The sequence below is a fragment of the Paenarthrobacter sp. DKR-5 genome, assembly GCF_018531425.1.
Lineage (GTDB): Bacteria > Actinomycetota > Actinomycetes > Actinomycetales > Micrococcaceae > DKR-5.
This window is the reverse complement of sequence record NZ_JAHBOI010000002.1, coordinates 224552-280470: the sequence shown is the minus strand read 5'-3', so window position 1 is coordinate 280470 and position 55919 is coordinate 224552. Positions and strand designations below refer to the sequence as shown.

General features: G+C 67.9%; 57 protein-coding genes (2 of these 57 running past the window's edge). 33 read left to right on the top strand and 24 right to left on the bottom strand.

The window, feature by feature from the left end:
* On the bottom strand, positions 1-238 hold the 5' portion of the coding sequence (locus KIH31_RS04690) for a DMT family transporter (protein ID WP_214425919.1). Its footprint begins 674 nt before the window's first position; the window shows 238 of its 912 coding nt (coding positions 1-238); its start codon is at positions 236-238; its stop codon lies off the left edge, out of view.
* 230 nt (positions 239-468) lie between these two features.
* On the opposite strand from KIH31_RS04690, the gene KIH31_RS04685 reads away from it, so the two are divergent.
* Both KIH31_RS04685 and KIH31_RS04680 read left to right on the top strand, forming a co-directional pair.
* Entirely contained in the window at positions 469-1446 is a 978-nt protein-coding gene (locus KIH31_RS04685) for a hypothetical protein (protein WP_214425918.1), read from the top strand.
* Between the two features lie 82 nt (positions 1447-1528).
* Complete coding sequence (locus KIH31_RS04680) at positions 1529-1717, top strand: hypothetical protein (protein ID WP_214425917.1); 189 nt, start codon at positions 1529-1531, stop codon at positions 1715-1717.
* 31 nt (positions 1718-1748) lie between these two features.
* On the opposite strand, the gene KIH31_RS04675 is transcribed toward KIH31_RS04680, so the two are convergent.
* The 3 genes from KIH31_RS04675 to KIH31_RS18295 all read right to left on the bottom strand — a co-directional run bounded on the left by KIH31_RS04675 (position 1749) and on the right by KIH31_RS18295 (position 3247).
* Positions 1749-2225: a MarR family winged helix-turn-helix transcriptional regulator gene (locus tag KIH31_RS04675; RefSeq protein WP_214425916.1), complete on the bottom strand. Its 477-nt coding sequence runs from the start codon at positions 2223-2225 to the stop codon at positions 1749-1751.
* A 153-nt stretch (positions 2226-2378) separates the two neighbouring features.
* On the bottom strand, positions 2379-3011 hold the full coding sequence (locus KIH31_RS04670; protein ID WP_307857544.1) for an ANTAR domain-containing protein: 633 nt from the start codon (positions 3009-3011) through the stop codon (positions 2379-2381).
* 104 nt (positions 3012-3115) lie between these two features.
* Positions 3116-3247, bottom strand: a complete 132-nt coding sequence (locus KIH31_RS18295) for a hypothetical protein (RefSeq protein WP_284675943.1) — start codon at positions 3245-3247, stop codon at positions 3116-3118.
* Positions 3248-3314: 67 nt separating this feature from the next.
* Here KIH31_RS18295 and KIH31_RS04665 point away from each other — a divergent pair, with 67 nt between their 5' ends.
* The gene (locus tag KIH31_RS04665) at positions 3315-3698 is read left to right on the top strand and encodes a VOC family protein (protein ID WP_214425915.1); all 384 of its coding nucleotides are present in this window, start codon (positions 3315-3317) and stop codon (positions 3696-3698) included.
* Here the strand turns inward: KIH31_RS04665 and KIH31_RS18460 are convergent.
* On the bottom strand, positions 3695-4030 hold the full coding sequence (locus tag KIH31_RS18460; protein ID WP_374224844.1) for a substrate-binding domain-containing protein: 336 nt from the start codon (positions 4028-4030) through the stop codon (positions 3695-3697). The genes KIH31_RS04665 and KIH31_RS18460 overlap by 4 nt on opposite strands.
* On the opposite strand from KIH31_RS18460, the gene KIH31_RS04655 reads away from it, so the two are divergent.
* From KIH31_RS04655 to KIH31_RS04645, 3 genes are all read left to right on the top strand, one after another.
* A complete protein-coding gene (locus tag KIH31_RS04655; RefSeq protein WP_214425913.1) occupies positions 3920-4981 on the top strand; it encodes a hypothetical protein in 1062 nt (353 codons plus the stop codon). The genes KIH31_RS18460 and KIH31_RS04655 overlap by 111 nt on opposite strands.
* Before the next feature lie 81 nt (positions 4982-5062).
* Positions 5063-5932 carry an SDR family oxidoreductase gene (locus KIH31_RS04650; RefSeq protein WP_214425912.1) on the top strand — a complete coding sequence of 290 codons (870 nt, stop codon included), beginning with the start codon at positions 5063-5065 and terminating at the stop codon, positions 5930-5932.
* A 72-nt stretch (positions 5933-6004) separates the two neighbouring features.
* Positions 6005-6742, top strand: coding sequence for a DUF998 domain-containing protein (locus KIH31_RS04645; protein ID WP_214425911.1), 738 nt, complete (start codon positions 6005-6007; stop codon positions 6740-6742).
* On the opposite strand, the gene KIH31_RS04640 is transcribed toward KIH31_RS04645, so the two are convergent.
* The 6 genes from KIH31_RS04640 to KIH31_RS04615 form a co-directional block, all read right to left on the bottom strand.
* On the bottom strand, positions 6720-7328 hold the full coding sequence (locus tag KIH31_RS04640; protein WP_214425910.1) for a TetR/AcrR family transcriptional regulator: 609 nt from the start codon (positions 7326-7328) through the stop codon (positions 6720-6722). The two genes, KIH31_RS04645 and KIH31_RS04640, sit on opposite strands and share 23 nt — an antisense overlap.
* A complete protein-coding gene (locus KIH31_RS04635; protein ID WP_250545484.1) occupies positions 7312-9447 on the bottom strand; it encodes an MDR family MFS transporter in 2136 nt (711 codons plus the stop codon). The genes KIH31_RS04640 and KIH31_RS04635 overlap by 17 nt, the downstream gene beginning before the upstream one ends.
* A gap of 152 nt (positions 9448-9599) precedes the next feature.
* Positions 9600-10409, bottom strand: coding sequence for a nitroreductase family protein (locus tag KIH31_RS04630; RefSeq protein ID WP_214425909.1), 810 nt, complete (start codon positions 10407-10409; stop codon positions 9600-9602).
* A gap of 3 nt (positions 10410-10412) precedes the next feature.
* Positions 10413-10742 carry a hypothetical protein gene (locus KIH31_RS04625; protein ID WP_214425908.1) on the bottom strand — a complete coding sequence of 110 codons (330 nt, stop codon included), beginning with the start codon at positions 10740-10742 and terminating at the stop codon, positions 10413-10415.
* A gap of 52 nt (positions 10743-10794) precedes the next feature.
* A complete protein-coding gene (locus KIH31_RS04620) occupies positions 10795-12042 on the bottom strand; it encodes an FAD-dependent oxidoreductase (RefSeq protein ID WP_214425907.1) in 1248 nt (415 codons plus the stop codon).
* Positions 12043-12046: 4 nt separating this feature from the next.
* Positions 12047-12442, bottom strand: a complete 396-nt coding sequence (locus KIH31_RS04615) for a DUF1801 domain-containing protein (RefSeq protein WP_214425906.1) — start codon at positions 12440-12442, stop codon at positions 12047-12049.
* A gap of 117 nt (positions 12443-12559) precedes the next feature.
* Between KIH31_RS04615 and KIH31_RS04610 the strand changes: the two genes are divergently transcribed.
* The 18 genes from KIH31_RS04610 to KIH31_RS04525 all read left to right on the top strand — a co-directional run bounded on the left by KIH31_RS04610 (position 12560) and on the right by KIH31_RS04525 (position 32798).
* Positions 12560-13000, top strand: coding sequence for a MarR family winged helix-turn-helix transcriptional regulator (locus tag KIH31_RS04610; RefSeq protein WP_214425905.1), 441 nt, complete (start codon positions 12560-12562; stop codon positions 12998-13000).
* 123 nt (positions 13001-13123) lie between these two features.
* Positions 13124-14860 (top strand): ABC transporter ATP-binding protein, encoded by a 1737-nt coding sequence (locus KIH31_RS04605; RefSeq protein ID WP_214425904.1) that lies wholly within the window; start codon positions 13124-13126, stop codon positions 14858-14860.
* Positions 14857-16794, top strand: coding sequence for an ABC transporter ATP-binding protein (locus tag KIH31_RS04600; protein ID WP_374224843.1), 1938 nt, complete (start codon positions 14857-14859; stop codon positions 16792-16794). The genes KIH31_RS04605 and KIH31_RS04600 overlap by 4 nt, the downstream gene beginning before the upstream one ends.
* Before the next feature lie 142 nt (positions 16795-16936).
* The gene (locus KIH31_RS04595; RefSeq protein ID WP_214425903.1) at positions 16937-17326 is read left to right on the top strand and encodes a GntR family transcriptional regulator; all 390 of its coding nucleotides are present in this window, start codon (positions 16937-16939) and stop codon (positions 17324-17326) included.
* A gap of 65 nt (positions 17327-17391) precedes the next feature.
* Positions 17392-20280, top strand: coding sequence for an excinuclease ABC subunit UvrA (gene uvrA, locus KIH31_RS04590; RefSeq protein ID WP_307857543.1), 2889 nt, complete (start codon positions 17392-17394; stop codon positions 20278-20280).
* A 78-nt stretch (positions 20281-20358) separates the two neighbouring features.
* The gene (locus KIH31_RS04585) at positions 20359-21093 is read left to right on the top strand and encodes an HAD hydrolase-like protein (RefSeq protein WP_214425902.1); all 735 of its coding nucleotides are present in this window, start codon (positions 20359-20361) and stop codon (positions 21091-21093) included.
* Positions 21080-21748 carry a 1-acyl-sn-glycerol-3-phosphate acyltransferase gene (locus tag KIH31_RS04580; protein ID WP_214425901.1) on the top strand — a complete coding sequence of 223 codons (669 nt, stop codon included), beginning with the start codon at positions 21080-21082 and terminating at the stop codon, positions 21746-21748. The genes KIH31_RS04585 and KIH31_RS04580 overlap by 14 nt, the downstream gene beginning before the upstream one ends.
* A gap of 100 nt (positions 21749-21848) precedes the next feature.
* The gene (gene sigK / locus KIH31_RS04575) at positions 21849-22433 is read left to right on the top strand and encodes an ECF RNA polymerase sigma factor SigK (protein WP_214425900.1); all 585 of its coding nucleotides are present in this window, start codon (positions 21849-21851) and stop codon (positions 22431-22433) included.
* A 451-nt stretch (positions 22434-22884) separates the two neighbouring features.
* On the top strand, positions 22885-24861 hold the full coding sequence (gene uvrC / locus KIH31_RS04570) for an excinuclease ABC subunit UvrC (protein ID WP_214425899.1): 1977 nt from the start codon (positions 22885-22887) through the stop codon (positions 24859-24861).
* A 70-nt stretch (positions 24862-24931) separates the two neighbouring features.
* Positions 24932-25843 carry an RNase adapter RapZ gene (gene rapZ / locus KIH31_RS04565; protein ID WP_307857542.1) on the top strand — a complete coding sequence of 304 codons (912 nt, stop codon included), beginning with the start codon at positions 24932-24934 and terminating at the stop codon, positions 25841-25843.
* Positions 25843-26862, top strand: a complete 1020-nt coding sequence (gene yvcK, locus KIH31_RS04560) for a uridine diphosphate-N-acetylglucosamine-binding protein YvcK (protein WP_214425898.1) — start codon at positions 25843-25845, stop codon at positions 26860-26862. The genes rapZ and yvcK overlap by 1 nt, the downstream gene beginning before the upstream one ends.
* Before the next feature lie 11 nt (positions 26863-26873).
* Positions 26874-27854, top strand: coding sequence for a DNA-binding protein WhiA (whiA, locus tag KIH31_RS04555; RefSeq protein ID WP_214425897.1), 981 nt, complete (start codon positions 26874-26876; stop codon positions 27852-27854).
* Positions 27855-27977: 123 nt separating this feature from the next.
* The gene (locus tag KIH31_RS04550) at positions 27978-28601 is read left to right on the top strand and encodes a superoxide dismutase (RefSeq protein ID WP_214425896.1); all 624 of its coding nucleotides are present in this window, start codon (positions 27978-27980) and stop codon (positions 28599-28601) included.
* Between the two features lie 229 nt (positions 28602-28830).
* On the top strand, positions 28831-29838 hold the full coding sequence (gene gap / locus KIH31_RS04545; protein ID WP_214425895.1) for a type I glyceraldehyde-3-phosphate dehydrogenase: 1008 nt from the start codon (positions 28831-28833) through the stop codon (positions 29836-29838).
* A 12-nt stretch (positions 29839-29850) separates the two neighbouring features.
* The gene (pgk, locus tag KIH31_RS04540) at positions 29851-31086 is read left to right on the top strand and encodes a phosphoglycerate kinase (RefSeq protein ID WP_214425894.1); all 1236 of its coding nucleotides are present in this window, start codon (positions 29851-29853) and stop codon (positions 31084-31086) included.
* Between the two features lie 70 nt (positions 31087-31156).
* A complete protein-coding gene (tpiA, locus tag KIH31_RS04535; RefSeq protein ID WP_214425893.1) occupies positions 31157-31972 on the top strand; it encodes a triose-phosphate isomerase in 816 nt (271 codons plus the stop codon).
* Positions 31973-32020: 48 nt separating this feature from the next.
* Positions 32021-32269: a preprotein translocase subunit SecG gene (gene secG / locus KIH31_RS04530; RefSeq protein ID WP_214425892.1), complete on the top strand. Its 249-nt coding sequence runs from the start codon at positions 32021-32023 to the stop codon at positions 32267-32269.
* Between the two features lie 118 nt (positions 32270-32387).
* Entirely contained in the window at positions 32388-32798 is a 411-nt protein-coding gene (locus tag KIH31_RS04525) for an RNA polymerase-binding protein RbpA (RefSeq protein ID WP_214425891.1), read from the top strand.
* A 117-nt stretch (positions 32799-32915) separates the two neighbouring features.
* Here KIH31_RS04525 and pgl read toward each other — a convergent pair whose 3' ends face one another.
* The 6 genes from pgl to tkt are packed head-to-tail and all read right to left on the bottom strand — an operon-like array spanning position 32916 to position 41210.
* Positions 32916-33734 carry a 6-phosphogluconolactonase gene (pgl, locus tag KIH31_RS04520; RefSeq protein WP_214425890.1) on the bottom strand — a complete coding sequence of 273 codons (819 nt, stop codon included), beginning with the start codon at positions 33732-33734 and terminating at the stop codon, positions 32916-32918.
* A complete protein-coding gene (locus KIH31_RS04515; protein ID WP_214425889.1) occupies positions 33731-34669 on the bottom strand; it encodes a glucose-6-phosphate dehydrogenase assembly protein OpcA in 939 nt (312 codons plus the stop codon). Before KIH31_RS04515 ends, pgl begins: the two co-directional genes overlap by 4 nt.
* On the bottom strand, positions 34666-36207 hold the full coding sequence (gene zwf, locus KIH31_RS04510; RefSeq protein WP_214425888.1) for a glucose-6-phosphate dehydrogenase: 1542 nt from the start codon (positions 36205-36207) through the stop codon (positions 34666-34668). The genes KIH31_RS04515 and zwf overlap by 4 nt, the downstream gene beginning before the upstream one ends.
* A gap of 22 nt (positions 36208-36229) precedes the next feature.
* Complete coding sequence (locus KIH31_RS04505; protein ID WP_214425886.1) at positions 36230-37846, bottom strand: glucose-6-phosphate isomerase; 1617 nt, start codon at positions 37844-37846, stop codon at positions 36230-36232.
* Positions 37847-37851: 5 nt separating this feature from the next.
* Positions 37852-38982 (bottom strand): transaldolase, encoded by a 1131-nt coding sequence (tal, locus tag KIH31_RS04500; RefSeq protein WP_214425885.1) that lies wholly within the window; start codon positions 38980-38982, stop codon positions 37852-37854.
* A gap of 35 nt (positions 38983-39017) precedes the next feature.
* Entirely contained in the window at positions 39018-41210 is a 2193-nt protein-coding gene (gene tkt, locus KIH31_RS04495) for a transketolase (RefSeq protein WP_214425884.1), read from the bottom strand.
* A 469-nt stretch (positions 41211-41679) separates the two neighbouring features.
* Between tkt and KIH31_RS04490 the strand changes: the two genes are divergently transcribed.
* A complete protein-coding gene (locus KIH31_RS04490; RefSeq protein ID WP_214426236.1) occupies positions 41680-42633 on the top strand; it encodes a heme o synthase in 954 nt (317 codons plus the stop codon).
* A 405-nt stretch (positions 42634-43038) separates the two neighbouring features.
* Here the strand turns inward: KIH31_RS04490 and KIH31_RS04485 are convergent, their stop codons facing one another.
* The 3 genes from KIH31_RS04485 to KIH31_RS04475 are packed head-to-tail and all read right to left on the bottom strand — an operon-like array spanning position 43039 to position 45681.
* On the bottom strand, positions 43039-43989 hold the full coding sequence (locus KIH31_RS04485) for a COX15/CtaA family protein (protein ID WP_307857541.1): 951 nt from the start codon (positions 43987-43989) through the stop codon (positions 43039-43041).
* A gap of 1 nt (position 43990) precedes the next feature.
* Positions 43991-44734: an ABC transporter permease gene (locus KIH31_RS04480; RefSeq protein WP_214425883.1), complete on the bottom strand. Its 744-nt coding sequence runs from the start codon at positions 44732-44734 to the stop codon at positions 43991-43993.
* Positions 44731-45681, bottom strand: a complete 951-nt coding sequence (locus tag KIH31_RS04475; RefSeq protein ID WP_307857540.1) for an ABC transporter ATP-binding protein — start codon at positions 45679-45681, stop codon at positions 44731-44733. Before KIH31_RS04475 ends, KIH31_RS04480 begins: the two co-directional genes overlap by 4 nt.
* 100 nt (positions 45682-45781) lie before the next feature.
* Between KIH31_RS04475 and KIH31_RS04470 the strand changes: the two genes are divergently transcribed.
* The 6 genes from KIH31_RS04470 to KIH31_RS04445 are packed head-to-tail and all read left to right on the top strand — an operon-like array spanning position 45782 to position 50874.
* Positions 45782-46540: a metalloregulator ArsR/SmtB family transcription factor gene (locus tag KIH31_RS04470; RefSeq protein ID WP_214425882.1), complete on the top strand. Its 759-nt coding sequence runs from the start codon at positions 45782-45784 to the stop codon at positions 46538-46540.
* Positions 46537-48000 carry a Fe-S cluster assembly protein SufB gene (sufB, locus tag KIH31_RS04465; protein ID WP_214425881.1) on the top strand — a complete coding sequence of 488 codons (1464 nt, stop codon included), beginning with the start codon at positions 46537-46539 and terminating at the stop codon, positions 47998-48000. Before KIH31_RS04470 ends, sufB begins: the two co-directional genes overlap by 4 nt.
* Before the next feature lie 50 nt (positions 48001-48050).
* The gene (gene sufD / locus KIH31_RS04460; RefSeq protein ID WP_374224842.1) at positions 48051-49337 is read left to right on the top strand and encodes a Fe-S cluster assembly protein SufD; all 1287 of its coding nucleotides are present in this window, start codon (positions 48051-48053) and stop codon (positions 49335-49337) included.
* On the top strand, positions 49337-49684 hold the full coding sequence (locus KIH31_RS04455) for a non-heme iron oxygenase ferredoxin subunit (RefSeq protein ID WP_214425880.1): 348 nt from the start codon (positions 49337-49339) through the stop codon (positions 49682-49684). The genes sufD and KIH31_RS04455 overlap by 1 nt, the downstream gene beginning before the upstream one ends.
* 32 nt (positions 49685-49716) lie before the next feature.
* On the top strand, positions 49717-50502 hold the full coding sequence (sufC, locus tag KIH31_RS04450; RefSeq protein WP_214425879.1) for a Fe-S cluster assembly ATPase SufC: 786 nt from the start codon (positions 49717-49719) through the stop codon (positions 50500-50502).
* Between the two features lie 9 nt (positions 50503-50511).
* Positions 50512-50874 (top strand): metal-sulfur cluster assembly factor, encoded by a 363-nt coding sequence (locus KIH31_RS04445; protein WP_250545482.1) that lies wholly within the window; start codon positions 50512-50514, stop codon positions 50872-50874.
* An 81-nt stretch (positions 50875-50955) separates the two neighbouring features.
* Here the strand turns inward: KIH31_RS04445 and KIH31_RS04440 are convergent, their stop codons facing one another.
* Positions 50956-51849 carry a neutral zinc metallopeptidase gene (locus tag KIH31_RS04440; protein ID WP_214425878.1) on the bottom strand — a complete coding sequence of 298 codons (894 nt, stop codon included), beginning with the start codon at positions 51847-51849 and terminating at the stop codon, positions 50956-50958.
* A 58-nt stretch (positions 51850-51907) separates the two neighbouring features.
* Here KIH31_RS04440 and KIH31_RS04435 point away from each other — a divergent pair, with 58 nt between their 5' ends.
* Together KIH31_RS04435 and KIH31_RS04430 are read left to right on the top strand one after the other, a co-directional pair.
* Complete coding sequence (locus KIH31_RS04435) at positions 51908-53338, top strand: class I adenylate-forming enzyme family protein (RefSeq protein ID WP_214425877.1); 1431 nt, start codon at positions 51908-51910, stop codon at positions 53336-53338.
* Positions 53331-54506, top strand: a complete 1176-nt coding sequence (locus tag KIH31_RS04430) for a thiolase family protein (protein ID WP_214425876.1) — start codon at positions 53331-53333, stop codon at positions 54504-54506. The genes KIH31_RS04435 and KIH31_RS04430 overlap by 8 nt, the downstream gene beginning before the upstream one ends.
* On the opposite strand, the gene KIH31_RS04425 is transcribed toward KIH31_RS04430, so the two are convergent.
* The 3 genes in view from KIH31_RS04425 to KIH31_RS04415 are tightly spaced (each overlapping or abutting the next) and all read right to left on the bottom strand, a layout consistent with a single transcriptional unit that may run on beyond the window.
* Positions 54503-55165, bottom strand: coding sequence for a CbiQ family ECF transporter T component (locus KIH31_RS04425; protein WP_214425875.1), 663 nt, complete (start codon positions 55163-55165; stop codon positions 54503-54505). The genes KIH31_RS04430 and KIH31_RS04425 overlap by 4 nt on opposite strands.
* A complete protein-coding gene (locus KIH31_RS04420; RefSeq protein ID WP_214425874.1) occupies positions 55162-55878 on the bottom strand; it encodes an energy-coupling factor ABC transporter ATP-binding protein in 717 nt (238 codons plus the stop codon). The genes KIH31_RS04425 and KIH31_RS04420 overlap by 4 nt, the downstream gene beginning before the upstream one ends.
* Positions 55875-55919, bottom strand: partial view of a biotin transporter BioY gene (locus KIH31_RS04415; protein WP_214425873.1) — the 3' end only. 618 nt of this gene lie beyond the right edge of the window; only the last 45 of its 663 coding nucleotides appear in the window; its start codon lies off the right edge, out of view; it ends in the stop codon at positions 55875-55877. The genes KIH31_RS04420 and KIH31_RS04415 overlap by 4 nt, the downstream gene beginning before the upstream one ends.

Below are 55919 nucleotides of genomic sequence, written 5' to 3'. Positions count from 1 at the left end.
CCGCGACCGCGACCACACCGACCAAGACCAGGCGCGGGTGGCGCCGCAGCCCGGGATACGCCGAACGCAGGGCGGGCACAGCCACCGCGGCCTGCAGCAGGCCGCCAATTCCCAGTGCTGCGGCTGCAATTGCCAAGGGGCCGGCGCCCGGAGCGAAGGTCGCCGCTGTCCCGGTGGTGCCCCACAGCAGCGACGTCAGGGTGATGGCGCCGATGCCGGCCAGGCGGCCGCGGCTCACAGTGCGTCAATCAGCTCAGCCAGCAGTTCGGCGGCGGCGTTGAGCAGGCCGCAGCCGCGCAACCCGTGTTCGCAGGGGGCTTCCCTGGACGGGTTCAGGGGTTTCATCGGCATCTGGCCTCCGCTCGCTCGGTGGGCCAGTCTACCTAGTCGTGGGAGGCGGCTTCCCAGTGCGCCGTCAGGCTTCGCGCCAGGCGTCTGGGATGATGAGGAAAAAGTGGGAAGGCGGCCATGACAAGCGCTCCGGTGGTGCTCAGCGGGTACGGCCCGGTGGGGAAGCAGTTTGCAGAACTGCTCGGCGAGCAGGGGCTTGGCGCGCATGTAGCAGCCATCAGGGGCGCCTCGACCGAGATCCTTCTCGAGCCTCGCGACAAGATCGCTTCCCGTGAGCAGTGGCGCCCGCTGGCCGGCATCGAGGAAACGCTCGACAGGACCGGCGCGCGCGTGCTCGTCCAGGCCGTCCCGTCCTCTGCGGAAGCGCTCGACAGGGCAGCCCATGAGGCGACCACCGCCCTATGCCGGGGAATCGACGTGGTGAGTGCCACGAAGAGCCACCTGCTCGAGCGCTGGCGTCCGCTCCAGCGGGCCGCCCTGGCGGGAGGAGGCCGGATCCGGATCTCAGCTGCTACGGGTGCGGCCCTTCCCGCAGCAGACCTTGCTCGCCAGGGGGTGCGAGGCCTCGGCTGCGTTTCCGTCCGTGCCTGCCCGAACGGCACGTCGACTTTCGTTCTCGACCGGCTGGGGGAGGGGTGGACCATTTCCGGAGCAGTGCGCGAAGCGCAGGCACGCGGAATTGCGGAGGCGGATCCTCGTGCCGACCTGGACGGCAGTGACGCAGCGACGAAGCTTCGGCTCCTCGCGGGGCTGCTCTGGGACTGGGATGTCACGGACATCACGGTTGACCAGGCGCGGATCGATGCGTCGGCTGCCGACGCTGCGGTCAGGGCCGCCCGGTCGGGGATGCGGCTCAGGGCCGTGGCATCGGTCTCGCTGCTGAGCCCCATGAACGTCAGGGTGGCACTTGAAACCCTGGCACCGGGGGATCCGCTCTTCCATATCACGGGGCCTGAGAAGGCGATGGTGTTTCACTGTCCGGACGCGGGTGACATCGCGGTCCAGGGCGGTCGCTCAAGTCCCACCGGAGCCGCGCTCGCGCTGCTCAAGGACCTGCTGAACCTGCTCGGAGGGCACGAGCCGGGATTCCGCTGATCCGACCTGAACCGCCTTGCGCCGTCCGTCGTCAGCCGGCTCGTCGGTTTGTAGGGAGTCGACCGCGGCCTAGGATACGTAGATGAACGATGCGGGACGGGAATTCACGACCGAGGAAATGCGCAGCTACACCGCTGCTTGCCCGCTGTGCGGGCAGCCGGCCTACCCGACGTGGGAACGCGTTGACGAGGACGACAAGGCGCCAGCCGCGGTCTGGACGTTTACGACGATTGAGTGCCTGACTCCGGGATGCCCGAACTCGCGGTACTAGGGGCGCCGGCCGAGATCCCCGCCGACGCGGACTATTCTACGTCGGGCGCAGCGGCCAATGACGTCGCCTTGCCGTAGAACTCTTTCTCCGGCGGCAGACCGGCAAGCAGATCGAAAAGTCCTTGCCGAAGTGCCTGTTCCTCGTCCGGGCCAAGGAGAGCAGGTTCGGGCGGGATGGTGGCCACGACTTCCGAACCGAGACTCGTGATCTCGATGCGGTAGCGGCGAGCGGCCACCCAGGTCCTGCTGATGTAGCCGCGTGCTTCGAGACGCGGGAGGATGCGGTCGAGGCTCTGCCGGCGCAGGCCCAGCCTGTTGGCAACGGTAATGGAGCCGGCGGGACCGGTCGCCGCGGCGTCGAGGATGGCTCGTGACGCCCGGGTCAACCCGAAGCGGGCGAGGCTGGCGTTGTTCCGGTCCTCCGCGAGACGGGCGGCAAGCCTGAGCAACTGCAGGGTGCTGGGCACGCCCGCTGAGGGGTGGTTCTGCTGGACAACGGTGCTTTCCATGGCGTGCACGCTCCTTGACGATTCGCGTCCAGCCGTACGCGATCTTCTCTCATGGCTGCACCCCCGGATGAAAGCTTGCTCGCCACTCTACGGCAAAGCGCCGTCGCTGGCCCCCTGGCCCTCAAGCCCATGGCGAAGCGTCGCTTTGGCCGCTCAATTCCGCAGGAAAGCGAGGACTTTCGGGTTCTGCGCTACGGAGGCAACTATGGTTTCCGCGACAGTGTGAAGCTTGATGTTCCGGGTACTGGAGGCCATTTTGAGGACCCGCAAAGCCGTGTCCTGGCCGCAGCGGTTCTCCGCCATGATGACCCCGGCCGCCAGACTGACCGGGGTGTTCGATCCCATGGCGCCTGTCATGTTCCTGCGGTCCTCCGCCAGCGCTGCGACCCGGATTGCCAGGCGGAGGGTTTTGGACGCCTCGGACCAGGCTGCCGTGCAGTACAGCGGCCACCTGTCCTCTTCCCGCAGTACGTGAATGTGCTTGGTGGTGTTTGTCCGCAGCGCTGCGAGGCAGGGGCCCTCGTTGTAGCGGTACTGCAGTTGATCCATCGCCAGGGCCCGTGGATGGCTGCTGGCGACGGTGGCCGGCACTGAGCCCCGTTCAACTGGCACACTGCTCAGTACATCCGCGGGCCCGGACAGCGCGGTGGCAGAGAACAAGGCAAGATTTTGCAGGAATTCCTGCGCTTCCGCGCTCTCGAGGACGAGGTTCTGGAGGTTCCCGAGGGCGGCCATCTCGGTGCCGGGATCCGGGTGACGGGCCATAACGGCCTCATTCCTGCTCACGCGCTCTAACCATGAGGAGGAACGAGTCTGCTTGCTGTGCGGTTCGGCGGTAATTTCGCCTGCTATGAGCGTACGCCCCGCCAGGGGTTCTGTCACCGGATACGTCAGCGACGGTGGTGCTCCCCGGGCATGGAGAGCCTTGGGCCGGTGACGTCGCGGAAGCCGTTGCCCTCGCCCGGAGCAACGGAGCCGCCTGAGCCGTAGCTCGTGCCGGACTTCCGGAGGGCAGGCCTCATGGACTTCGAGGGTCTTCCCTGCGCAGAATAGGGCGTCAAAGTTTCGCAGTCTGCAGCAGGGGGAAAAGTGGAAACCTGGACGAAGGGCATCGACGCCATCACGCTGTTCACGGAGGATCTCGCCGCCACCAAAGCGTTCTACGGTGAGGTATTCGGGCTTCCGGTCATGTTCGAAGATGAGAACTCTGTCGTGTTCAATTTTGGCAACACTCTCATCAACCTCCTGGAGAGTTCCGCAGCGACGGAACTCATCTCACCGGCCAACGTGGGCGGCGCCAACGAGGGGTCGCGGCTGCAGCTCACCCTCGGCGTTCCGGATGTCGACGCCGCCTGCGCTGAGCTGGTCTCCCGCGGCGTCGAACTGCTCAATGGCCCGATGGACCGACCCTGGGGGATCCGGACTGCCAGCTTCAAGGACCCGGGCGGACACATCTGGGAGATCGCACACTAACCTGCGGGGGATCCGCTGCCAGCGGCCCGCTCCACCTCCCGGCCGACGTCGCCTCGTCGCTGGCTGCTTGCCCGTACGACCAGGCGCGCGGGGTGGATCAGGGGTTCCCGGCCGACGCCTGGACTGTCGATTCCGGCAAGGAGGAGACGGCCTGCCTGGGCGGCCATCTCCAACGTCGGCTGCCGAACGGTGGTCAACGGCAGCTCGCCCGGTGACGCCGGGTGGTCGTCGAAACCCGGGAAAAGCCCTATCTCACCGTCGACGCCGGCGGCCGGTACAGCGTCTTCGTTCCGACCGCCCGCAAGGAATCCGCGGGTACCACCTGGGGACACGCCCCGACGGCGGGCCGCAGCATCCAGCTTTCCGACTTCTTGGTGGCTGCGCCCTCCGATTCGGTCAAGACCATCAACTCGCAACTGGCGCGCGGCAAGAACCTGCTGCTCACCGCGGGCGTCTACAACATCGACGACAGCATCGCCGTCAAGCGCGCCAATACCGTCGTGCTCGGGCTCGGCATGACCACCCTGACCGCCGTTGACGGCGCAGTCCCGCTGACCGTCGCGGACGTGCCCGGTGTGGATGTTGCCGGCATCACCGTCGATGCGGGTGCCGTGAATTCGCCGGCGTTGGTTCGGATCGGCAAGGCCGGCAAATCCGGCAGCTCCGGCAGGCACAGCGATCCAGCCGACCCCACCACGCTGCACGATGTGTTCTTCCGCATCGGCGGGCCCCATGCGGGCAAAGCCACGGTGAGGCTGGAGGTCAACAGCGACAATGTGCTGCTCGATCACATCTGGGCCTGGCGTGCGGACCACGGCAACGGTGTCGGCTGGACCACCAACACCGCGGACTACGGCGTCGTCATCAATGGCGACAATGTCACTGCCACCGGCCTGTTCGTAGAGCATTACCGCAAGTACAACGTCGTCTGGAACGGCGAAAACGGCAGGACGGTCTTTTTCCAGAACGAGTTGCCCTACGACGCTCCCAACCAGGCTGCCTGGCAGCACGACGGCGTCCTGGGCTGGGCGGCCTACAAAGTCTCCGACTCCGTGAAGACCCACGAACTCTGGGGCGGCGGCAGCTACATCTACACCAATGTTGACCCCGCAATTCATGCTGCGCGCGGTTTCGAAGTGCCGGTCACGCCCGGCGTGAAACTTCACGGCCTGCTGACCGTGAACCTGGGTGCCGGAACCCTGGACCACGTCATCAATGACACCGGCGCGCCCGTCTCGACCGCCGCCGTGGGAGTGCCCAGCTACGTCGCGAACTTCGGCTGAGAACCTGTCGGAGCTGAACTGCTGTTTCGGTTCACCTCCGCAGGTCTTGCCCTCCTCAGCCGCGGCGCGTAAGAGAGAGACATGGATACGCAACATGACCAGCTGCGTGGACGCGTGGCCGTCGTAACCGGGTCTACACGCGGCCTGGGGCTCGCCATGGCGAGGGTGCTTGGCCAGCAGGGAGCGACGGTTGTGCTGGCCTCCAGGTCGGATGCCGGCACAGCCGCCGCAGTCGACCAGCTGAGAACCGAGGGAATCACTGCCTGGGGGCGCCGTTGCGACACCGGCGAGATGGCTGACGTCGAGGCTCTGCGCGACGAGGCCCTCGGCCACGGAACGCTGGATATCTGGGTCAACAACGCCGGGACGTCAGGGGTCTACGGGCCCACGGCATCCACCCCTGTCGACGACTTCACCCGCGTGGTGCGCACGAACATTCTCGGCACGTTCCACGGAGCACGCGCCGCTCTTCCGGTATTCCTTGCGCAAGGCCACGGGGACCTCGTCAACCTTTACGGGCAGGGCGACCAAGGGCCGGTGGCGCTGCAGAACGCCTACTCATCGAGCAAGCGCTGGGTGCGTCAGTTCACCGAGACGCTGCGGCTGGAGACCAAGGGCACCGGCGTCCGGGTGCACGGCATGAACCCGGGCCTGGTGATGACGGACATGCTGCAGCACGTCACGTCCCAGCGTGGCTACGAGAAGCGGCTGGGTGCGCTGCAGGTGGTTGTCGGGCTGTGGGGCCAGACACCCGAGGACGCAGCGCGGCCCCTGCTGGACCTCGTCACCTCCGACGCCGCCCAATTTCGCGGCCTTACCAAGGCCACCCTCGTAACCCGCGGCGTGCGCAACGCGCTGGCGGGGCGGCTTCGCCGCGCCAACCGCATGCCGCTGCACGTCACCGTCCTGGACGCGCCCCCCGCGCCCGCTGGAGGGGACCAATTGCCCTGACAGGACTGCCTCCGCGGCGGCAGGCTGAAGCAACAGAAATGGTTCGCCGGCATGAAGCCTTGAGGAGATTGGATGTCTACGATTCACCGCGCCGGCGGTTTGTCGGGGGGAACCACCGGGCAACTGCGCAAGGCCCTGCTCTCCTGCGGGATCCTGTCGTCGCTGTTGTGGCCCGTCACTGCGGAAGTGCTGGCCGCGTCGTTCTATCCGGGCTACGACTCGTTCTCACAAACGATCAGTGAGCTCACCTCCGTTGGTGCTCCCACGAGGACAGCACTCACCGTTGAGGGCTTCCTCTATGAGGCGCTGGTCGTTGCCTTCGGGATCGGAGTCTGGAGGTCCGCAGGCCAAAAGAAATCAGCCGCGGTGAACAAGCCGCTTCGCGTGACGGGAGCCCTTCTCGTCGGCTACGGCGCCGTCGGTCCGCTGTGGCTCCCGTTCCCGATGACGGCGCGCCAGAACATCACCGGCGGCCCTTCCTTCACCGACACCATGCATCTCGTGCTCGGCGGAGTGGACGCGCTGCTCTATGTCGCGATCCTCGCCTTTGGTGCTGCTGCTCTGGGGAAGGGTTTCCGTGTCTACTCGATCCTCACACTTGCCGTCGTACTCGTTTTCGGCGCCTGGACAAACTCCTTCGTTCCGGCAGTTGGCGCTGGAGAACCCACCCCGTGGCTGGGCGTGATCGAGCGCATCATGATTGGCTCGTTCCTCCTGTGGGTGGTGGTCCTGGCCGTCAAGCTGCTGCGCGCCGGCGAAGACCACTCCAAGGACTCCCGAGCCGGTGTCAGTCCGTTGCGACCGAGCTGAGGAGTGAAATCGTCCTGCGAAGCTCGGCGGCGCTGGCACGGCCGGCGCGCCCCGTGTACCCGCTGTCGGCATGGAGGATCAGGGCGGCGAAGACGAGTGCCACGGCGAGCCGCGCCGTCTGGCCGGAGGACCGTTGTTCGGCCAGCTCGATCACCCGCTGCCGGAAACCTGAGGTCCACTGGTGGAGGGCCGCAAGCAGGTGCGGCTCGATCTTGACAAGCTCCCTGATGCGCTGGACGCCGTCCTCGTCATCGCTCGGAAGGCTCGAGATGAGCTCGCACAGATCATCAATGAGCTCACCGGTGCCCGAGAGGAAGCGCTGCGCGCTTTCTTCGGTAACCGCGGTGCCCGGCAGGCCGAGAGCGGCCGCGGCCTTGGAGGGGAAGTAGTTGAAGAAGGTCCGGTCGGACACCGCCGCGGTGGTGCAGACGTCTGCAACGGTGACGTGGGCTAGTCCGCGTTCCGCCACGAGGTGGTAGGCGGCGTCGTGGATGGCCCGCCGTGTCTGCTTCTTCTTGCGTTCGCGCAGCGAGCCGGGCTCGTCGGCCGCAAAGGTGCCGGTCATGGCGTCACGGGCGGTGGACACGGACGGGCCCGCTTGCAGGAGCGGTCGGCGATCCCGCCTCCGCTGCCCCCTCCGCGGCATACACTTCGAGGTCTTGGGCAGTGTCGCGTTTGTCGGCCTGCTCCTGCAGCGCCGAGCGCTGGCGGAGCGGCGGAGTCTTGAAGAACCAGGTCAGGACGAACGCGAGGAGGATCACTCCAAGGCCCACCCAGTAGATGCTCACGGCGGAGGAGTTGAAGCCCGTCATGAACGGCCGGGTCAGTCGCGCGTCGGCGCCCTTGAGGTACGAGGTGTCCGACGTCGCCGAGGAGGATGTCGACTGGTTCGCCCTAGCCTCATTGAGCTTGTCGATCATGGTCGGAACGAGCCTGCCGACGACGGCGGAGCGCTGGGCCTGATCCGAGTAGTCGACGGCCAGATGACCGTCGACGACGGAGGCTCCTGCTTTTTGGGCGGCGGCGGCGAGGGCCTGCTGCTCAGCGGCCGGCTTCGCTGCGGAGACCTGCTGGGCGATGACCGACGGCGCGGCTGCCGCAGGAATGCGGCCAGCGGCGACCTGCTGCTGCACGGCAGCGGTCACTTGCCGGGTGACGGCCTGGTCAGCGGCCCGCTTTGCCGCCGTCGTGCCTTCATCGAGGCCGGCCTGCAGCTGGGACCTGACCGGGCCAACGACAGGGTTCCAGAGTTGCTTCATGACGCCGGAGTTGGCGGGGCTGTTCGCGACGGATGGCGTCAGGGCGGCATCCAGGGCCGACGTCAGATCCGCCCTGTTTGTCATCGCGGTGGTGATGTTGCCGGGCATGACGGCGAACAGGACCGAGAGCAGAACGGCGGTGCCCAAGGTGCCGCCCATCTGGCGGAAGAACGTGGCGGAGCTTGTCGCGACGCCCATGTCCTGCGGGCGCACCGAATTCTGCGATGCGAGGGTCAGGGACTGCATAAGCTGCCCCAGGCCCAAACCAATGAGGAACATCGCAATCATGAGGAACCACAGCGGCTTGTCGATGGACATGAAGGTCAGGACGAAGTACCCGCCCGCCGTGACGAAGGTGCCGGTGATCGGGAAGATCCGGTACTTGCCGGTGCGGGCGACGATCTGGCCCGAGACGATCGAGGCGATCATCAGCCCGCCGACCATCGGGAGCGTCGCGAAGCCGGACTCAGTCGGGGTCAGGCCGGTGACGAGCTGCAGGTAGAGCGGGAGTGTGAGCATCGCGCCGAACATGGCGAAGCCGACCAGGAAGCCCAGCACCGTGGCCATCGAGAACGTGCTCGAGTGGAACAGCCTCAGCGGAATGATCGCATTTTCCTTCATGGCCCGCTCGATCACGATGAAGGAAATGAGCCCGAGCGCGCCGATGACGTAGCAGGCGATCGAACCGGCGGAGGCCCAGCCCCACTCGCGACCCTGCTCCGCTACGAGGAGGAGCGGGACGAGCGCGACGATGACGGCGGTGGCGCCCCACCAGTCGATCCGTGCCGTGGACCGGTCATGGAACTTGGGAAGGTGCAGGAACGCGAGCACCATGCCGAGCGCAATGAAGCCGATCGGCACATTCACGAGGAAGACCCAGCGCCAGCCGGAGATGAACAGGAGCTCGCTGGTGCCGGAAAAGACGCCGCCGACCAGGGGACCGACCACGGAAGACACCGCGAAGACAGCGAGGAAATAGCCTTGGTACTTCGCCCGCTCGCGCGGGGCGAGGATGTCGCCCATGATCGCCAGCGGAAGCGACATCAACGCACCCGCACCGATGCCTTGGAACGCACGGAACGCCGCGAGCATGAGCATCGACGTCGAGAACGAGGAGAGCAGTGAGCCGACGATGAAGACCCCGAGGCCAAAGATGTAAAGGGGGCGCCGGCCGAAGAGGTCGGAAAGCTTCCCGTAGATCGGCGTCGCGATCGTCGAGGTGATCAGGTACGCAGTGGTCACCCAGGCCTGCTGGTCCAGGCCGTGCAGGTCATCTCCAATGGTTCGGATCGCGGTGCCCACGACCGTCTGGTCCAGCGACGAGAGGAACATTCCTGCCATGAGGCCGTAGATGACCAGCAGGATCTGGCGGTGGTTCATCACCGGGCTCGAAGAAGCGTCGTCCCGCGGGGCGTGCGCGGCCGGGACGGCAGAGGGCTTGGACATGGGGATCCGAATCTCTCAAAGGGAACGACAGGTGGGCCGCTGCCCGCGGCCGGAATTTTGCAGACCGCGTAAGTTTACACACTCTGCAAGAAAAATCCGGATCCGTGGGGGGAGCGAAGCACGAAAGGCGCTCCCGGCCGGGAGGGAAGGCGTTACGGGGCCGTCCCGTCGGCCTCGTCCCAGCCGGACTGCGGAGTGTCGCAGGCTCCGCGGAAGACATACTGGGAAGGCTTCTTGCGCTCGCGGCTGGACCAGTCGATTGCGGGCCGGCGCTGCTTCGCGGGAACATAGCCCAGCCGATATACGGCCATCAGCTGCAAGTCATCCGGAACCTTTAGCAGTTCTTCGATGCGCCGCCAGTTCCCGGGCACCTCCATCGGGAAGGAAACGAACTGGATGCCCATGCCGAGTTCCACCGTGGTGAGCCACAGGTTCTCCATGGCGGCGCCCATGCTGAACACGGAGTAGAAGCCCGAGAGCTGGTCCGGCCGGTACTCGCTGCGATCGAGCAGCACGCCCACGAGCAGCGGAGACCCGGCGACCAGTTTTCGGTTCTCCTCACCGAGTGTCCGGGGAACGCGCAGCGTATTCATCAGTGACTGACCTGACGGGGTAAACACCCGCTTGGTGAACGGCCGTAGAAGGGCCGGGAGCTGATCGAAGAGCATTCCGCTGCGGTGTTCCTCCATCTCCGCCGGGCTGAAACGGAAGTACTTCTTGTAGCGTTCAAAGAATGTCCCCTCGGACATCACTTTCGTCATGCTGGCGCCGCTGATCCGGGCGATTTCCTGGATCGTTTCGTCGTCCTCGATCAGCACGAACCGCCAGGGCTGGCTGTTGAATTGGGACGGCGCAGCTGCGGCCACCCTCATGAGCAGTTGCTGGTGCTCTTCGCTGACCTTGTCAGGCAGGAAAGGACCATTCGTGGTCTTCCGGTTGAACACGACATCAAGGAATTCCATGCGTTACCTCCAGGCCACGAGGATGCTGACGAAAAAGAAGGGGGCGGCAGCCAGCGCCAGGGCTGCGTGCCGGCCGAGGCGGGGGGAACCGGCTGCCGGCAGCGCGGCCAGAGGTACGGCCGCCGGCAGCAGGAACCAGCCGGCAGGGCTGGCTGACCACAGCAGGGAACTGGCCGCGACCGCTCCCAGGAGGCAGGTGAGAACAAAGAGCGCGTGGTGGACCCAGCGGAAGCGCGCTGTGCTGAAGCGCTTCGACGCAACGCCGAGTCCCAGGGCGCAGCTGGCCGCGAAACTGCCTCCCGCCAAACCAAAGCAGACCTGCGGCAAAGTCACGCGCACCTCGTTGTCTCGATTGCTCCCATCCTTGCACGGTCAGGGTTCGCGGCTATGCGGCCGGAACCTCGGGTCCGCGCCGGGCGAAAGCCGGAGCATGCTCGGGCCGCGGACCGAACCCAATCAGCCGTGGCGGCAGGGCCCTGAGGAAGGGGAGGTGCCGGACGGCGAAGACCGCCGCGATCGGCGCGGCGGCCCGTTGGCCGGTGAACAGTGGCACGAACACCAGCCGGTGCAGTATGCGCTGCGCGGTTTGGACGACGGCGGTGGGCAGCCTCCGGCGCCGCTGCACGCGCGCAAGATCCTTGGCGGTAACCTGGTTCCGGCGCAGAGGGCCTGCCAGCAGGGCAGCGGCGGCAACGGCGTCCTGGATCGCCAGGTTGATTCCCACGCCTCCGGCCGGGGACATGGCATGGGCGGCATCGCCAATGCAGAGCATGCCGTCCACGTACCACCGCCGGAGCCGGTCCATCCTGACGTCGAGCAGGTGCACGTCGTCGAAGGAGCGAAGGGTGTCCAGCCCGTCGGCCAGATCCGGCCGGAGAGCGGTGATACGCCGTCGGAAGGCCCCGACGCCCTCGGCCCGGATCCGGGCATCGAAGCCTTTGGGCGCCAGGTACCCCATCTGGTAAAAGTCGCTCCTGTTCAGCGAGATGAGGGCCTGCCTGTCCCCGAACGCGGGCACGATGCCTGCGACCTCGCCCTCCTCGCCGGGGCGGTGCGGCAACCGGAACCACCACGTGTCGAAAGGCACCGGAAACCCGCGCGGCTGCAGACCGGCAGCCCTGCGCAGGGCCGAATGCCGGCCATCACAGGCGACCACCAGATCGGCCTTCAGGATCCGCTCTGTTTGATCCGGGCCGCGGAAGCGGATTCCGGTGACGCGGCCGCCTTGGCGCACCAGGCCGGTCGCCGCACTCTCCATCGCGAGGGTGAAGGAGGGCTCCCTGGCGGCAGCCGCTGCGAGGAGGTTCAGGAAGTCCCATTGCGGCATCATCGCCACGTAGTTGTAGGGCGGAGGAAGGGTGCTGAAGTCGCCGAGAACCACCCTCCCGGCCCCGGCCACGGGGAAGGCCACATTTTGCAGCCGGCTCTGCGGGAGCCTGCGGAACTCCCCGCCCAGGCCGAGTTCGTCGATCACGCGGATGGTGGAAGGGTGCACGGTGTCGCCGCGGAAGTCGCGCAGGAAGTCGGCATGTTTTTCAAGCACCGTCACTTCCACGCCCGCCCGGGCCAGCAGCAGGCCGAGCATCATGCCTGCAGGTCCGCCCCCGACGACGGCGCAGCCGGTCCGCTCCATGGCCTTACGTTCCTCTTTTGAGCCGACGCCAGCCCCCGGCCCGGTTATTGGCGATGATGTGCCCGAACATGGCGGACAGTGCCCCGGCGTTGATCGTTTCCCCTTCGCGGACCGCAACAGTGCGGGCCGTGCTGTTCCCGTGGCCGCCGGTGATGATCCCCTCCGGGTCCGGCACGATGGCGCCGTCGTACAGGAAGACGTTGACATGGTCCCTTGCCGCCAGCAACGCGCAGATATTGCCCTCGAGAACGAAGTAGGGCCGGTCGGTGCGCTTGATGGTCTCGGCCACCTCGGGGTCGGCGGCATGAACAAGGTCCCGGACGGCACGGCACACGTCCTGCTGCCAGCGGGGCAGCCCGTCGATGTAGGCATCGATCCGCGGATCGGTTGGGTACGCCACAGTCCGGACTGTAGCGGCGTGGCCGCCCGACAGATAGGGCCGTCCGGCAGGACCGCCCCCGGCAACCCACCGGGGTATATATTTGACTTTGTCAATCAACAGGCCGGGGAGGGTTCAGTGTCCGTCAAGGATGAAACGGTGGAGGAACTGGTGGAGGAAGTCTTCCGCCTTTTTCGGGCCGTGAAGGCGCTCGCCGTCCACAACGCCCCCCAAAGCGAGCTGGGCATGGCCCATGTGGGCGTGCTGGCACTGCTTTCCCACCTTGGTGAGTGCCGTGCCACCGATGTCGCAGCGCACCTGGGCATCGGCCCGTCCGCCCTCAGCCGGCAGCTCGCCGACCTGGCCGAGCAAGGCCTGATCGAACGGCGCCCCGATCCGGCGGACAAGCGCGCCACCCTCGTAAGCGTCTCGGAGACGGGATCCTCGATCCTCGCCGCCGTCATGAAACGGCGAACGGACCGGCTGCGCTCGATGCTGACGGAGTGGTCCGAGGACGACGCCCGGGAGGCGCTGCGCTCACTGAGCAGGCTCACGACCGCCTTCCGCGCCGACCAGTGAGCGGTCCCGTTTCGCCCAGAGGCGAAACGTCCTGACAATGGGGGATCCGCGGGCGTATTTTGACTCTGTCTGCTGCGGCAGGCGACGGTCTTCGGTGCCGCAAAATGCCCGAGTGGAGGTCCTGTGTTACTTCGCCTGATCCTGCGGAACCTTCGCCCGCACCGGGTTCCCCTTGCCGCGATCATCATCCTGCAGCTGCTGCAGACTGTCGCCACGCTGTACCTTCCGACCCTGAACGCGAGCATCATCGACGACGGCGTGGTGAAGGGGGACACGAACGTCATCTTCAGCCTGGGCGGCTGGATGCTGGTCATCACCGCCGGTCAGGTCATCTGCGCTATCGGGGCCACCTATCTCAGCGCCATCGTGGCCATGCGTGTGGGCCGGCAGATCCGGGCGGAGCTTTTCACCACCGTGGAGACATTCTCGGCGCAGGAAGTGGGACAGTTCGGTGCCCCGTCGCTGATCACCCGGACCACTAACGACGTCCAGCAGGTGCAGATGCTCACGCTGATGTCCTTCACCTTGATGGTCACGGCGCCCATTATGAGCGTCGGCGGCATCCTGCTCGCCCTGCAGCAGGACGTCCCGCTCTCGGGTCTGCTGCTGGTCATCATCCCGGTGCTGCTCGTGGCCATCGGACTGATTGTGCGCAAGATGGTGCCGCTGTTCCGCCGCGGCCAGAAGCTGCTGGACCGGATCAACTCGGTCCTGCGGGAGCAGATCATGGGCATCAGCGTGATCCGGGCTTTCGTCCGCCGGGACTTCGAGGAGGAACGGTTCGCCGTTGCCAACAGGGACCTCACCGGCACGCAGCTGGCGGCCACGCGGCTGATGGCCCTGATGTTCCCCACCATCATGCTCGTGGTCAGCGCTGCCTCGGTCGGAGTGCTCTGGTTCGGGGGCCAGCGCATTGACGCGGGACAGATGCAGATCGGAGCCCTGACTGCCTTCCTGAGCTACATCATGCAGATCCTGATGGCCGTCATGATGGCGATGTTCATGTTCATGATGGTGCCGCGCGCGGCAGTGAGCGCCGAACGCATCCAGGCTGTGCTGGACACGGTACCCTCGGTCTCCGACGGCCCGGACGCCGTCGATCGCGCGGCGCTGGGCGGCCGGCTGGATTTCGACGACGTCAGCTTCACCTACCCTGGGGCGCAGGCGCCCGTGCTGTCCGGCATCAGCTTCACTGCCGAACCAGGGACGACGACGGCGATCATCGGGTCCACCGGCAGCGGCAAATCAACCTTGCTGAACCTGATACCGCGTCTGCTCGACCGCACCTCCGGCAGCATCCGGGTCGGCGGACACGAAACCGCCCGGCTCACCCTCGACTCGCTCCGCGGAGTCATCGGCCTGGTGCCGCAGAAGGCGTATCTGTTCTCCGGCACGGTCGCCAGCAACCTGCGGATGGGCAACCCGCAGGCGACGGACGAAGAGCTCTGGGAGGCGCTGCGGATCGCCCAGGCGGCGGACTTCGTCGCGGAGCTGCCCGAAGGGCTGCAGGCGTCCGTGGGCCAGGGCGGCACCAACTTCTCCGGGGGCCAGCGCCAGCGGTTGTGCATCGCCCGGGCGGTGGTCGGCTCGCCGGCGCTGTACCTCTTCGATGACAGCTTCTCAGCCCTGGACTTCGCCACCGACGCGCGGCTGCGCGCGGCGCTCAAGCCTGTGACCACCGAGGCGACCGTGCTCATTGTCGCCCAACGCGTGAACACCATTCTGGGGGCGGACCGGATCCTGGTGCTCGATGAGGGCCGGCTCGTGGGGCAGGGGACGCACGCCGAGCTGATGGACAGCTGTCCCACTTATCAGGAAATCGTGACCTCGCAGCTGACCGAAGAGGAGGCACGGGCATGAGTATGGGGATGCGCGGCAGGGGAGGGCCGCCGCAGAAGCCGCTGAACTTCGGGCCGAGCGTCCGGCGGATTCTGGGCATGATGCGCCCGGACCGGTTCCGGATGGCCTGGGTGGTGCTTATGGCCGGCGTGTCCATCGCCCTGGCGGTGGCCGCGCCGAAAATCCTCGGCATGGCCACTGACGTGATTTTCAACGGCGTCGTCGGAAGAATGCTTCCGGCCGGCGCCAGCAAGGAGCAGGTGGTCGCGGGCCTGCGCGCGCGCGGCGAGACGCAGCTGGCGGACATGCTCAGTGCAATGAACGTCGTGCCCGGCCAGGGCATGGACCTGTCCCGGCTGGGCACCATCCTGGCCTGGGTGCTGGTGCTCTATGTCGCCGCCTTCTTCTTCAACTACGCACAGGGATTCATTACCGCCGGAGTGGTGCAGCGGGCCATGTACCGCCTGCGCGCCCAGATCGAGGCGAAGCTGGACCGGCTGCCCATGTCGCACTTTCAGGAGCAGTCCCGCGGCGACCTGCTGAGCAAGGTCACCAATGACATCGATAACTTCTCCCAGACCCTCAACCAGACCCTCACCCAGCTGCTGAACTCGGTGCTGACGGTGGTCGGGGTGCTGATCATGATGTTCTCGATCTCGCCGCTGCTGGCCTTGATCTCCCTCGTGTCGCTGCCGCTGATGGCCCTGATCACCGTCGGCATCGCCAAGCGCTCGCAGGCGCAGTTCATTACGCAGTGGAAGACCACCGGCGAGCTCAACGGCCATATCGAGGAAATGTTCACCGGTCACGAGATCGTCAAGGCGTTCGGTCAGCAGCGCGCCGCCGTCGAAAAGTTCGACGTGTCCAACGAGCGGCTCTTCCAGGCCAGCTCCAAGGCACAGTTCATCTCCGGCATCATCATGCCCTCCACCACGTTCGTGGCGAACCTGAATTACGTGGCGGTCGCCGTCGTCGGCGCGCTCCAGGTTTCCTCCGGTGCCCTGTCCATCGGCAGTGTGCAGGCCTTCATCCAGTACTCGAGGCAGTTCAGCCAGCCCCTGGCGCAGCTGGGCGGCATGATCAACCTGCTCCAGTCCGGCGTCGCCTCTGCCGAGCGGGTCTTCGAGCTGCTCGACGCCGAGGAGCAGCGGCCGGACAGAGAGCCGGCCGCCACGCCGGGTCCGGGGACGGTCGGCCGGGTGGTGTTCGACCACGTCAGCTTCAGCTACCGCCCCGACGAGCCGCTGATCACGGACCTCTCGCTGGTCGCCGAACCGGGCCAGACGGTCGCCATCGTCGGTCCCACAGGCGCGGGAAAGACCACCCTGGTCAACCTGCTGATGCGCTTCTACGAGATCGACGCCGGGCGGATCACCATCGACGGCGTGGACACCGCCGACATGACCCGGGACGACCTGCGCCGGCGCTTCGGCATGGTGCTGCAGGATGCCTGGCTCTTCGACGGAACCATCCGGGCGAACCTGGCCTACGGCCGGCTGGAAGCCACCGAGGAGGAGATCATCGAGGCGGCCGAGGCCACCTACGTGGACCACTTCGTCAGGTCCCTGCCGGAGGGCTACGACACCGTCCTCGGCGACGACGCGGGCAGCCTCAGCCAGGGCCAGCGCCAGCTGATGACGATCGCCCGCGCCTGGCTCGCCGACCCGGCCATCCTGATCCTGGACGAAGCCACGAGCTCGGTGGACACCCGCACGGAGGTCCTGATCCGGCGCGCGATGAACCGGCTGCGCGAATCCCGCACCAGCTTCGTCATTGCCCACCGGCTCTCCACCGTCCGCGATGCCGACCTCATCCTGGTGATGGACCACGGCAGAATCGTCGAACAGGGCCGGCATGAGGAACTGCTGGCAGCCGGCGGCTTCTACCACGACCTCTACGTGTCGGGGTACCAGGTGCCTGCCGTGGGTGAACTTGCCCAGGCGGACGGCCCCTGATGCGCCGGGGGACTACTCGCAGCTTCGCCGCGTATTCGATATATCGTTGTCGCAGCAACGGCGGCCACCATGCGAAGCGAGGATCCGGAATGAGCGGTACCACCAGCGGCCCGCGGCCCGCCGGTTCGGGGGGCGGACGCTGATGAGTGAGCTGCCCGCGGCGCTGCGCGACTGGTCGATCCAGCAGAACGGACCGGTGCCGCCGTTCGAACAAATCCGGCGCAGGATCGCCGACGGCGCCGGCAGTGGTTCCCTCGCAGTGGGGACGAAGCTGCCTCCCGTCCGTGCGCTGGCGTCCCGGCTGGGCGTGGCGGTCAATACGGTGGCTCGCGCGTACCGGGAGCTGGAGATGGCAGGGATTGTCCAGACGCTTGGCCGCGGCGGGACGGTGGTCGCTTCCTCCGGCGAGGCCCGCGACCAGATCGTGGCCGAGGCTGCCGCGACGTTCGCCGACGTCGTGCGATCCCAGGGCATGGACGCCGCCCAGGCACTCTCCATCGCGGAGGCGGCGCTGCGCAACGCCGATCGTTAGTCAGCCAGTAGTGAAACCCGGCTCCTGCCTCGAAGTTCGAAAAAGTTTTCGACTAGCATGGTCGGGTGCCTAAAGCTACCGCCGACCTCGCAGCTTCCGCCCGCCCAGACCTGTCCCGGCTGGTGGTGAAGGGCGCCCGCGAGCACAACCTGCGCAACGTGGACCTCGACCTGCCCCGCGACGCCATGATCGTCTTCACCGGGCTCTCGGGCTCCGGCAAGTCCTCGCTGGCTTTCGACACGATCTTCGCGGAAGGCCAGCGCCGCTACGTGGAGTCACTCTCCGCCTACGCCCGCCAGTTCCTCGGGCAGGTCGACAAGCCCGACGTCGACTTCATCGAGGGCCTCTCGCCGGCGGTGTCCATCGACCAGAAATCCACCAGCAAGAACCCGCGCTCAACCGTGGGCACGATCACCGAGATCTACGACTACATGCGCCTGCTTTGGGCGCGCGTGGGACGCCCGCACTGCCCCGTCTGCGGTGAGCCCGTCGCCAAGCAGACGCCGCAGCAGATCGTGGACCAGCTGCTGGAGCTCGGGGAAGGCACCCGCTTCCAGGTGCTGGCCCCCGTCGTGCGGGGCCGCAAGGGCGAATTCGTGGACCTCTTCAAGGAACTGAGCGCCAAGGGCTACTCGCGGGCCCGCGTCGACGGCAAGCAGATCCAGCTGGCCGAACCGCCCAAGCTCGGCAAGCAGTACAAGCACACGATCGAGGTCGTCGTCGACCGTCTGGTGGTCAAAGAGGGCATCCGGCAGCGCCTGACGGACTCCATCGAAACGGCGCTGGGACTGGCCGAAGGCCGCGTGCTCGCGGACTTCGTGGACCTCGACGAATCGGACCCGCAGCGCATCCGGGCATTCTCCGAGCACCTTGCCTGCCCCAACGAGCACCCGCTGGCGATCGACGAGATCGAACCCCGCTCTTTTTCCTTCAACAACCCGTTCGGCGCGTGCCCTGCCTGCACCGGCATCGGCACCAAGCTCGAAGTGGACGAGGAACTGGTTGTCCCCAACCCGGAGCTTTCGCTCGCCGAAGGCGCCATCGCGCCCTGGTCGCTCGGAACCTCCACCCAGGAGTACTGGACGCGGCTGCTGGCCGGCTTGGCCAAGGAGATGGGCTTTTCCATCAATGCCGCCTGGCAGGACCTCCCCGTTGATGCGCGCAAGGCCGTGCTGCACGGCAAGGACCACAAAATCGTCGTCCAGTACCGCAACCGTTTCGGCCGCGAACGCAAGTACAGCACGGGCTTCGAGGGCGCGATCCAGTACGTCCAGCGCAAGCACGCGGAGACCGAATCCGACAGGGCGCGGGACCGCTACGAAGAGTACATGCGCCAGATTCCGTGCCCGACGTGCGGCGGCGCCCGGCTGAACCCGGCGTCGCTGTCGGTGCTGATCAACGGCAAGTCGATCGCCGAGGTCTCGGCGCTCCCGATGCGCGAATGCGCCGCGTTCCTCGAGAACCTTGAACTCACCGGCCGGGAAGCGCAGATCGCCAGCCAGGTGCTCAAGGAAATCCAGGCCCGCCTCCACTTCCTGCTGGACGTCGGCCTGGAGTACCTGAACCTCGAGCGCGCCTCGGGCACTCTTTCGGGCGGCGAGGCCCAGCGCATCCGCTTGGCGACCCAGATCGGTTCCGGTCTCGTCGGCGTGCTCTACGTGCTCGATGAGCCGTCCATTGGCCTGCACCAGCGCGACAACCGCCGGCTGATCGAGACCCTGACCCGGCTGCGCGACCTCGGTAACACGCTCATCGTCGTCGAGCACGACGAGGACACCATCCACGAGGCGGACTGGATCGTGGACATCGGCCCGGGCGCCGGCGAGCACGGCGGCCAGGTGGTGCACTCCGGCACCGTCGCACAGCTGCTGACCAACACCAAGTCGCTTACCGGCGACTACCTTTCCGGCCGGAAGAAAATCGAACCTCCCGCCAAGCGGCGCAAGTACGACAAGTCGCGCGAGCTGACGGTGGTGGGCGCGAAGGAGAACAACCTCCGCAACGTCACCGCCACCTTCCCGCTGGGACTCTTCACGGCCGTGACCGGCGTCAGCGGCTCCGGGAAATCCACTCTGGTCAACGAGATCCTCTACAAGGTGCTGGCAACCAAGCTGAACAAGGCGAAGCTGGTGGCCGGGCGCCACCTGCGCGTGGACGGGCTGGAGCACCTGGACAAGGTGGTCCACGTCGACCAGAGCCCCATCGGCCGGACGCCGCGGTCCAACCCGGCCACCTACACGGGCGTGTTCGACAACATCCGCAAGCTGTTCGCGGAGACCACCGAGGCGAAGGTGCGCGGCTACCAGCCCGGCCGGTTCTCCTTCAACGTCAAGGGCGGCCGCTGCGAGGCGTGCTCGGGCGACGGCACGCTGAAGATCGAAATGAACTTCCTGCCGGATGTCTACGTCCCCTGCGAGGTCTGTCACGGTGCCCGGTACAACCGCGAGACCCTGGAAGTGCACTACAAGGGCAAGACCATCGCTGATGTGCTGAACATGCCGATCGAGGAAGCGGCGGATTTCTTCGCAGCGTTCTCGCCGATCGCGCGGCACCTGCGGACGCTGGTCGACGTCGGCCTCGGCTACGTCCGTCTCGGCCAGCCCGCGACCACCCTTTCCGGCGGCGAGGCCCAGCGCGTGAAGCTGGCCGCGGAACTCCAGAAGCGCTCCAACGGCCGCAGCATCTACGTGCTGGATGAACCGACCACCGGACTGCATTTCGAGGACATCCGCAAGCTGCTCATGGTGCTCCAGGGGCTGGTGGACAAGGGCAACACGGTGATCACCATTGAGCACAACCTCGACGTGATCAAGAGCGCCGACTGGGTGCTGGACCTGGGCCCCGACGGCGGTTCCGGGGGAGGGCAGGTCATCGCGACCGGCACCCCCGAGAAGATTGCGAAGTCCAAGCAGAGCCACACCGGGACGTTCCTCGCCGAAGTGCTGGACGTCTAGACAGCGCAACGGCCGGCTCGTATTCCCTTCGGGGTATACGAGTTTCGGCCGGGAGCGCACCTGTGGGAAACTGACCCGGTGACCCAAAGAGCCCCCGTCGTCCTGTTCGACCTTGATGGAACGTTGGTGGACCCTGCGGGGAGCATCACCGGCGGCATCGCGTATGCCCTGGCGGCGATGGATCTTCCGGTGCCCGAGGACGCGGTCCTGCGCAGGATGGTCGGCCCGAAGCTTTCCGACGGACTGCTGCGCTTCACCGCCGTGACGGAGGAGCTGCTTCCCGAGGTGATCGCCCTGTACCGCTCGCACTACCTCGAACACGGGCTGCGCCAGAGCCGGGTCTACCCCGGGCTGCCGGGTCTGCTCGCAAGCCTGCGCTCGGAAGGCTACGGTCTCGGCGTCGCCACGCAGAAGCCCGAGCCGCTGGCCAACACGCTGCTGGCGGCCCTGGAACTCGCGGACGCGTTCGACGTCATCCGTGGCGCGCATGCCGATGAGACGCTCACGGCTGGCCACCCCGATTTCCGTGCGGGCAAGGCGGAGATCATCGGCGCCGCGCTCGGGTTCTTCGGCGCGGGGCCGGAGGAGGCGGTGATGGTGGGGGACCGTTACCAGGACGTCGACGGGGCCCGGGCCAATGCGCTGCAGTGCCTGGGTGTTGCGTGGGGCTTCGCCGAGGAAGGCGAACTCGAATCGGCCGGTGCACTCGTGCTGGCCGAGGACGCACGCGATCTCGACCGTGCCATCCGCGGCTACTTCAGCGGGCGGCTTCCGCTCGGGCGCAGCGAGGCAGGTGCCCGTGGCGCTCTTTGATGCCACCAGGGCCACCACGAAGGCGCTGATCGCGGGCTCGTGCCGGCCCACCGTCACCGGGCTCGAAAACTTTCCCGCGCGAGGGCCGGTGATCGTCGCCCCGAACCACCTCTCCTTCTTCGACAGCGTGATTGTGCAGGCACTCATGCCGCGGAAGGTCGCGTTCTTCGCCAAAGCCGAGTACTTCACCTCCAAGGGACCCAAGGGGGTGCTCTGGCGCTGGTTCTTCAACAGCGTCGGGTCCATTCCGGTGGAGCGCGGCGAGCAGGCCGCCAGCGTTGCCGCCCTGCAGACGGCGCTGCGCATCCTGGAAGCGGGAGACTGCTTCGGCATTTACCCGGAGGGCACCCGGTCGCGCGATGGCCAGTTGTACCGCGGCCGCACCGGCGTCGGCTGGCTGGCGCTCACCACCGGCGCGCCCGTCGTGCCGGTCGGCCTCATCGGCACGGAGCAGCTGCAGCCCGCGGACGCCATGACGATCAAGCCCCGGCACTTCACCATGCACGTGGGGGAGCCGATCTACTTCGACAAGCTCGGCCCCGACCACTCCCTGCCGGCGCGCCGCGCAGCCACTGACCGGATCATGGACTCCATTGCCGGGCTTACGGGCCAGCCCCGCGCCGGCGGGTACAACCAGTCGAAAAGCGTTGACTAGATAGGCGTATAGCTTGACAGCCTTACTATCAGGCGTCTTATGATTGCCTGACGGCCCGGTGACATCCGTCCAGGCGCCGACGGCTTGAGCTGAGGGCACGATGAAGACTGAGGACCGCTCCGCGGAAGATCTGGCGCTTTTGCTGCTGGAGACAGGGCTTGGCAACCATCAGGCGTTCAGTGAGTTCTACGCCCGGACTTCCCGGCGGGTGTTTGGCCTGGTGTGCCGGATTGTGGTGGACCACGGCCTGAGCGAGGAAGTGGTGCAGGATGTCTACATCTCGGTGTGGCGCGATGCCCGCACCTACCGCGCCGACGCCGGCAGTCCTGTCAGTTGGCTCCTTACCATCGCTCACCGGCGCGCAGTGGACAAGGTCCGTTCGCGTGAAGCCAGTACCAGCCGCGAGGCGCGGTGGGGCGCCGCTTCCCACAGTGTGCCGTATGACGATGTGGCCGAAACGGTGCTGGACCGCGCCGATGCCGGCGGCCTGAAGACTGCCCTCGCCTCGCTCGTGCCGGCGCAGCGCGAGGCGATCGACCTCGCCTACTTCGGGGGACTCACCTATCGCGAAGTGGCCGAGAAGCTTGGTGTGCCGTTGCCGACGATCAAATCGCGGATCAGGGACGGCGTCGGACGTCTGAGGTCCCTGCTCGAAGCTCCGGTGGAACTCGTCCGGTCCGCCTAGTCTTCGCGATGACTCGACGCCGCCGGGCGCGGGAAAGGCGCGCGTGCGGAGGATGGCCGGCGCCACCTCGAGGGGGCGCAGCCAGATTATGGGAAGGGCCGGCAACAGCCCACGTGGTCAGCGTGATGTATGCGGCCGTTGCCTGGCCTCTTCCACTGGTGCCGCAGCTTGGGGGCGCTGCAGCAACACCATCGTAAGCAGCACCAGGGGCAAATTGCGCACCCGTAGCATGGGGAGAACTCCCCATCGCGGACAGGAGCGCCACCGGCTAGAATTCGTTCGCCGGCCCCGCAGCGGGCGCAGCAGGCAGGCCCGGAGACAGGGAAAGACCCCGGAGGTATTTGGGGGGATAGCTCCGGGGTCTTTCTGTCCTCAATCATACCCCGCCGGGTATCAGCCCCGCAAGGGAGCGAGCGCAACGGCTTCCGGGCGCGACTACTAGACTGGATTGGTGGCAGATCCAGCGAGCTACCGGCCGAAGCCGGGCGACATTCCGCTTGACCCGGGCGTATACCGGTTCCGCGACCCGCATGGACGGGTAATTTACGTCGGCAAGGCCAAAAGCCTTCGTTCGCGCCTGAACTCCTACTTCGCCAGCCCGGCGGGCCTGCTTCCCAAGACCCGCGCGATGGTGACCACCGCCGCCAGCGTCGAGTGGACGACGGTCGGCAGCGAGCTCGAGGCGCTGCAGCTCGAGTACACCTGGATCAAGGAATTCAACCCCCGGTTCAACATCATGTTCCGGGACGACAAGTCCTATCCCTACCTCGCCGTCACGATGGGGGAGAAGTTCCCCCGGGTGCAGGTCATGCGCGGGGAGCGGCGCAAGGACACGCGCTACTTCGGCCCCTTCTACCCGGCGCGGGCAATCCGCGAGACCGTGGACACCCTGCTGCCGGTGTTCCCGGTGCGCAGCTGCAGCGCCGGAGTCTTCAAGCGCGCCGAGCGCAGCGGCCGCCCCTGCCTGCTGGGCTACATTGGCAAGTGCTCCGCCCCCTGCATCGGCAGGATCTCTCCTGAGGACCACCGCGAACTCGCCTCGCAGTTCTGCGCTTTCATGGCCGGTGAAGGCAAGCGCTTCATCAGCAGCCTGGAACGGCAGATGGCCGATGCCGTGTCCCGGCTCGACTACGAGGCCGCGGCCCGGCTGCGGGACAACATCGCCGCCATGAAGCGGGTGTTCGAACGCAACGTCGTGGTGCTCAGCGAGGACACCGACGCCGACGTGTTCGGCCTGACCGAGGACGAGCTCGAAGCCAGTGTCCAGGTGTTCCACGTCCGCGGGGGACGGATCCGCGGCCAGCGGGGCTGGGTGGTCGAGAAGGTCGAGGACGCCGGCACCGACGAGCTCGTGGAGCACCTGCTGCAACAGGTCTACGGTGAGGAATCGGGCCTGGACGACAGGATCCCGCGGCAGGTGCTGGTCCCCGCGCTGCCCGCCAACCCGGAGGATGTCACCGCCTGGCTCAGCGGCCTCCGCGGGGCGAAGGTCGACGTGCGCGTGCCTCGGCGCGGAGACAAAGCAGCCCTGATGGAGACCGTGCGGCAGAACGCCGAGCAGGCCTTCAAGCTGCACAAGGTCCAGCGGGCCGGGGACCTGACTACCCGGTCGCGGGCCCTGCAGGAGCTGCAGGAGGCACTCGACCTGCCGGTGGCGCTGCTGCGGATCGAGTGCTTCGACATTTCGCACGTACAGGGCACGAATGTGGTGGCTTCCATGGTGGTGATGGAGGACGGACTCCCGCGCAAGTCCGACTACCGCAAATTTGCCATTACCGGGGCCGCGGCCGTGGACGACACTGCCGCGATGTACGACGTCATCAGCCGCCGCTTCCGGCACTACCTGGAGGACAAGAGCGCTCCGCCGCCCTCGGCCGCCACCGGGGAGATCCCGGCCCCGACCGAGGCCGAGGGCCGGAAGAAAGCCAAGTTCGCCTACCCGCCCAACCTCGTCGTCGTCGACGGCGGCAAGCCGCAGGTCGGCGCCGCGTCGCGGGCACTTGCGGACCTGGGCATCGACGACGTGTTCGTCGTCGGCCTGGCGAAGCGGCTTGAGGAGGTGTGGCTGCCGGACAGCGACTTCCCGGTGATTCTGCCCCGCGCCTCCGAGGGCCTGTACCTGCTGCAGCGCATCCGCGACGAGGCGCACCGCTTCGCCATCACCTTCCACCGGCAGAAACGCGGCAAGTCGATGACCGCGTCGGTGCTCGACGAGGTGCCGGGCCTCGGCCCGGCCAAGCGCAAGGCCCTGCTCGACCAATTCGGCTCGGTCAAGAAGCTGCGCGCCGCCACCGCGGAGGAAATCGAGCAGGCGAAGGGAATCGGCCCGCAGCTGGCCTTGGCGGTGACGGCAGCCCTGCACCCCGCGGGCGACGCGGGGCCGGCGCCGGCGGTGAACATGACGACCGGCGAAATCCTCGAATCTTAGCTAGGCTCGAAGCAGGCCGCCCCGAAGCGGGCGGGTGCGGCATGGACGGACAAGGAGCGGGACGGATTTCGTGACAGAGTCAACGACTGAGGGCAACAGCCTGGAGGCGATCAAGCCCGAAGCGGCCGAGTTCGTGGTCATCACGGGGATGTCCGGCGCAGGCCGCAGCACCGCCGCGGACGCACTGGAGGACCACGGCTGGTACGTGGTGGAGAACCTTCCGCCGCAGATGCTCGGCACGATGGCGGAACTCGTCTCCCGCACGCCGCAGTCCATCCCGCGGTTCGCCGCCGTCGTCGACGTGCGCGGGAAGGCCCTGTTCGCCGACATCCGCGACTCGCTGCAGGCCCTCGCGGCCAGCGGTATCACCTTCCGCGTGGTCTTCCTCGACGCGAGTGACGACGTGCTCGTGCGCCGCTTCGAGCAGGGACGCCGCCCGCACCCGCTGCAGGGCGGCGGCCGCATCCTCGACGGCATTTCCCGCGAGCGGACCCTGCTGGCCGAACTTCGTTCCTCCGCGGACCTGGTCCTGGATACCTCCAGCCTCAATGTGCACGAACTTGCCTCCGCCATGACCGAGCTCTTTTCCGAAACCGGCCCGGTCACGCTGCGCCTGACAGTGATGAGCTTCGGCTTCAAGTACGGGCTGCCGGTGGACGCGAACTATGTGGCGGACGTGCGCTTCCTGCCGAATCCGCACTGGGTGCCGCAGCTGCGGCCGCAAACCGGGCTGGACAAGGACGTCAGCGACTTTGTCCTGGTGGCCAACGGGGCGGGGGAGTTCGTGGACCGTTACGTGCATGCCCTGGAACCTGTGCTGGACGGCTACCGCCGGGAGAACAAGCACTACGCCACGATCGCGATCGGCTGCACCGGCGGCAAGCACCGCTCAGTCGCCGTCGCGGAGGAGATTTCCCGGCGGCTGGCGCAGCTCCCGCGCGTCACGGTGACCACCGCCCACCGCGACCTGGGACGCGAATAGTGGCGCTGCTGACCGGCCCGCTCCCGATGGTCCCGCCGGCGGGGCAAGGCTCCGGTGCCGGCAAGGACAGCCAGCCGGCGGTCGTGGCGCTGGGCGGCGGGCACGGGCTCGCTGCGTCCCTCTCGGCGCTGCGCCTGCTCACCTCCGAGCTCACCGCCGTCGTGACGGTGGCCGACGACGGCGGTTCCTCGGGCCGGCTGCGCGACGAGCTGGGGGTGCTGCCGCCGGGGGACCTGCGGATGGCGCTGGCTGCCTTGTGCGACGACACGGACTGGGGCCGCACCTGGCGCGACGTGATGCAGCACCGCTTCAAGTCGCGCAACGGCTCCGACGGTCCGCTGGACAACCACTCCATGGGCAACCTCCTCATCGTCACCCTCTGGGAGCTGCTCGGGGACACCGTGGACGGCCTGAAATGGGCCGGTGCGCTGCTGGGCGCGCGCGGACAGGTGCTGCCAATGGCGAGCGTGCCGCTGACCATCGAGGGCGACGTGACCAGCCACGGCGAGGACGGCGGCAGCGAGGTGCGCACCATCACGGGCCAGGCCAAACTGGCGGTCGCCGGGCACGTCGACAATGTGCGGCTGCTGCCGCCCAACGCGCCGGCATGCCCGGAGGCGCTGGAGGCGATCGAACTCGCGGACTGGGTGATCCTCGGCCCCGGCTCCTGGTATACCTCGGTGCTGCCGCATCTGCTCCTGCCGGAGCTCCGCCAGGCCCTGTGCAGCACTCCGGCGCGCCGCGTGCTGACCATGAACCTGGCCCTGGACACGTACGAAACCAAGGGAATGACGGCCGCAGACCACCTGCGCGTGCTGCAGCGCTACGCTCCCGAGTTCACGGTCGACGTCGTCCTGGCGGACGCTTCAGTGGTGGCCGACCGCGCCGAACTCCAGGAGGCGGCGGCAATGATCGGAGCCGAGGTCGTCTTGGGTAAAGTGGGAGGTCCGAGCGGACGTCCGGTACACGACCCGCTGCGGTTGGCTGCGGCCTACCACGACATTTTTGGGGACAGATAGGAAACGGCACAATGGCGCTGACAGCAGCGGTCAAGGACGAACTTTCGCGCCTTGACGTCAGGAAATCCTCGGTGCGCAAGGCCGAGGTCTCGGCGATGCTGCGGTTTGCCGGCGGACTCCATATCATTTCGGGTCGGATCGTCATCGAGGCCGAAGTTGACTTGGCCGCCACGGCCCGCCGGCTGCGCACAGCGATCGCCGAGGTCTACGGCCACGGCTCGGAAATCATCGTGGTCTCCGGCGGGGGCCTCCGGCGCGGCAACAGGTACGTCGTCCGCGTGGTGCGCGACGGCGAGGCGCTGGCCCGGCAGACAGGACTGCTCGACTCCCGGGGACGCCCGGTGCGGGGGCTTCCCTCCGCCGTCGTCAACGGTTCCGCTGCCGACGCCGAAGCCGTCTGGCGCGGCGCCTTCCTGGCGCACGGCTCGCTCACCGAGCCCGGACGCTCGTCCGCGATGGAGGTGACCTGCCCCGGGCCCGAGTCGGCGCTGGCCCTGGTGGGCGCTGCCCGCCGGCTCGGCATCCAGGCCAAGGCCCGCGAGGTGCGCGGCGTGGACCGCGTGGTCATCCGCGACGGGGACACGATCGCCGCGCTGCTGACCCGGATGGGGGCGCATGAGGCGCTGCTGGTCTGGGAGGAGCGCCGGATGCGCAAGGAGGTCCGGGCGACCGCGAACCGGCTGGCGAACTTTGACGACGCCAACCTCCGCCGCTCGGCGCAGGCCGCCGTCGCCGCCGGAGCGCGGGTGGACCGGGCCTTGGAGATCCTCGGCGACGACGTCCCGCACCACCTGAAGTACGCCGGCGAGCTCCGGGTCGCGCACAAACAGGCGAGCCTGGACGAGCTCGGGCGGCTCGCGGAGCCGCCGATGACCAAGGACGCAATCGCGGGCCGGATCCGGCGGCTGCTGGCGATGGCGGACAAGCGGGCCATCGAGCTGGGCATCCCCGGTACCGAGGCGAATGTGACCCCGGACATGCTGGATGAGTGACTAAGTCCCTAGGATGGGAACAGGCGCCGGCGCGCGGTTCAGCCGGCCCGCACTTGTAGCACCCAAGATTTCCGGGTGGAGAAGCCGCCCGGATGCAATATCCGGACTAAAACGGAGGAATTCGTGAGCGAGTACACACTTCCCGATCTGCCGTACGACTATGCCGCGCTGGAGCCGCACATCTCCGCACGCATCATGGAGCTGCACCACGACAAGCACCACGCCGCCTACGTGGCGGGTGCCAACAAGGCGCTGGCACAGCTTGCCGAGGCCCGCGACAAGGGCGACTTCGCCAACATCAACCAGCTTTCCAAGGACCTGGCATTCCACACCGGCGGCCACGTCAACCACTCGGTCTTCTGGAACAACCTTTCTCCGGACGGAGGCGACAAGCCCGAGGGCGAGCTCGCGGCCGCCATCGACGACGCGTTCGGGTCGTTCGACGCGTTCCGCGCCCAGTTCACCGCCGCGGCCCTGGGCCTGCAGGGCTCGGGCTGGGGCTTCCTGGCGTACGAGCCGATCGGCGGAAACCTGGTCATCGAGCAGCTCTACGACCAGCAGGGCAACGTGGCGGTCGGCACCACCCCGCTGCTGATGCTCGACATGTGGGAGCACGCCTTCTACCTGGACTATGTGAACGTCAAGGCCGACTACGTCAAGGCGTTCTGGAACATCGTCAACTGGGCCGACGTCGCCAAGCGCTTCGATGGCGCCCGCCGCAACGCGACGGGTCTGATCACCCTCTGATCCTGGCGACCGCCTGAGTGGCTCGCGCCACATTCCGGACAGAAAGAGCAACAGACTGCCCGGCACCGTAGGATGGGAACCGGGAGGCGTGACGCCTTGAAATACCAACGGCGGAGTGCCTTCCGGACCCTTTCTGCGTGACACAACGGCGTGTCCACCCAATGGACCACCTGGTCGGCTCAACCGGAGCCGGCTGTGTGCTTGAACAGCATCAAGGAGATTGAAGCAAGTGACTACTCGTGTTGGTATCAACGGTTTCGGACGCATCGGCCGGAACTACTTCCGCGCAGCCCTGGCGCAGGGCGCTGACCTGGAGATCGTGGCCGTCAACGACCTGACGAGCCCGGAAGCCCTGGCGCACCTCTTCAAGTACGACTCCGTCACCGGCCGCCTGCCGCAGAGCATCGAGGTCAAGGACGGCGACATCATCGTCGACGGCAAGACCGTCAAGGTCCTCGCCGAGCGCGACCCGGCAAACCTGCCCTGGGGCGAGCTGGGAGTGGACATCGTCATCGAGTCCACCGGCTTCTTCACCAAGGCCGCGGATGCCCGCAAGCACATCGAGGCCGGCGCCAAGAAGGTGCTGATCTCCGCCCCCGCCTCGGATGAGGATGTCACCATCGTGCTCGGCGTCAACGACGACCAGTACGACCCGGCGAACCACCACATCATCTCCAACGCTTCCTGCACCACCAACTGCCTCGGCCCGCTCGCCAAGGTGCTCAACGACAACTTCGGCATCGAGCGCGGCCTGATGACCACGGTGCACGCCTACACCGCGGACCAGAACCTGCAGGACGGCCCGCACAAGGACCTGCGCCGCGCCCGTGCCGCTGCGATCAACGTCGTCCCCACGTCCACCGGTGCCGCGAAGGCCATCGGCCTGGTCCTGCCGGAGCTGAAGGGCAAGCTGGACGGCTACGCCCTGCGCGTGCCCGTGCCCACGGGCTCCGTGACCGACCTGACCGCCACCGTGAGCCGCGAGGTCACCGTCGAGGAAGTCAACGCCGCCTACAAGGCTGCCGCCGCTGAGGGCCCGCTGAAGGGCTACCTCTCCTACACTGACGCCCCGATCGTGTCCTCCGACATCGTGACGGACCCGGCCTCGTCGATCTTCGACTCCGGCCTGACCAAGGTGATCGGCAACCAGGTGAAGGTCGTTTCCTGGTACGACAACGAGTGGGGCTACTCCAACCGCCTCGTTGACCTGACCGAAATCGTCGCCTCCAAGCTCTAAGGAGCCGCCACGATGGTTGCTCACGCACTGACTGAGCTGCTGTCCGAAGGAGTGCGCGGGCGGCACGTCCTGGTCCGGTCGGACCTGAACGTGCCGCTCGACGGCTCCACCGTGACAGACGACGGACGCGTCCGCGCGTCCCTTCCGGTGATCCAGAAGCTCGCCGACGCCGGCGCCCGCGTGCTGGTGGCGGCCCACCTCGGACGTCCCAAGGGGGCACCGGAGCCCAAGTACTCGCTCAAGCCGGCCGCTGACCGGCTGGCCGGGCTCGCACCGTTCAAGGTCACCCTCGCCGCTGACACAGCCGGGCCCAGCGCCTCCGAACTGGCGGCAGGGCTGCAGGACGGCGAAGTGCTGGTTCTTGAAAACGTGCGCTTCGACCCCCGCGAGACCAGCAAGGACGACGCCGAACGGTCCGCCTTCGCCGACGAACTCGCGGCGCTCACCGGGGACAACGGCGCCTACGTGGATGACGCCTTCGGCGCCGTGCACCGCAAGCACGCCAGTGTCTACGACATTGCCACGAAGCTGCCCTCCTACCAGGGCGACCTCGTCAAGGCGGAGGTGGACGTGCTCCAGCGCCTGACCACCAAGCCGGAACGCCCGTTCGTGGTGGTGCTGGGCGGTTCGAAGGTCTCGGACAAGCTGGCTGTGATCGAGAACCTCATCGGCAAGGCCGACTACCTCCTGGTCGGCGGCGGCATGGTGTTCACCTTCCTCGCCGCGCAGGGCCACAAGGTCGGCGCAAGCCTGCTCGAGGCGGACCAGCTCGACACCGTGCGCGGTTACCTGGCGCGCGCCAAGGAGGCCGGCAGCGAATTCGTGCTCCCGACCGACATCGTCGTGGCGGAGAAGTTCGCCGCCGACGCTGCGCACGAAACCGTCGCAGCGGACGCGATCGAGGCGAGCAGCTTCGGCGCCGCCGGACTCGGCCTGGACATCGGGCCGGCCTCGGGCGCTGACTTCGCCGGCTACATCACCAAGGCGAAGACCGTGTTCTGGAACGGCCCGATGGGTGTGTTCGAGTTCGACGCCTTCGCCGCAGGCACCCGGGCGGTCGCGGCTGCGCTCACCGAAGCAACGGCCAACGGAGCCCTGACCGTCGTCGGCGGCGGCGACTCGGCCGCTGCGGTCCGCACGCTCGGTTTCGAGGACGGCCAGTTCGGCCACATCTCGACCGGCGGGGGCGCCAGCCTGGAATACCTCGAAGGCAAGGAGCTTCCGGGACTGACAGTCCTGGACCGCTAAGGCCTTCCGCCGGCGGGCCGCCACAGGCCCGCCGGCACCCGAATTTTTCATCTTTGAACTGGAGACACGCGTGACCACCTCGACGAACGGCAAGTTCGACCGCACCCCGCTGATTGCCGGCAACTGGAAGATGAACATGGACCATGTCCAGGGCATCACCCTGTTGCAGAAGCTGGCCTGGACCCTCAGCGACGCCAAGCATGACTTCGGCCGCGTCGAGGTTGCCGTCTTCCCGCCCTTCACCGACCTGCGCGGGGTGCAGACCCTGGTGCAGGGTGACCAGCTGAAGATCGTCTACGGCGGCCAGGACCTCTCCCCGGAGGACTCCGGTGCCTACACCGGGGACATTTCGGGTCAGTTCCTCGACAAGCTCGGATGCCGTTACGTGCTCGTGGGCCACAGTGAGCGACGCGTCATTCATGGTGAGAGCGACGAAGTCCTGGCCCGCAAGGTCCAGGCTGCCTACCGGCACAACCTCGTGCCGGTCCTCTGCGTCGGTGAAGGCCTGGAGATCCGCCAGGCCGGCACGCACGTGGAGCACACGCTCGCCCAGGTCCGGGCCGACGTGGCCGGGCTGGACGCGGAGCAGGTTGCCAGCCTGGTCATCGCCTACGAACCCGTCTGGGCCATCGGCACCGGCGAGGTCGCCGGACCGGAGGACGCCCAGGAAATGTGCGCGGCGATCCGTGCCGAGCTCACCGACCTCTACGACGCCGGGACCGCAGCGAAGGTCCGCCTGCTCTACGGCGGCTCGGTGAAAGCCGCCAACGCTGCCGCGATCATGAACCAGCGCGACGTCGACGGCGTGCTGGTGGGCGGCGCCAGCCTGGACGCGGGCGAGTTTGCTAATATTGTCAGGTTCGAGAGCCACCTGCTGACCGACTGACCGCTCCGGGAAAACCCGGGCCGGAAGTACCTGAGCTGAAAGGCCGCTGTGGAAGTTCTTCAAATCGTCCTGCAGATCCTGCTGGGCATCACCAGCCTTCTGCTGACGTTTCTTATCCTCCTGCACAAAGGCAGGGGCGGCGGGCTGTCCGACATGTTCGGCGGCGGCATGAGTTCGAGCCTCGGTTCCTCCGGTGTGGCCGAGCGCAACCTCAACCGGTTCACGATCATCCTCGGGGTCACCTGGGGCGCGGTCATCGTGGGGCTGGGACTGATCATGAGGTTCAGCAACGCCTAGCACTACGTGTCTTGTTCGCGTCGGGCAGCATCCGGGACTTTCGGATGCTGCCCGACGGCGTTAACCGGCCGTAGACTGGGCCGGTAAGCTCAGCCCGAACGGCCCCCGGAGTGACTATATGGCTCACGGCACGAACGGTTTCCGCGGCACCCGCGCCGGTGCGGCTCTCGGAGCCCCTGCATACTTCAGCAACGCTGGCGCCAGCGACCCGTTTCCGCGCATTGAGGTGTCCTACTGGTGCCCGTCCGGACACCAGATCCGGATGGTGTTCGCGGCATTGCCCGCCGAGCAGATCCCGCAATGGTGGGACTGCCCGCGGTGCGGCAGGAGGGCCACCTCAACGCCCGGCGCCGAGCCGCCCGCGAACCCCGACGAACCCTTCAAGAGCCACCTCGACTACGTCAAGGAACGCCGCACCCCGGCTGAAGGCGAGGCGCTCCTGGAGCGTGTCCTGAATGACCTGCGACGCCGGCGCACGCCCGGCCCGGCAGCCCCGGGCGAAGGCTCGGATGAGGGCCCGGGCGGGTAGGTCGGGTAAAGCCGGCGACAAGCCGCGCGGGGGTGACCCCAGGTAACCTGCCGGGACGCAGTGAAACGGGACGTAATAAGGCGGCCCCGGGGATCCCCTGGGCCGCTTCACGCTCGGTCAGGAGCCAGGTTCGCGGTAAATCAGGTTTTCCGGGACCTTCGCGGCCGCATCATGGTCGATGAGCCACAGCGTGCGGTTGCGTCCGGCCGGACCCGCAGCGGGCACCTGGACCGGGCTGGCGCCGGCCAGGGCGAGGCCCACAGCTCCGGCCTTGTCACTGCCGGCGACCACTAGCCAGACTTCCTGGGCCGAGTTGATGGCTGGCAGCGTCAGTGAGATGCGCGACGGCGGCGGCTTCGGAGCGTCCGTCACGCCCACGACCGTGCGGCTCTGCTCGCGGATGCCTGACATTTCCGGGAAGAGCGAGGCGATATGGGCGTCCGGGCCGACGCCCAGCAGCAGGATATCGAAGCGCGGCAGGCTCGGCGGCTCGCTTGGCTCCTCCGCATCCTCGGTCCACGCGGCGTGCTCGGCGGCACCTGCCTCGGCCAGTTGGCGGGCGTAGTCCGCCGCGGCTTCCTCAGGGCTGGCAAAGTCGTCCTCGGAACCGGCCGCGTGCACCCGCGCGGGGTCGACACCGATCTTGGAGAGCAGCGCCCGCTGCGCCTGGTTGGCGTTGCGTTCGTCGCTGCCTGCCGCGACGAACCTCTCGTCACCCCACCAGAAATTGACCTTCGCCCAGTTCACGGCCCGGCGGGCGGGTGATTCCGCCACGGCCTGCAGGGTGCTGATGCCGATGCTGCCGCCGGTCAGGACGACGGTCGCTTCCCCCCGCTCGTTCTGGATATCCACCAGCCGGGTCACCAGCCGTGCGGCGGTCGTCGCTGCCAGGACATCGAAGTCGGGGTGGATGTTGATCCGCGTCCGTGCCGTCATGCCGTTGCTTTCTCCTTCGTGACCATGCAGCGGCTCAACCCGTCCGTGATCACTTCGCCGAACACCTCGTCGGGGTCAAGCCTGCGGAGTTCTTCCGCAAGGCAATCCTGCAGGCTTCGCCGCGGCAACGCAATCCGCTGGGCCGGCTGCCCGGGCTGGGTGAGCGTAGCTTCAACGAGGCCGGGACGAACCAGTTCGACGGTGCCGCCGTCGCGTTCGAGCCGAACCCGGCGGATGCCCGTGCCGGCCGGGTCGTCGACGATCGTGACCGGGACGTCGAAGGCACGGGTCAGCCAGGCCGCCAGCAGCACGCTGCTGGGGGAGTCCGAGGCGCCTTCAACGAGGATCTTGGTCACGGGCGCGTCGTCGACCTGGTCCAGGACCGCGGCGAGCTGGATCCGCCAGTTGGTCAGCCGGGTCCAGGCCAGGTCGGTGTCGCCGGCGGCGTACGTCTTGCGCAGGTGGTGCAGCGCCTCGCGCGGATCGGGCTCGTTGGCCGAGTCGGTGATCCGGCGGTGCGCGATCTTCCCGATCGACGTCGCCGACGCCGATTCGGGCAGGCCGTGCGGCCACCAGGCGACAATCGGTGCGTCCGGCAGCAGCAGGGCCGACACGAGCGATTCGTCCTGGGAGGCCAGGTCCCCGAAGCCGCGCAGCACAATCACTTCGGACGCGCCGGCGTCGCCGCCGACGCGGATCTGCCCGTCCAGCCGGGTCGCTTCGGTCGCTGATCCCTCGGCCACCACGATGATCCGGCAGGGATGCTCCCGGCTGGCCAGGTTGGCGGCCTCGATGGCCTCTTCCTCGTACCCGTTGCGGGTGAGCACCACGAGGGTGAGCACCCGGCCGAGGGCGACGACGCCGCCCTGCTCGCGCAGCGCGTTCAGTTTCTTGGACACTTCCGAGGTGGTGGTGTCCGGGAGGTCCACGATCATGGCCTTCTCCACGTCCTTCCGTCACGGGCGAGCAGTTCGTCGGCCGAGGGCGGCCCCCAGCTGCCGGGGGCGTAGGGCTCGGGTTTGGTGCCTTCAGCGGCCCAGAATTCCTCGAACGGATCGAGGATCTTCCATGACAGTTCCACTTCCTCGTGCCGCGGGAACAGCGGGGGCTCGCCGAGCAGCACGTCCAGGATCAGCCGCTCATAGGCTTCCGGGCTCGACTCGGTGAAGGCATGGCCGTAGCCGAAGTCCATTGTGACGTCGCGGACCTCCATCTGCGTGCCCGGCACCTTGGAGCCGAACCGGATGGTCACGCCCTCGTCGGGCTGGACACGGATCACGACGGCGTTCTGTCCGAAATCGTCCGCGTTGCCCAGGAAGAGCAGGTTCGGCGCCTTCTTGAAGACCACGGCGATCTCAGTGACCCTGCGTCCCAGCCGCTTGCCGGCGCGCAGGTAGAACGGCACGCCTGCCCAGCGGCGGGTGTTGATGTCCAGGCGCAGCGCTGCATAGGTCTCGGTGATGGAGTCCGGATTGAAGCCGTCCTCCTCAAGGAATCCCTTGACCTTCTCGCCGCCCTGCCAGCCGCCGGTGTACTGGCCGCGGGCCGAGTGGGTGGACAGGTCGGCCGGCAGCTTCACCGCGGCGAGGACCTTCTCCTTCTCCGCGCGCAGGTCCTCGGCGTTGAAGGAGATCGGTTCCTCCATCGCGGTCAGGGCAAGCAGCTGGAGCAGGTGGTTCTGGATCACGTCGCGGGCAGCACCCACGCCGTCGTAGTAACCGGCGCGGCCACCGATGCCAATGTCCTCGGCCATCGTGATCTGCACATGGTCGACGTAGTTCGCGTTCCACAGCGGTTCGAACAGCTGGTTGGCGAAGCGCAGCGCCAGGATGTTCTGCACCGTCTCCTTGCCCAGGTAATGGTCGATGCGGAACACCGAATCCGGGGGAAAGACGTCCTCGACGATCGCGTTGAGCTCCCGGGCCGACTGCAGGTCGTGCCCGAACGGCTTCTCGATCACCACGCGGCGCCAGGAGTCTCCCGGTGCCTGCGCCAGGCCCTGGTTGGAGAGCTGGCGGCAGACCAGGTCGAACGCCTTGGGCGGGATCGAGAGATAGAACGCATGGTTGCCCCGCGTGCCGCGCTGCTCGTCCAGCTCGTCGATGGTCTTCTTCAGCCGGGCGAACGATTCGTCGTCGTCGAACTCGCCCTGGACGAAGCGGATGCCCTCCGAGAGCTGGTTCCAGACGTCCTCGTTGAACGGCGTCCGGGCGTACTTCGTGACGGCTTCCTTCACCTCGGCGGCGAAGTCTTCGTCCTCCCATTCGCGCCGGGCGAACCCGACCAGGGCAAAGCTCGGCGGCAGGAGGCCGCGGTTGGCCAGGTCGTACACCGCGGGCATGAGCTTCTTGCGGGAGAGGTCGCCGGTGACACCGAAGATCACCAGCGAGGACGGACCTGCGATCCGGGAGAGCCGGCGGTCCCGTGGGTCCCGAAGCGGGTTGGTGCGCTTGTGCGCGTCGGTTTCAGTCATAGCGGGGTTTGAGCCTCCGGAATCAGTTGCCGCGGGAGAGGGAAGCGACAGCGGTCCGCAGCTGCTCCACGCCCGCGGCGCGGTCCGTCAGGTGCAGGCGCAGCACGGGGCGTCCGTGGCCGGCGAGGACCTGCGCGTCACCGGCCGCCTGGGCGGCGATGAGTTGGCCGAAGCTGAACGGCCGGTCCGGAATGGCCAGGTCCTCGGCGGCGTCGGCCGTGATCTGCAGGAAAACGCCGACCGCCGGACCGCCCTTGTGGAACTGTCCGGTCGAGTGGAGGAAGCGGGGCCCCCAGCCGAAGGTGACGGGACGTCCGGTGCGGGCGGCGAGCCCGCTGCGGATGTCTGCGAGCGGCGCCTGGCCGAGGCGGTCCAGGTAGGCCTGGACGCTGAGGTAGCCGTCGCTGCCGAGTTGGCCAAGCAGGACCGTGAGGGCCTCGTCGAGGGACGACGCCGAACCGAGCCAGCTGCCGCCGCGGACCTCGACGGCGCCGTCGACGAAGTTCGCCGGCGTAGCTTCGGGGCGTGCGTCGAGCAGGCCGCGGGCGGCGGCCTTGGCGGCCTCGACGTCGGGCTGGTCGAACGGGTTGATGCCCAGCAGGCGTCCGGCAACCGCGGTGGCGAATTCCCAGACCATCATCTGCGAGCCGAGACCGCCGGCGACGGCGACCTGGTTCTCGGCCAGGTCGACCTCCGCGTCGGCGGCAACGAGACGGACGACCAGAACGTCGGCAGCGCCGCCGGTCACTTCCGGCGAGCCGGGCTCGGCGACCACCGGCAGCAGGCCGGTGCCGATCTTGCCGGTGGACTCGGCGATCAATTGTTCCGCCCAGTCGGCGAAACCGACGATGCCGGAGCCCTCGTCCACGATCACGATCTTGTTGCGCAGCGGTTTGGTGCCGCCGAGCGCGGCACCGAGTTCGAGGCCGATGTTCTCGGCGGCGTCGTCCGCGAGGACCTCGGCGGCCTCCTCAGCTTCATCGAGGAGCGCCTGGATGTCCACCCCGGCAAGGCCGGAGGGCACGAGGCCGAAGGCGGTCAGCGCAGAGTAGCGGCCGCCGACGTTCGGGTCCGCGTTGAACACTGCCCGGTAGCCGGCATCCCGCGACGCCTTGTCCAGCGGCGAGCCCGGGTCGGTGACGACGACGATGCGGCTCTTGGCGTCGAGGCCGGCGTCGGTGAACGCCTGCTCGAAGGCGCGGCGCTGGGAGTCCGTCTCCAGGGTGGAGCCGGACTTGGAGGACACGACGATGGCAGTTTCGGAGAGCCGGTCCGCCAGCGCCGCGGACACCTGCTCCGGGTCCGTGCTGTCCAGCACGGTCAGCTCCACGCCGGCGGTCCGGGTAATGACCTCCGGCGCCAGCGAGGAGCCGCCCATGCCGGCCAGCACAATGTGAGTAACCCCGTCGGCCTTCAACGCGTCCCGGAGCTCGAGAATCTGCGGCACGAGCGGCTGCGAGACCGAGGCGGCCTCGACCCAGCCGAGACGGATCGCGGACTCGGACTCGGCGTCCTTGCCCCAGAGGGTGTGGTCCTTGGCGAAGATGCGCGAGGCGATTTTGTCCTCTACCAGCTGCGCGACATTCTCTTCCACGGCCTGCCGGGCAGCCCCGGAGGCGTCAAATGACAGGGTACTCATCAGTCCTAGGCCTCGCTCTTCACCGGGGTTGCAGCTTCGAGGGCGTCCTTCAGGTGGCCGAGGAGCTCGTTCCAGCTGGCGACGAACTTGTCGAGGCCTTCGGTCTCGAGCTTCTCGACGACGGCGTTGTAGGACACGCCGAGGTTTTCCAGCTTGTCCAGCAGCTCGTTGGACTCGTCGTAGGTTCCGGCGATGGTGTTGCCGGTGACGACTCCGTGGTCGAACGTGGCGTCCAGGGTCTTCTCCGGCATGGTGTTGACCACGTTCGGCGCGACCAGCTCGGTGACGTACAGGGTGTCGGGGTAGGCGGGGTCCTTCACGCCGGTGGAGGCCCACAGCGGACGCTGGGCGTGGGCACCGGCGGCCGCGAGCACCTGCCAGCGTTCGGTGGCGAACTGCTCCTCGAAGACCTGGTAGGCCAGGCGGGCGTTGGCCAGGCCGGCCTTGCCCTTGAGTGCCTTCGCCTCGTCGGTGCCGATCGCGTCGAGCTGCTTGTCGATCTCGGTGTCCACGCGGGAGACGAAGAAGGACGCGACGGAGTGGATCGTGGAGAGGTCCTTGCCGTTTTCCTTCGCCCGCTCGATGCCGACCTGGAAGGCGTTGATGACGGCCCGGTAGCGCTCCAGCGAGAAGATCAGCGTCACGTTGACGCTGATGCCCTCGGCGAGCGTGGCGGAGATGGCCTCAAGGCCTTCAACGGTCGCCGGGATCTTGATGTAGACGTTCCCGCGGTTGACCTTCGCGGAAAGCTTCTTGGCGCTCGCCACGGTGCCGTCCGTGTCGCGGGCCAGCCGCGGGTCGACCTCGATGGAGACGCGGCCGTCCTGGCCGCCGGTTGCCTCGGCGATCGGAGCGAACAGGTCGCAGCCGTCGGTGACGTCCCGGGTGGTGATCTCGAAGACAGCGGTCTCGACGTCGGCGCCGCGGCCGGCGAGTTCCTGGAGCTGCTCGTCGTAAGCGTGGCCCTTGGTGATGGCGGCCTCGAAGATGCTCGGGTTGGTGGTCACACCGACCACGTTCTTCTCGTCGATGAGCTTCTGCAGGGTGCCCTGGTTCAGGCGGTCACGGGAAAGGTCATCGAGCCAGATGGAGACGCCGGCTTCGGAAAGCTGGGCGGTGGGGGTTGTTGCTGACATGGTCACAATCTCCTTGATTCGCAAGTGTCGGGCAGTTAGTTGAGGTCGCCGGGCTGCGACGAAGCGCTGCCGGAGGGAGCCCCGGACGTCGCGCTGAGGCGGTCCGCGGAACCGAGCGAGGACAGCGAGTCCTTCGCCGCGGCGACGACGGCCTCGGCAGTGATGCCGAACTCCTGGAAGAGCCGCTTGTAGTCGGCGGAGGCACCGAAGTGCTCGAGCGAGATGGAACGGCCGTTGTCGCCGACGAGCTCGCGCCAGCCCTGCGCAATGCCCGCCTCAACCGAGACGCGGGCCTTGATGCTGCTCGGGAGCACCTGCTCGCGGTAGTCGGCGTCCTGTTTGTTGAACCATTCAAGGCAGGGCAGGGACACCACGCGGGTGGGGGTGCCGCCGGCCTGCAGGGTCTCGCGGGCCTCGACGGCCAGCTGGACCTCGGAGCCGGTGGCGATGAGGATGACCTCGGGCTCGACGCTCTGGCCGTCCTTGGAGGCTTCGGCCAGCACGTAGCCGCCCTTGGCGACGCCCTGCGCGGAGGCGAAGGTGTCACCCGTGGCAGCGCCCTCGCCGCGGGCGTAGGTGGGCACGTTCTGCCGGGTCAGCACAATGCCGGCCGGGTTCTCGGTGTTCTCCAGGATGGTCTTCCACGCGACCGCGACCTCGTTGGCGTCGCCCGGGCGGACGACGTCGAGGCCCGGGATGGCACGCAGCGAGGCGAGCTGCTCCACCGGCTGGTGCGTCGGGCCGTCCTCGCCAAGGCCGATCGAGTCGTGCGTCCACACGTAGATGGACGGAACACCCATCAGGGCGCCGAGGCGGATGGCCGGGCGCTGGTAGTCGCTGAAGATCAGGAAGGTAGCGGAGAAGGCGCGGGTGCTGGAGTGCATCACGATGCCGTTGACGATGGACGCGGCGGCGTGCTCGCGGATGCCGAAGTGCAGCGTGCGCCCGTACGGGTTGCCCTTCCAGGCGTTCGTCTGGCGGGAGGTCGGAATGAAGGACGGGTCGCCCTCGAAAGCGGTGTTGGTGGACTCCGCCAGGTCGCAGGAGCCGCCCCACAGTTCGGGAAGCTCGGGGGCGATGGCGTTCAGCACGGCGCCGGAGGCCTTGCGGGTGGCCACTTCCTTGCCCGCTTCGAACTCGGGCAGTGCCTTCTCCCAGCCCGCGGGAAGCTGGCGCGACGCGATGCGCTCGAGCAGCTCGTTGGCTTCCGGGTTTGCGTCCTTCCAGGCGGCGAAGCTCTTCTCCCAGGCGGCGCGCTCTTCGCGGCCGCGGTCGACGACCTTACGGGCGTGCTCGAGGACCTCGGGCTCGACAACGAAGGACTTCTCCGGGTCGAAACCGAGGATTTCCTTCAGCCCGGCCACTTCTTCAGCTCCCAGGGCGGAGCCGTGGATCTTGCCGGTGTTCTGCTTCTTCGGGGCGGGCCAGCCGATGATGGTCCGCAGCGCGATGATCGACGGGCGGGACGTCTCGGCCTTGGCGGCCAGCATGGCGCTGTAGAGCTCCTGCATGTCCTCGACGTACTCGCCGGTCTTCGTCCAGTCCACGCGCTGGACGTGCCAGCCGTAGGCTTCGTAGCGCTTGAGCACGTCCTCGGAGAAGGCGACGTCGACGTCGTCCTCGATGGAGATGTGGTTCTGGTCGTACAGGACCACCATGTTGCCGAGCTCCTGGTGGCCGGCGAGCGAGGACGCCTCGGAAGTCACGCCTTCCTGCAGGTCGCCGTCGGATGCGAAAACCCAGATGGTGTGGTCGAACGGGCTGGTTCCCGGGGCGGCGTCGGCGTCGAACATGCCGCGCTGGCGGCGCTGCGCGAACGCCATGCCCACCGAGGAAGCCAGGCCCTGGCCGAGCGGACCGGTGGTGATCTCCACGCCGTTGGTGTGCTTGTACTCGGGGTGCCCGGGGGTCTTCGAACCCCAGGTGCGCAGGGACTCGAGGTCCTTGAGCTCCAGGCCGTAGCCGGAGAGGAAGAGCTGGATGTAGAGGGTCAGCGACGTGTGCCCGGGGGAGAGGATGAACCGGTCGCGTCCCGTCCACTGCGAGTCGGACGGGTCGTGGCGCATGAGCTTCTGGAACAGCAGGTACGCGGCGGGCGCCAGGCTCATCGCCGTGCCCGGGTGGCCGTTGCCGACCTTCTCCACAGCATCCGCAGCGAGGACGCGGACGGTGTCCACGGCGCGCTTGTCGAGCTCAGTCCAGTTCAGTTCTTCTTCCAAATGTGGCACGTAAACCGAGCCCCTCTCTAGTGCTGACGGCCTCGGGCCTGCGACGAGCGCGTGACCCCGGGGTGCGGGGAGCCTTGCAGCCGTTCGTCATCGAAACATTGACCAAGCATGGCGCGTGCGGTGCCTGCCCGCGGCGGGCAGTGCTACGCGTGCTGTTCATCGTCCAGCTTAGACCCATTGACCCCCGCGGACAGGAGGTGTCCACAAGGTGGACAACATATTGAACGCTGTTCACTTCACTGTATTGACGCCTGTCCGGTGAGGTTTCCGGACGCTTCCCGGCGGCCGTCGGGCCCGGTGCGCCCTGCTGCCTACCCACCGCCGCGGGCGCGGCGGGTGGCCGCCGTCACCTGCCCAGGTGCGTCCGCGGGGCCCGTCCCGCGATAGGATAAGGGGAGGTTTCGGGGCCTGGTTCCCGCGCGCGGGGAAACGCCTCTGCGTAAAAGTGGCTAGAACAGAACTGAGTGACATTTCCGTGAGTGCAACAAGAACGCCGGCAGTCGCCGCTTCCGCAGCGGCCAAACCCGGCTTCCGCCGCAAAGCGAAGGCCTACTTCGCCCTCACCAAGCCGCGCGTCGTCGAACTGCTGCTGGTCACGACCGTCCCGACCATGATCTTCGCCCAGAAGGGCTTTCCGAGCGTCGGTCTGATCCTGGCGACATTGGTCGGCGGGGCATTCGCTGCCGGGAGCGCCGGCGCGTTCAACTGCTACATCGACCGCGACATCGACCGGCTGATGCACCGGACCGAGAACCGGCCGCTCGTCACCGGCGAGGTCACGCCGCGTGAGGCCTACGTGTTCGCCTGGGCGCTCGGCGTCGCCTCGATCGTCATTCTCTGGCTCGGCGCGAACGCACTGGCCGCCGGGCTGGGCGTGCTCGCCATCTTCTTCTACGTCGTCATCTACACGCTGATCCTGAAGCGGCGGACCGCGCAGAACATCGTGTGGGGCGGCGCCGCGGGCTGCATGCCCGTGCTGATCGCGTGGGCCGCCGTGACCGACAAGGTCGAGTGGCCGGCGTTTGTGCTCTTCATGGTGATCTTCCTGTGGACGCCGCCGCATTACTGGCCGTTGTCCATGCGCTACGGCGAGGACTACCGCAACGCGAAGGTGCCGATGCTCGGCGCCGTCGCCGGCGCCAACGTGGTATCCGTGCAGGTTGTGCTCTATGCGTGGGCCATGGTCACCAGCTCGCTGCTGCTCATCCCGGTCGGCGGCGCAGGCTGGGTGTACACCCTGGTGGCAGTGCTCAGCGGCGCCTGGTTCCTGTACGAGTCGCACACGCTGCACAGCAAGGCCCAGCAGGACGAAGCGACCGACAAGCGGGCCATGCGGGTCTTCCACGGCTCGATCAGTTACCTGACCCTGCTCTTCCTCGCTCTGGCCGTCGACCCGTTCGTCGGTCCGGCACTCGTCCGCTAGGACCTCGGTCCGCTCCGCTCCCGCTGCAAAAATGACGCGGTTTCCCGTCTATGACGCGGATTGAAGCGTGTCATAAACGGGAAACCGCGTCATCAGTGCGCCGCTCCGGCGAATGGGGGGTACTCGGACCTGCCCCCGGCGCAACTCGGGAAGGCGGACGGAGCCCGCGGCGGCCCCGCGCCTTGCGGTGCGGGGCTTCTGGCTTCTCCGGGTCCGCCGGCCGGTCGCTCCGTATCCAGAAATGACGCAGCTTCCCGTTTATGACGCGGATTGACGTTTATGACGCGGATTGAAGCGTGTCATAAACGGGAAACCGCGTCATCAGTGATCGTTGGCGGCGGGCGAGCACCCCGACAGCCGGCGGGAGCCTCGTTCACGGTGCTCCGTCGGGGGTCCGCCCGGGCGTCAGGCCTTGCGGTAGGCGATGTCGACGGCGTTGGTCGCCGCGATGACCAGCAGTGAGGCGCCCAGCATGTGCATCCCGACGAGCACCACCGGCAGGCCGGTGAAGTGCTGGGTGTAACCAATGGCGCCCTGCACCAGCACGATCGCGACGAGCAGCACGACGGCGGTGCGCAGCTGGTCCCCGCGGCCCCGGCGCCACGCCAGGTACAGGCTGACGGCGGAGGCGATGACAAGCAGGTAGACGGGGGCCACGTGCACGCGGGTGATCAGGTCCGGGTCCAATCCGTTGCGCGGGGCGTGCGCGTCCCCGGCGTGCGGGCCGGAGCCGGTGACGACGACGCCGAGCATCACCGCGAGGACGCTGAAGACGCCGGCGGCGGCGAGCAGCTGGCGCAGCGTGCGGCCGACCGGGCGGGCGGGCAGGACGGCGAACCGTCCGGTGCGGCCGTAGGCCCTGTTCACCAGCAGCATGGACAGAGCCACCAGTGCCATCGACACGAGGAAGTGCAGCCCCACCACCCACGGGTTCAGGCCGGTCAGGACGCTGAAGCCGCCGATCACCGCCTGCGCCGGAATGCTCGCCAGCAGCCCGATCGCGAGGCCGAACAGGTCCCGGCGCTCCTTGCGCAGGTTCCACAGCACCACGAGCATGGCGACGGCGACGGCAGTCAGCAGGAAGGTCAGCGTCCGGTTGCTGAACTCCACGATGCCGTGGATCCCCATCTCCGGGGTGTTCACCAGCGAATCCGGCGTGCAGCGCGGCCACGTCGGGCAGCCCAGGCCGGAGGCGGTCAGCCGCACGGCGCCGCCGGTCACGACGAGTACCGTCTGGCCGATCAGGGAGGCGACGGCGAGCCGGCGGATGGTCGGATTGACCTCCCGCGGCAGCCGCGATGTGATCCGGCGGCCGAAGCCCTGCTTCAGTTCTGAACGTTCCTGGACCACGCGCACCCTAACTCCACTTGAACCATCGAAGGGCGCCGGCCGAGGCCAGTGCGGCCCAGACCAGCAGGACCAGCGTTTCCCCGAGGTTCAGGGTGCCGGTCAGAAAAGCGTCCCGCAGGGCCTGCCCGAGGGCCCCGGACGGAAGAAAATGCACGATGTCCTGCACCAGCAGCGGCTGCCGGTCGCTCGGCAGCACGATGCCGCCGAAAGCGCCCAGCACCAGCCAGAGCAGGTTCGTGATGGCCAGCGTGGCCTCGGGCCGCACGGTGCCGGCAACCAGCAGCCCCAGCGCTGTGAACGCCGCGGCCCCGAGCACCAGCAGCGGCACCCCGAGCGCCCAGCCCGCGGGGCTGGGCTGCCACCCCAGCAGCAGGGCGACGGCGGAGACCACGAGCACCTGCAGCACCAGCACCGCGAGGACGGCAATTACCTTGCCCCAGATCAGGCCGGCACGGCCCAGCGGCGTCGTTGAAAGGAACCGCAGCACGCCGTACCGGCGGTCGAAGCCGGTCGCAATGCCCTGGCCGGTGAAAGCGGTCGACATCGCGCAGAGCGCCAGGATACCGGGCGTGGCGATGTTAATCCGGCTCGCACCGAGCCCGTCCAGCAGCGGCGTCACCGAGAGCCCGATGAGGGCCATCAGCGGAAGGACGACCGCAAGGATGAGCTGCTCGCCGTTGCGAAGCATCGTGATGGTCTCGTACCGGCCCTGCGCCAGGACGCGGGCCGCGAGCGGGGCGGGCGTGCTCATCGGATCTGCCTTCCGGAGATGTCGAGGAACACGTCCTCGAGGTTGCGGGCCGCGAAGTGGAGGGACGCGGGCATCACGTCGTGTGCGGCCCACCACTGCGCCAGGGCTGCCAGGTCGGCGGGCTGCTGGATGCCGGTGACGGTGTAGTGGCCGGCCGAAACTTCCGCCGCATCGAGCCCGGCGGGCAGCCCGGCCAGATCCAGTCCCTGGGCTGCCTCAAACATCAGGGAGCGCGACGACGTCGAGCCCTCCTGGGCGAGCAGCTCCGGCACGGTGCCCTGGGCGACGGTCCGGCCGCCGTCGACGATGAAGACGTAGTCGGCCAGCTTCTGCGCGTCGTCGAGCAGGTGGGTGGTAAGCACGATGGCCAGGCCCTCGTCGCGCAGTTCGCGGATCAGCTCGAAGACGATCTGGCGGGACTGCGGGTCAAGGCCCGCGCTCGGTTCGTCAAGGAACACCACCTCAGGGTTGCCGACCAGGCAGGCAGCCAGCGCGAGCCGCTGCTTCTGGCCGCCGGAGAGCCGGCGGACGGTGGTGTTGGTAAACGTGTCGATGCCCAGCCGCTCCACCAGGCCGCCGATGTCCCGAGGATTCCGGTACATGGCGGCGATGTGGCGCAGCAGCGGCAGCGGGCGGGCCGACGGGGGCAGTCCGCCGTCCTGGAGCATGACGCCGACCCGGGCGCGCAGGTCCGCTCCCGCGCTGTCAGGGTCCTGTCCGAGCAGCCGGATGGTGCCGCCGTTGCGGCGCTGGAGACCCTGCGCGCATTCGAGCGTGGTGGTCTTTCCGGCACCGTTCGCGCCGAGCAGGGCAGTGACCTGGCCGAACCGCGCCGAGAGTGAAACGCCGTCGAGGACCCGCATCATCCTGCCGTCGAGGGAGGCGATGGGGCCGACGTCCTTGATGAGTCCGTCGATCTCGAGGGCGGGCGAATCCGAAACTGGCACCCGGCCATTCTACGCGATGTAGTACCGGCGGCCGCGGCCGGAAAGGTCCGCCTTACTGGAAGGCCGGAGTAAATTACGTCATGATTATGTTGTGTATTCCATGGGGAACATCACCGGCAGCCGCAGCGCCGCCCACACCACCGCAGCCGAAGCGGAAGACCGTACCAGGGACCGTGTCCTCGGCGCGGTCCTTGAGCATGGCCCGGTGAGCGCGGCGGAACTGGGCAACCTGCTTGGTCTGACCCCGGCCGCCGTCCGGCGCCATCTGGACCACCTCTCCCGTCAGGGCATCATCGAGGTCAAGCGGGTCGCCAAGGCCGGGGCCCGCGCGGGCCGGCCTGCCCGGCGCTACGTGCTCAGCAAGCGCGGCCAGAGCAGCCTCGGCGACGACTACCTCGAAATTGCGCGCACCGCGTTGAAGCAGCTCGAGCAGTTGGGCGGGGAAGCGGCCGTCGCCGAGTACGCGCGCAAGCGGTTTTCGACGATGCGGGAAAAGTACCGTCCCGAGGTCGACGCCGCCGGCAACGATGTCGCCTCCCGGGCACAGGCCCTCTCCGAGGCGCTCAGCCGCGACGGTTTCGTCGCTTCCACCACCACCCTTGGGCTGAAGGGCCCGCTGGCGGCAGTGCAGCTGTGCCAGGGCCACTGCCCGGTGCAGGAGCTGGCGGCGGAATTCCCGGTCTTCTGCGACGCCGAGACCGAGGTGTTCGCGGAACTGGTCGGTGTTGACGTGCGCCGGCTGTCCACGCTCGCCAGCGGCGGGCACGTCTGCACGACCCACATACCAACAGGGCGGCCGCGTACGGTGGCCGCACTGGGAACCGAAGTAACCAACCATCAGCAAGAAAGGCCGCTATGACGGACCAACTAGCAGAGAAGGTCGGCGCCCCCTCCACGGTGATTTCCGAAATTCTGGAGAAGAACCCGGAGCTGGAGGGCATCGGCACCTACGAGTACGGCTGGGCCGACAAGAACGACGCCGGCGCCAATGCCCGGCGCGGCCTGAACGAAGAGGTCGTCCGGGACATCTCGGCGAAGAAGAACGAGCCCGAATGGATGCTCGACCTCCGCCTGAAGGGGCTCAAGTACTTCGACCGCAAGCCCATGCCCACCTGGGGCGCGGACCTGTCCGGCATCGACTTCGACAACATCAAGTACTTCGTGCGCTCGACCGAGAAGCAGGCTGCTTCCTGGGAGGACCTGCCCGAGGACATCCGCAACACCTACGAGAAGCTGGGCATCCCGGAGGCCGAGCGCAGCCGCCTGGTCGCCGGCGTCGCCGCCCAGTACGAGTCCGAGGTGGTGTACCACCAGATCCGCGAGGACCTGGAGAAGCAGGGCGTCATCTTCCTGGACACCGACACCGCGCTGCGCGAGCACCCCGAGATCTTCCAGGAGTACTTCGGCACCGTGATCCCCGTGGGCGACAACAAGTTCGCCTCGCTGAACACTTCGGTCTGGTCCGGCGGTTCCTTCGTCTACGTCCCCAAGGGCGTCCACGTCGAGATCCCGCTGCAGGCCTACTTCCGCATCAACACCGAGAACATGGGCCAGTTCGAGCGGACCCTGATCATCGCCGACGAGGACTCTTACGTCCACTACATCGAGGGCTGCACCGCCCCGATCTACACCTCGGACTCGCTGCACTCCGCCGTGGTTGAGATCATCGTGAAGAAGAACGCCCGCGTGCGGTACACGACGATCCAGAACTGGTCCAACAACGTGTACAACCTGGTGACCAAGCGCGCGATCGCGCATGAGGGCGCCACCATGGAGTGGATCGACGGCAACATCGGTTCCAAGGTGACCATGAAGTACCCGGCTGTGTACCTCGTCGGGGAACACGCCAAGGGTGAGACCCTCTCGATCGCGTTCGCCGGCGAAGGCCAGCACCAGGACACCGGCTCGAAGATGGTCCACATCGCGCCGAACACAAAGAGTTCCATCATCTCCAAGTCCGTCGCCCGCGGCGGCGGCCGGGCAGCCTACCGCGGCCTGGTGCAGGTGCGCGAAGGCGCCAAGCACTCGGCGAACACCGTGCGCTGCGACGCGCTGCTGGTGGACACCATTTCCCGCTCCGACACGTACCCGTACGTCGACGTCCGCGAGGACGACGTCACCATGGGCCACGAGGCAACGGTGTCGCGGGTCAGCGAGGAGCAGCTGTTCTACCTGATGTCCCGCGGCATGCCGGAGGACGAGGCGATGGCGATGATCGTGCGCGGCTTCATCGAGCCGATCGCCCGCGAGCTGCCGATGGAGTACGCGCTTGAGCTCAACCGCCTGATCGAACTCCAGATGGAAGGATCGGTCGGCTAGTGGCGCTTCCCGGAACTGCTGAAACGAACACCGAAGGTACGAAGGACGTAGTGGAAAAAGCACGCATCGGTGCCCCGAGCATCGACGAAATCGACGCCGGCACCCCGGCGATCGCCGGAATGAGCGAGGAAGGCGAGAAGCTCGCCGCGGAGAACCCCGCCGCGGGTTCGCCGCTGGCAGGGGAGGCCGTCAAGAGCCACAGCCACGGGGGAGGGGTCGGTGTGCCGGACAGCTCCCGCGCCGGCCGCCTTACCTCGTACCGGCTCGCCGACTTCCCTGTGCTGACCGGCCGCGAGGAGGACTGGCGGTTCACCCCGCTGCAGCGGCTCCGCGGCCTGGACAAGGGCGAACTCGTCGGGCAGCCTCCGGCCGTCGCGGTGTCCGCCGCCGAGGGTGTGACCGTTGAGACCGTCGGGCACGACGACGCCCGCATCGGCTCCGCCGGCATCCCCGAGGACCGCGTCTCCGCCGCCGCGTGGGAATCCGCCGCCGAAGCGACCGTCCTGACGGTCCCCGCCGGCTTCCAGGCTGAGGGAGAAACCACGGTGACGGTGACAGGCGCCGGCGAAGACCCTGCTGCGAGCCACGTGTTCATCCACGCCAAGCCCAACTCCGCTGCGGTCGTCGTGCTTGACCACCAGGGAACCGGCGTCGTGTCCGAGAACGTCGAAGTGCTGGTCGAGGAGGGCGCAAAGCTCACCGTCGTCAGCATCCAGGACTGGAACGACGACTCGGTGCACGCCAGCGCGCAGCAGGCAAAGATCGGCAAGGACGCGCACTTCAAGCACGTTGTCGTCAACCTCGGCGGCAATCTGGTCCGCGTGACCCCCTCCGCCCGGTTCGCGGGCCAGGGCGGGGACGTGGAGATGTACGGCTTGTACTTCGCCGATGCCGGGCAGCACTTCGAACAGCGCCTGTTCGTGGACCACGCAGTGCCCAACTGCAAGTCCCGCGTGACGTACAAGGGAGCCCTCCAGGGCCGCGACGCCCACACCGTGTGGGTCGGCGACGTGCTCATCCGCAAGGAGGCCGAAGGTACGGACACCTACGAGATGAACCGGAACCTGCTGCTCACCGATGGTGCCCGCGCCGATTCGGTGCCGAACCTGGAGATCGAAACCGGTCTGATCGAAGGCGCAGGCCACGCCAGCGCCACCGGCCGGTTCGACGACGAGCACCTGTTCTACCTGATGGCCCGCGGCATTCCGGAGGACGCCGCCCGCCGGCTGGTGGTCCGCGGCTTCCTCAACGAGGTCATCCAGCAGATCAAGGTTCCTGCCCTCGAGGAGCGCCTGCGCGACGCCGTCGAACGCGAACTCGAGGCAGGGAACCTCTGATGCCGGCCGGGGAGCTGGTCTGCAGGGCGTCGGAGATCGGGGTCAAGAGCGCGCTGCGCATCCTGGTCCAGGACTATCCTGTGGCGATCGTGAAAGACTCCGACGGGCAGCTGCACGCCATCGGGGACACCTGCTCCCACGCCGACGTCTCGCTGTCCGAGGGTGACGTTGAGGGCTGCACGATCGAATGCTGGGGCCACGGTTCCCAATTCGACCTGCGCACCGGCCAGCCGCTGAGCCTTCCGGCGTTCGAGCCCGTCCCGGTGTTTGCCCTGGAACTGGACGGCGACGACGTTTACGTGGACGTCAGCACCGTCATCAACGGGGCTCCGGCCCCGACCCGCTAAGACTTTTCATCCGAAAGAAGAACGAAGAACCTATGTCAACGCTTGAAATCAAGGACCTGCACGTCAGCATCTCGACCGAGCAGGGCACGAAGGAAATCCTCAAGGGCGTCAGCCTGACGATCAAGACCGGTGAGACGCACGCCATCATGGGCCCGAACGGCTCGGGCAAGTCCACCCTGGCCTCCACGATCGCCGGCCACCCGCGCTACACGGTCGACAGCGGCTCGATCACGCTCGACGGCGAGGACGTGCTCTCGATGAGCGTGGACGAGCGTGCCCGCGCCGGCCTCTTCCTGGCCATGCAGTACCCGGTCGAGGTCCCCGGCGTGACCATGACGAACTTCCTGCGCACCGCGAAGACCGCCATCGACGGCGAAGCCCCGAGCCTGCGCACCTGGACCAAGGACGTCAAGGCGGCCATGAGCCAGCTGCGCATCGACGCGGACTTCGCCCAGCGCAACGTGAACGAGGGCTTCTCCGGCGGCGAGAAGAAGCGCGTGGAGATCCTGCAGCTGGAGCTGTTCAAGCCCAAGTTCGCGATCCTCGACGAGACCGACTCCGGCCTCGACGTCGACGCGCTCAAGGTGGTCTCCGAAGGAGTGAACCGCGCCCACGCCGGCGGCGGGATGGGCACGCTGCTCATCACCCACTACACACGCATCCTGCGCTACATCAAGCCGGACTTCGTCCACGTCTTCGTGGACGGCCGGATCGCCGAAGAAGGCGGCCCTGAGCTCGCGGACCGCCTTGAAGAAGAAGGCTACGACCGGTTCACCGCGCCGAACGGTGCGCTGAACACGGCTGCGGCCCAGGCCTAAGAAGGAACCATGACTGACACAGGCACGACCGAACCGAACCAGGTGGAGCCGGTGAACCCGGCGCAGACCAGCCTCGAGGACGTCGAAGAGGCGCTCAAGGACGTCATCGACCCTGAGCTGGGCGTGAATGTCGTCGACTTGGGCCTGCTGTACGGCCTGCGCTACGGCGACGACGGCGCACTGCTGATCGACATGACGCTGACGACGGCCGCCTGCCCGCTCACCGACGTGATCGAAGAGCAGACCGGCCAGGCTCTCGACGGCATCGTGGACGAGTGGCGGCTGAACTGGGTGTGGATGCCGCCGTGGGGGCCGGAACGGATCACCGAGGACGGCCGCGACCAGATGCGCGCCCTCGGCTTCAACATCTAGCCTCCTCGCTAGGGGGACGGCGGGCAGCGGCACCGGTTGGTGCTGCTGCCCGCCGTCGGCGTTTAAGCAGTGTTGACACGCCTACGGACGGGTCAGGTCAGCGGCGCCGAAAGTGTTGCAGGAGCCAAGGGTTCCCTTGCTGTAGCCCTGGCTGAACCAGGCCTGCCGCTCAGCGCTCGATCCATGGGTCCACGACTCCGGGTTAGTGCGGCCGGTTGCGGCCTTCTGAATCCGGTCGTCACCGACCGAGGAGGCTGCCGAGAGGGCATCCGCGAGATCCTGCCGGGTGACCGGTTCCAGCAGGACCTGGCCGTTGGCGTCCTTGCGCGTGGACGCGTACTTGGCCCAGATGCCCGCGTAGCAATCCGCCTGCAGCTCCGTGCGGACCGACAGCGAATTGGCGCCCTGAGGATCCTGCTGCGACTTGTTGATGTTGCCGAGCAGGTTCTGGATGTGATGGCCGAACTCGTGGGCGACAACATACTCCTGGGCCAGCGGGCCTCCGGAGGAGCCGAAGCGGGTCACCAGCTCGTTGAAGAAACCCGGGTCGAAGTACGCAGTGGTGTCGACCGGACAGTAGAACGGGCCCACTTCGCTGCTGGCAGTGCCGCAGCCGGTGGAGACCTGCTGGGAGAAGATGACCGTCTTCGGGCGCGCGTAGCGGACATTCTGCTGCGCGAGGTAGGCCGGCCAGAAACTGTTGAGCGAGTTCACGGTCCCGACAATCCGGCAGTCCAGCCGCTGGTCCGCCTGGCTGCCGGTGCGGCACTCTGACGCCGCCCCCGAGGTCGCCGGCGCCGCAGCCGGGCCGCCCCCGGCCAGACCCTCGAGCAGCTGCGGGTTGATGCCGAAGAGGGCCGCCAGCAGCAGCACAATGCCGCCGCCGATTCCCCCACCGACCCTCAACCCGAGTCCGGAGCCTCGGCGGTCCTCGAGCTGGGACGGATCGAGCTGGGCGTTGTCGTTGAAACTCATGCGTCAACAATAGACGGGGGGCTGCTCCGGCCGGCCCGGAGAGCCTACAGTGGAAGCGATGCCGTTCCTCGACCGCCTGAGCCGATGGGCCGCCGACCGCCCCGGCGCGCCCGCCGTCGTCGTCGGCACCAAGGTGCTGAGCTACGCCGGGTTGGCGGAGGCCGCGGCAGCGCTCGGCCGGGGGAGCGGACTGACGGCGGTCTGCCTGCCCAATTCGGTCGAAGCCGTGGCAGCCATCGCCGGCGCGATGTCCGGCAGCGGGCGTTGCGCCGTCCTGGACCCGGCGTGGCCTTCGCAGCAGCGGGCAGCCGTGCTGTCGCGGCTGGAGCCGGACACGGTCCTTGACGGGCCGGAAGCCGTGGCGGACACGGCCGGCAGCAGCACCGGAACCACGCTCGCCGACGGACCGCCCGGGAGCGTGTTCCTCGTCGGCCTGACCTCCGGCACGACGGCGCTGCCGAAAGCCTTCAGCCGGACCAGGCGCTCCTGGCAGCTGTCGCTGGAGGTCACCGGCCAGCTGTTCGGGTTGCACGACGGCGCCGCGACCCTGGCGCCGGGCCCACTCTCTTCGGGGGTCAATCTGTATGCGCTGGCCGAATGCCTCCGGGAGGGCACCCCGTTCCACACCGTTGCCGGCGGCACGGCCGAGGCACTCGAAGCACTCGGCCGGGAGGACATTGGGCGACTGGTGGTGGTGCCGGCACAGCTGCGCCTGCTGGCGGAACGCGCCGGCGCGAGCCCTGAGGGCAGGGCCGCGGGCCGCCGGCTGAGCAGCATCGTCTCAGGCGGCGCCAAGCTCGACCCGGCCACCCGCGCCGCCGCCCGGGCGTGGGCGCCGGAAGCCGTCATCCACGAGTACTACGGCGCCTCCGAGCTGAGCTTCGTCGCCGCCTCCCGCCAGGCGCCGGGCGAGCCGGCACTGCCGGGGACCGCCGTCGGCCGGCCGTTCCCCGGCGTGTCCGTGGCCGTCCTCGACGACCAGGGCCAGCCGTGCGGGCCGGGCCGGAGCGGAAACATCTGCGTCGACAGCGCCCTCATCAGCCGCGGCTACCTTTGGGGCGACGACCGCGCGGGCCTGCGCCGGTTCGGCCGCTGGGCGACGGTCCAGGACCAGGGCTGCCTCGATGACGACGGAGTACTGCATTTCCTCGGCCGCAAGGCCGACATGCTGGTCACCTCCGGCCGGAATGTCTTCCCGCAGGAAGTCGAGGCCGCCTTGGCGGGTGTTGCCGGCGTCCGGCAGGTCATCGCGGCAGGCGTCGCCGACGGCCGGCGGGGAATGAAGGTCGTCGCCGCGGTGCTCGCGGACGGGGACCTCCGGGCGCAGGACCTCCGCCGGCAGGCCGCCGGTGCGCTGGCCGAAGCGGCCCGCCCGCGGCGCTATTACCGGCTCCGCGAACTCCCGCTGACCGCCGCAGGCAAACTGAGCCGGGCGCTGCTGGCCGATTGGGTGCTCGGCGCGGATACCCGGGTGGAACCCCTTGAGTGACTTCATCCGGGCAGATGCGGACCGGACGCCCGTGGTGATCGCCGCCCGCCGGACCCCGATCACGAGAGCGGGCGGTGCGCTGGCCTCCCTGCAGGTCCACGAACTGCTGGCCCCTGTGCTCGGCGCTGTGGCGGCGGATGCGGCGATAGCTCCGCCGGATATCAGCGACGTCATCGCGGGCAACGCGGCCGGCGGCGGAGGCAACCTGGCGCGGCTTGCCTTGCTCAGCGCGGGCTTTCCCGTCTCCGTGCCCGGTCTGACGGTGGACAGGCAGTGCGGGTCCGGGCTCGACGCCGTGCTTCTCGCGGCCCGCCTCGTAGCCGGCGGTGCCGGAGGGATCTTCCTGGCCGGGGGCGCCGAGAGCATCAGTACTGCGCCTGCACGGGCGCACCGGCTGCCGGACGGGTCCCTTGAGTTCTACGACCGCGCCCGGCACGCACCGCCGGAGATCGGGGATCCTGAGATGGGGGAGGCCGCGGAAAACGTGGCCGAGCACTACGGCATCGGCCGTGAGCGGCAGGACGCGTTTGCGCTGCGCAGCCACCGTCTGGCAGCAGCTGCCGCCGACGCCGGGGCGTTCGCCGGGGAACTGGTCCCGCTGACCATTGCCGGGCGCCGGGTGGAGGAGGACGACGGTGCGCGGCGCCGCATGTCGGCGCAGCTGCTCGCGCGGTTTCCCGCAGCCTTCCGATCCGGCGGGACCGTCACCGCGGGCAATTCCTGCGGCTTCAGCGACGGGGCGGCCGCTGTTGCGGTCACCTCCGTCGCGCAGGCGCGCAGGCTCGGCGCGACCGAGGGTCTGGTGTTCGTCGACGGAGGCTCCGCCGGAGTGGACCCGAACCTCCTTGGCGTTGGCGCTGCTGCGGCCGCTGAGCGCTTCGCGGGGCCGGACGCGGTCCGCGCCGCGGGCTTCATGGAGTTCAACGAAGCCTTCGCGGCGCAGGTGCTGGCCAGCCTGGACCTGCTGGGAGTGGACCCGGACCGGGTGAACCGGGAAGGCGGAGCATTGGCGCTCGGCCACCCGTACGGAGCTTCGGGAGCCGTGCTCGTGACCCGCCTTTTCCACCAGGCGCGGCGGGCAACGGCTCACGGCGACCTGGCCCTGGCGTTGGTCAGCGGTGCGGGCGGCCTCGGGACCTCGGTGCTCTTCCGCTGGGAGAGGTTCTAACCCGCTCCTTCGCCGGCGCTTGCTTCTTCGTCGGCGTCGGCGTCGGCGTCGCCGAGGCCTCGGGCAGCGAGAGCCTCGCCGGTCTGGCGGGCGTAGGCGACGGTCCCGATCACGACGGGCAGCAGACGGGCGCGGGGGCTGCGTTCCAGTCCGCGTGCGCGGGCCGCGGCACGGCTGTCCGCAAAGGCTCCGAGGACAAACGGGATGCTTCTGAGCATCAGGGCCATCGTCAGCCCGAAGCGTTCCGGATCGGCGCCGAACCGCCGCAGCGGCCCCGATGCTCGGACGAGCCCGTCCAGCAGTTGCTGGACGGGCGTGGTCGCGGTCATCAAGCCCGCGGCCAGCACACAGGCGGCAATATTGAGCACGATCCGGGCCGCTGCGGGCAGGCCCAGCTGCCACCACTGCCAGCCGCCGAGGATGAGGGCCATTGGTGCCAGCGCCGCCGCCGTGCGCCGGAGGTGCGAGGCCGGGAGCTGCGCGAGCAGGTGCAGCAGGAGGAGGGCGAAGACCAGCGCGGCGGAGACTACCCAGTCGACCAGGACGAACGCCGCGGCACCGGTGAGGCAGACCAGCAGGAACTTCAGCCACAGAGGAGCCCGGTGCACCGGGGAGCTCCCTTCGTGATAGGTCCCCACCAGGAAGGCGTGGCCCCTCACGGCGCGCCCGGATCCCGGGCACCCGCAAGGGTCCGGTAGCGGTCCACCGCCTCGTGCGGGGCGCCGTCGAAGACGATGCCGCCGTCATCCACCACCAGCACGCGCTCGGCGTCGAGTGCGAGCTCAAGGTCGTGCGTGGAGAAAACCACCTGCTGGGCCAGTCCGGACAGCACACGCCGCAGCAACTCCCGGTTGCGCAGGTCCAGCAGCGTGGACGGCTCGTCGAGGACCAGGACGCGCGGCTCGACGGCGAGCAGCGTGACCAGCGCCAGCAGCTGCCGCTCCCCGCCGGAGAGCTCGTAGATGCTCTGGTCGGCGAGCCGTTCCAAGCCGAAGTTCGCCAGCAGCGCCTGCGCCGTGCGGCGCCGTTCCTTGCGGTCCCGGTGGACCCGGCGGAGCGAAAGTTCGACGTCCTCCCGCGGCGTCGGCATCACCAGCTGGGAGAGGGGGTCGGTGAAGCCGAAACCGACGATCCTGCGCACTTTCGCCCCCGCGGTCCGGGTGTCGAGACCGTCCACCCTGACGGCGCCGCGGGTGGGCAGCACCAGCCCGTTCAGCAGCCGGAGCAGGGTCGACTTGCCGGACCCGTTGGCGCCGACGACGGCGATCCGCTGTTCCGTCAGCGTCAGCGACACCCCGGAGAGGATCTCCCGTGGTGCGCCGGCGCCGTCAAGGACGTCGACACCGGCGCCGTCAAACTCGATCCGGCTCACCTGGCGCGGCGCACCAGAAGGTCGGGGAATGCCTTGTGCAG

What these genes read in the sequence shown, in the direction of transcription:
- KIH31_RS04685 (WP_214425918.1), top strand. Translation starts at nt 469, where the DNA reads ATGACAAGCGCTCCGGTGGTGCTCAGCGGGTACGGCCCGGTGGGGAAG.
- KIH31_RS04680 (WP_214425917.1), top strand. Translation starts at nt 1,529, where the DNA reads ATGAACGATGCGGGACGGGAATTCACGACCGAGGAAATGCGCAGCTAC.
- KIH31_RS04675 (WP_214425916.1), bottom strand. Translation starts at nt 2,225, where the DNA reads ATGGAAAGCACCGTTGTCCAGCAGAACCACCCCTCAGCGGGCGTGCCC.
- KIH31_RS18295 (WP_284675943.1), bottom strand. Translation starts at nt 3,247, where the DNA reads ATGAGGCCTGCCCTCCGGAAGTCCGGCACGAGCTACGGCTCAGGCGGC.
- KIH31_RS04650 (WP_214425912.1), top strand. Translation starts at nt 5,063, where the DNA reads ATGGATACGCAACATGACCAGCTGCGTGGACGCGTGGCCGTCGTAACC.
- KIH31_RS04645 (WP_214425911.1), top strand. Translation starts at nt 6,005, where the DNA reads ATGTCTACGATTCACCGCGCCGGCGGTTTGTCGGGGGGAACCACCGGG.
- KIH31_RS04635 (WP_250545484.1), bottom strand. Translation starts at nt 9,447, where the DNA reads ATGTCCAAGCCCTCTGCCGTCCCGGCCGCGCACGCCCCGCGGGACGAC.
- KIH31_RS04630 (WP_214425909.1), bottom strand. Translation starts at nt 10,409, where the DNA reads ATGGAATTCCTTGATGTCGTGTTCAACCGGAAGACCACGAATGGTCCT.
- KIH31_RS04620 (WP_214425907.1), bottom strand. Translation starts at nt 12,042, where the DNA reads ATGGAGCGGACCGGCTGCGCCGTCGTCGGGGGCGGACCTGCAGGCATG.
- KIH31_RS04600 (WP_374224843.1), top strand. Translation starts at nt 14,857, where the DNA reads ATGAGTATGGGGATGCGCGGCAGGGGAGGGCCGCCGCAGAAGCCGCTG.
- KIH31_RS04595 (WP_214425903.1), top strand. Translation starts at nt 16,937, where the DNA reads ATGAGTGAGCTGCCCGCGGCGCTGCGCGACTGGTCGATCCAGCAGAAC.
- sigK (WP_214425900.1), top strand. Translation starts at nt 21,849, where the DNA reads ATGAAGACTGAGGACCGCTCCGCGGAAGATCTGGCGCTTTTGCTGCTG.
- whiA (WP_214425897.1), top strand. Translation starts at nt 26,874, where the DNA reads ATGGCGCTGACAGCAGCGGTCAAGGACGAACTTTCGCGCCTTGACGTC.
- pgk (WP_214425894.1), top strand. Translation starts at nt 29,851, where the DNA reads ATGGTTGCTCACGCACTGACTGAGCTGCTGTCCGAAGGAGTGCGCGGG.
- KIH31_RS04525 (WP_214425891.1), top strand. Translation starts at nt 32,388, where the DNA reads ATGGCTCACGGCACGAACGGTTTCCGCGGCACCCGCGCCGGTGCGGCT.
- pgl (WP_214425890.1), bottom strand. Translation starts at nt 33,734, where the DNA reads ATGACGGCACGGACGCGGATCAACATCCACCCCGACTTCGATGTCCTG.
- KIH31_RS04515 (WP_214425889.1), bottom strand. Translation starts at nt 34,669, where the DNA reads ATGATCGTGGACCTCCCGGACACCACCACCTCGGAAGTGTCCAAGAAA.
- zwf (WP_214425888.1), bottom strand. Translation starts at nt 36,207, where the DNA reads ATGACTGAAACCGACGCGCACAAGCGCACCAACCCGCTTCGGGACCCA.
- KIH31_RS04505 (WP_214425886.1), bottom strand. Translation starts at nt 37,846, where the DNA reads ATGAGTACCCTGTCATTTGACGCCTCCGGGGCTGCCCGGCAGGCCGTG.
- tal (WP_214425885.1), bottom strand. Translation starts at nt 38,982, where the DNA reads ATGTCAGCAACAACCCCCACCGCCCAGCTTTCCGAAGCCGGCGTCTCC.
- KIH31_RS04480 (WP_214425883.1), bottom strand. Translation starts at nt 44,734, where the DNA reads ATGAGCACGCCCGCCCCGCTCGCGGCCCGCGTCCTGGCGCAGGGCCGG.
- KIH31_RS04470 (WP_214425882.1), top strand. Translation starts at nt 45,782, where the DNA reads ATGGGGAACATCACCGGCAGCCGCAGCGCCGCCCACACCACCGCAGCC.
- sufB (WP_214425881.1), top strand. Translation starts at nt 46,537, where the DNA reads ATGACGGACCAACTAGCAGAGAAGGTCGGCGCCCCCTCCACGGTGATT.
- KIH31_RS04455 (WP_214425880.1), top strand. Translation starts at nt 49,337, where the DNA reads ATGCCGGCCGGGGAGCTGGTCTGCAGGGCGTCGGAGATCGGGGTCAAG.
- sufC (WP_214425879.1), top strand. Translation starts at nt 49,717, where the DNA reads ATGTCAACGCTTGAAATCAAGGACCTGCACGTCAGCATCTCGACCGAG.
- KIH31_RS04445 (WP_250545482.1), top strand. Translation starts at nt 50,512, where the DNA reads ATGACTGACACAGGCACGACCGAACCGAACCAGGTGGAGCCGGTGAAC.
- KIH31_RS04440 (WP_214425878.1), bottom strand. Translation starts at nt 51,849, where the DNA reads ATGAGTTTCAACGACAACGCCCAGCTCGATCCGTCCCAGCTCGAGGAC.
- KIH31_RS04435 (WP_214425877.1), top strand. Translation starts at nt 51,908, where the DNA reads ATGCCGTTCCTCGACCGCCTGAGCCGATGGGCCGCCGACCGCCCCGGC.